Raw genomic sequence first — 56258 nt, 5'->3', positions numbered from 1 at the left:
ATGTAAGGACTCATGGTGCCAGGAATGATGGTCCGGGTGATGGCGATCGTGGGAAGCGTGCCCGCCGATCACACAGCCGCTGAGCATCAGGCTCATGGAAAACAGAGTGGCCTTCAGCAGGGCCTTAACGTTCAGCATTCTTTCTTTACCTTAATGACGGTCTGGGTTGCGGAGAAAATACTAACAAAAAGTTGTGTTTTCAACAAATGATTGATTGTAGTTTGACCTGTAACAAAGTGAGTGGTTCTTAGATATCCCGAAGGGGTAGAGAAAATGGTCACCGTAAGGGCAGTGGTAGAGAAGAGGGGTCATGCGACATTTATTACTGAATGACGAACAGTCGCCGAAATAAAAGAATCAGCTGACGGTGTATTATTATTTTTTTAGTAGTAATAAATGACCATCAAATATAAAAAGGTACGGGAACGTGAAACGATATTTAACGGAAAGGTGACATTATCCTAAAGACAAAATTTAGTTTAATTATGCACATTTAGTTGAATTTAAGCGCGTATTTTCCGTTGTTTCGCGCGTTTTATCGCCATATATTGTTGCCGATAGCGATGATTGTTAAGATCTTGGCAACAATTGAGAAATATTTAATCATTATATTTAAAATATATTTATCACTTCAATCATTCCTTCAATTAACTCCTTTTTCTTATTAACAATAAACCAAAATAACAGCGAAATTAATGTGTAAATTCGCAGGAATGGCTATTGTTACGGGTAACGTAAAGGTATAGAGTTTTCGCCCTGCCAGGGAGATCCACCTCTCTGGCTAAAAAGATATGACTCTCAACGCGATCTTTTTGTGAGTTTATATAGTGCATATACAGGTTAATGAAATGACGCCACGATTACAGTTCATAATTTCATTTATTATCTTTATTCTTAGCCCGATGTGTCTGTTCATAGGCTATAAAAAAACAGACAAAGAGATGAATGACACTGAGCAAAAAATCAATATCCTGATAAAGAAAAATGCGCTAATCGAGGCGATAGGCGAGGATTTCCTGTACTCTTCCACCCCCAATCCCAATCAGGGGGGGAAGTTGCGCACTACCTATCAACACTATATCACTGCGCTGAAGAGCAGTGCGCTGCCTGCGTCTATCGTTAGTCCTGAACTTGATAAAACGAAGGCGATGATGCTTGCCGCGAGTCGACATGATGTCGCTAAAATGAGAACGTACTTTGCAACGGATACCTTTGCCAGGGAAATTCAATCTGTTAACCAGCGCTCTACCCGCAGAACGACCTGGATTAAGCTATCACTGCTGCTTTGCCTCCCGCTGTTAATTTCCCTGGTGCGGACGGTTTATCATTATTACCTCACCACCCGGTTCAAGTTACTGGAAAAGGATTATTATCGGGACTCGCTGACCAAAGTGTATAACCGGAATTATTTAGACGTGGCGTTGAAATCGCACCAGTCGTCACATCTGCTGCTCGTAGACGTTGATGATTTCAAACGGGTCAATGATAAATATGGCCACTACACGGGAGATGTGGTTCTGGCGGAAATTGCCCGCAAGATCTCTCAGTCCGTCAGGAGTCATGACATTGTCATTCGATTTGGCGGCGATGAGTTCCTGGTTATGCTGCATGACACCACGCACGAAGAAGCCAAAAAGATTGCGCGCAGAATCGCCAGGCCGGAAAAAAAGACGCTGATGGTGAACCGGGAAGAAATTACCCTGCCGACCGTTTCTATCGGTATGGCTGACTTTAATGATTCATTCGTCAACAGTTTTAATTTAGCCGATAAAGCTATCTATAAAATGAAAAATAATGGCAAGGGAGGGGTATATCATGAGTAATGCGTTTAACGCCAGGATCTATCCTCTGACATTGTTGCATACCATTCTGCTGTTTTTAGCGATCACCTTCGCGACGGTTTTCTGCACCGTGTTCTTTATGCTCAAACATGCCAGTCAGGACATACTGAACACCATGAGCGATAAGATCATCAGCTCAAAGGGGGAAACGATAAAAAATACCATCAATTACTATATTGATACCCCGCGTCAGGTGAATTCCATTATTACGCATGCGCTGCAAAAGAATACCCGCGAGCATGTCGATCTGGTGAAGGTTCGTTCCGAACTGCTCAACGTCATGGAAACCGTTTTTGCAGATAACTATTACTTAAGCTCAACGGCATTTGGATCGGTTGAGGGCGACTATGTCGGTATCGCCAGGGAGTTAAGCGCACAAAACAAAGAATACCTGACGCAAAAGTCAAAAAGCACGGGTAATAACCTGACTTTTTATAGCGGCACCTCGGAAGCCTCAGGCATTGATGATGTGATTTCAGGCTATGATATGTTTCAGCGGCCGTGGTATGCCCAGGTGTATAAAGAGAAAAAATCGTCCTGGACCAATGCCTACCGCGACATGAACTCGACCAGCGCGGTAAGTATCTCTTACAGTTCACCCACCTACGATCTCAACGGGAAGTTCATCGGTGTGGTTTCAAGCGATCTTCGCTTAACGGAGCTCAATAAGTCTCTTGAGAAGATCAAACCCTTTGACGGCAGCATCCTGATCGTGGTGAATGAAAATAATCAGATTGTGGCCGCCTCTGACAGCTCTTTAACCCGGGGAGACAAACATGGGCGATTAACCGATCAGCACGGTTTTGATATCCCCTATTTGAAGGACTCCTCCCTGCCGGTGGTAAAAAAGGTAGGGCAGTTAATCGACCATAAACTCCCGGCGCGTGTATCACGTATCAGTGTCAATGATTCGCAGTATTTTGTTCTGGTACTGCCGTTAATGGATAATAACCATCTGTTGAACTGGAAAAGCGTGATTATTGTTCCTGAGAATATCATGCTTAAAGAGCTGGAGAACTTTAAATACCTCGGTTTTTTAGGCTTGTTGGGTATATTTTCGCTGGGGTTAATACTCATACTCGTTGTGGTATCAAAAGTGATATCCCCGCTTCGCGCGATATTAAATAAAACAGATGAACTTACCAGCTACCGCTGGACGTTACCGGAAGATAAGTGGGTTTTTCCCGAAATTGCCCAGCTTGAGCAATCCTTCTGGAAGCTGTCTCGTCACCTGGCGAAAAGTTTCGAAGCGCTTGAAAAGCAAATCAACCTGGATGCCACCACGGGGCTGCTCACGCGTGCAGGCTTAACCAGTAAAGAGGAAACCTTTGCGCAAAGGAATCTCCTGGCGGTTATCAGTGTTGATAACATGAACGCGATTACAAACTCCCTTGGATATGAGTATGGCAATGAATTTATCCGGGCGTTTATCGATAAAATGCAAACGACTTTTCCTCAGGGTACCCTGATATGTCGCGATGCGGTCGATAAATTCATTGCCATTTTCCCCGGGATGCATCAACACGCTGACGTGGAATGGTATCAACAGCTCATCACCAACCTGTTTACTGATAAATACCATCCGAAGGAGTCCCTGCCTAAGAAGTTTGTTTTTACCGGTTATGCGGGGGCTGTCCTGAGCCGGGTGACGAAAAGTACGCTGACGGAAGCGATAATGAACGCCGGGATTGCGCTCGAATACGCCCGTAAAAGCACGACCTGTCATGCCATGCTGTTTACAGAGTCCATGCACGCTCAGGAAGTCTATAACCTTCAGTTACATGAAAACTTAAGCCGGGGCATCTATAACCAGGAGTTCCATCTGGTTCTGCAGCCTATTGTCGATCTCAGCACCGGGCAATGCACTGAGGGCGAGTGCCTGATACGCTGGCATTCCAAAGAGATGGGGATTGTGCCGCCTGACAGGTTTATCGCGCTTGCGGAAGAGACGGGATTAATATTGCCTTTAGGTAACTGGATTATTGAGCACGCCTGCCTTGAGCTGGCGGATCTGATTACGCGTGGCGCGTCAGACGATTTTAAACTGCATATTAATATTTCCGCCAGACAGCTGCTGAGCGCGGATTTCGCCTGGTTTTTACTGGACGCCATTAAATCAAACGGTTTGAAGAACCAAAATATTTGCATCGAAATCACCGAAACGGTACTGCTTCAGGAAATTGAGCGTACCCGGAAAACGTTGCAGTATCTTCGCCGACACGGCATCACTGTGGCTATCGATGATTTCGGCTCAGGCTTTTCCAGCCTCTCTTACCTGAATATTTTACCGTTTGACGCGGTGAAGATAGATCGTACCTTTACGGCGGGTGTGTTAACCGATCAAAAATGCGAGTCAATTATCTCCTCTATCGTGACGTTAACCAACGGGTTTTCCGTTCCGCTTATCGCTGAAGGCATTGAAGATGACGCTACACGGTTGAAATTAATTGACCTGGGGTGCATGAAAGCGCAGGGCTATTATTTTAAAAAACCCGCGCCGTTCAGCGACTTTGTATGCAGTAAAGGCAACATTATCTTATAAAATTTTTTGCTTCTGAGTGGTTCAGGGGCGCATTACGTAACGGGAAATAACATGAGATTTGTGTGTTTGATCGTCTTCGCCACGATCCTGACGGCATGCGGCGTGCTGCATCCCTTCGGCAATTCCGCGGTGTACCAATCCTATTACGCATCTGCAGAAACGGGGCTGGAGGGGCACTATATCTGTATGCGAAATCTGCTTAGCGCCGCGGGGTATGAGGTGGAAACCATTATCCCCGAGCGGGACAGCCCTAACTTTTTTGATATTGAGAAAGGGGGCGAGCGGATTGCGCAGATAGATATGTACCAGTTGACGGGGGAGAAGGGGATTAGCATCACCCTGATTGCGGGGTCGAAACAGACCAGCGCGGACATTGACCGGACGATCGCCTCGTGCGTTAACGATTAAGCGGTAACAGGGGCCTGCGTTAGCAAGCCCCTCGGCACGTTACCGGCGCACCGGTGCGCCGTTCGCCACATAATAGGCTGCCGTGCTTTTCGCCAGCGGCTCGCGCCCGCGGATCGCATCGGCAATTTTCTCGCCAATCATAATGGTGGTGGCGTTCAGGTTGCCAGTGATGATTTGCGGCATGATCGACGCATCCACCACGCGTAACCCTTCCAGCCCGTGAACACGGCCTTCGCCGTCTACCACCGCCATCTCGTCGTAGCCCATCTTGCAGGTGCCGCACGGGTGGAAGGCGGTTTCAGCGTGGTTACGCACGAACTCGTCCAGCTGCTCGTCGGTCTGGCACTCCACGCCCGGGCTGATTTCCCGGCCACGGTATTTGTCCAGCGCGGGCTGGTGCATGATCTCGCGGGTGATGCGGATCGCGTCGCGGAACTCCTGCCAGTCCTGTTCATGGGACATGTAGTTAAACAGGATCGCCGGATGCTGATGCGGGTCGCGGGATTTGATCCGCACGTGCCCGCGGCTCGGCGAGCGCATGGAGCCGACGTGACACTGGAAACCGTGCTCTTTCACCGCGTTCGAGCCGTTGTAGTTAATCGCCACCGGCAGGAAGTGGTACTGAATGTTCGGCCACGCGAACTCCTCGCGGCTGCGGATAAACCCGCCCGCTTCGAAGTGGTTGCTTGCGCCCACGCCGGTGCCGCCAAACAGCCACTCCGCGCCAATTTTCGGCTGGTTCCACCACTGCAGGGCAGGGTAGAGGGAGACCGGCTCTTTGCACTCGTACTGGAGATACATCTCCAGGTGATCCTGCAGGTTCTCACCCACGCCGGGTAAGTCATGCACCAGCGGAATGTCGAACTGCTTCAGGAGTTCAGCGTTGCCCACGCCGGAACGCTGAAGGATCTGCGGAGAGGCAATCGCCCCCGCGCACAGCAGCACTTCTTTGTTCGCCGTTGCTTTCGACGGGATAGTGCTTTCGCCCTCCAGCCACTCGACGCCCACCGCACGTTTGCCGTCAAAGATAATGTGATCGGTCATGGCGTGAGTACGGATGGTCAGGTTCGGGCGCGGTTTCGCCTGGTCCAGATAGCCGCGTGCCGTGCTGGCGCGTCGGCCCTGCGGCGTGACGGTGCGATCCATCGGCCCGAAGCCTTCCTGCTGGTAGCCATTGAGATCGTCGGTGCGCGGATAACCCGCCTGCACGCCCGCTTCCACCATCGCCTCAAACAGCGGGTTCACGCCCGGTTTGGAGGTGGTAACGCTCACCGGACCGTCGCCGCCGTGGTAGTCATTCGGCCCCACGTCGCGCGTCTCCGCCTTGCGGTAGTAGGGCAGGCAGTTGAGATAGCTCCAGTGCTCCAGCCCAGCTTCCTTCGCCCAGTTATCCAGATCCATGGCGTTACCGCGCACGTAGCACATGCCGTTGATCAGCGATGAGCCGCCCAGCCCTTTACCGCGTCCGCACTCCATGCGGCGGTTGTTCATATACGGCTCTGGTTCGGTTTCATACGCCCAGTTGTAGCGCTTGCCCTGCAGCGGAAACGCCAGCGCGGCGGGCATCTGGGTGCGGAAGTCAAAACGGTAATCCGGGCCGCCCGCTTCAAGCAGCAGTACGGTGGTGTTCGGATCTTCAGTCAGTCGTGTTGCCAGCACGTTGCCGGCAGAGCCGGCTCCAATAATGATGTAGTCAAATTGCAAATAAACCTCCCGGTTAAAATATGGACTGGAATTTACCCATCTCAACCTGGATGGACTTCACCTGGGTATAGCTCTGGAGCGTCATCACCCCGTTCTCGCGGCCAATGCCGGAGTGTTTATAGCCGCCGACCGGCATCTCCGCAGCGGATTCACCCCAGGTGTTGATCCAGCAGATGCCCGCTTCGAGCTGGTGGATTGCACCGTGGGCGCGGTTCAGATCGGCGGTGACGATACCTGCCGCCAGGCCGTAGTCGGTGTCGTTGGCGCGACGAATGGCTTCTTCGTCAGTGTGATAGGTGAGAATGGACATCACCGGCCCGAAGATCTCCTCGCGCACGATGGTCATCTCGTCGGTGCAGTCGGTGAACACGGTCGGGGCCACCCACGCGCCGTTGTCAAAGCCTTCACCTTTCAGCACGTCGCCGCCGCACAGTACGCGCGCGCCTTCCTCTTTGCCTTTGGCGATGTAGCGCAGCACGTTGTCGCGGTGCGGGAAGCTGACCAGCGGGCCAAAGTTGGTGTTTTCATCGAACAGATCGCCCGCACGGATGCGATTCACGCGCTGGACAATTTTCTGCTCAAATGCGGCTTTGTATTTCGCAGGCACAAACACACGGGTGCCGTTGGTGCACACCTGACCGGAGCTGAAGAAGTTGGCCATCATGGCGATGTCTGCCGCGAGATCGAGATCCGCATCGTCGAAAATAATCAGCGGTGATTTGCCGCCCAACTCCATCGTCACCTCTTTCAGGGACGAGGCCGCCGAGTTCGCCATCACCTTTTTGCCGCTGGCGACGCCGCCGGTAAAGGAGACCTTAGCGATGCCCGGATGTTCGGTCAGGAACTGGCCGGTTTCTGCCCCGACGCCCGGCAGGACGTTAAACACGCCGTCCGGCAGGCCCGCCTCGGTGTAAATTTCGGCAAGCTTCAGGGCGGTGAGCGGGGTGACCTCGCTCGGTTTGAAGATCATCGCGTTGCCCGCCGCCAGCGCCGGCGCGGATTTCCACAGGGCGATCTGGATCGGGTAGTTCCACGCACCGATCCCCGCCACCACGCCTAACGGCTCGCGACGGGTGTAAACGAACGAGGTGTCACGCAGTGGGATCTGGCTGCCTTCCAGCGCCGGGATCAACCCCGCGTAGTACTCCAGCACGTCCGCACCGGTGACGATGTCGACGGTGCTGGTTTCAGAAAACGCTTTACCGGTATCCAGCGTTTCGAGTTTTGCCAGCTCGTCGTTACGCTCGCGCAGGATCTCCACGGCGCGGCGCAATATGCGCGAACGCTCCATAGCGGTCATCGCCGCCCAGATCTTTTGCCCGCGCTGTGCGCTTTCTACCGCGCGATCGACATCCTCGCGACCGGCGGCCTGGACCGTCGCCAGGACGTCACCGTTGGCCGGGTTGATGGTCTCGAAGGTGCGACCGCTGGTGGCGGATGTATAACCACCATTGATATAAAGCTGCTGTTCTGCCATTCGGGACATACTTACTCCTCGGTTAATCGGTCGGTAAATGCTGGCTGATAAAGTGGCTGGTGAGCGACTGGGCCAGGGTTTTATCCAGCGGTTTGCCGCTGAGGGCAGCGCGTAGCCACAGCCCGTCGATCAGGGCCGCCAGCCCGTAGCCTGCCTCCTGCGCCTGGTCACGCGGCAGTTCACGACGAAACTCGTACACCAGGTTCGACAGCAGGCGGCGGCTGCTCACCTGCTGCAATCGGTAAAGCATCGGCTGGTGCATGCTGCTCGCCCAGAAGGCCAGCCAGGCTTTCATTGCCGCGCTGCTGACCTGGGTTTCATCGAAGTTGCCGCTGACAATTGCCTGCAAACGCTGTTCGGCGCTGCCGTGCGGTAAGGCGTGCAGACGGTTCAGCACCGCGTCGCGCAACTGGCCCGTGATGTCGCGCATGGTCGCTTCCAGCAGGCCGTTTTTGTCTTTGAAGTAGTGGCTGATGATCCCCGTGGATACCCCCGCCCGGCGGGCGATCTGCGCCACGGTGGCGTCGTGCATTCCCACTTCATTAATTGCTTCCAGCGTGGCGTCGATCAGCTGCCTGCGCCGGATCGGCTGCATCCCCAGTTTGGGCATTTTTGCCACTCCATTCATCAGCGTTGGTAATACATTAAAGCGGTTTTTGATTGGACGTTCAATATAAAATGTGTCTTAATTGTTGCGGATTTGGATTTCAATAGTTACAAAAACAGTGGGGATACTGGATGACAGACCTTTCACAGGACAGAGAAAAAGACAAAATCAACCCGGTCGTTTTTTATACTTCCGCCGGGCTGATTTTGTTGTTTTCCCTGACGACGATCTTCTTTCGTGATTTTTCTGCCGAGTGGATCGGGCGCACCCTGAACTGGGTGTCGAAAACCTTCGGCTGGTACTATCTGCTGGCGGCGACGCTCTATATCGTCTTCGTGGTGTGCATTGCCTGCTCGCGCTTCGGTTCGGTGAAGCTCGGGCCAGAGCAGTCAAAGCCCGAATTTAGCCTGCTGAGCTGGGCCGCCATGCTGTTTGCCGCGGGCATCGGTATCGATTTGATGTTCTTCTCGGTGGCCGAGCCGGTGACACAGTATATGCAGCCGCCGGAAGGGGCGGGGCAGACCATTGAGGCCGCGCGCCAGGCGATGGTCTGGACGCTGTTCCACTACGGCCTGACCGGCTGGTCGATGTACGCCCTGATGGGGATGGCGCTCGGATACTTTAGCTATCGTTATAATTTGCCCCTGACCATCCGCTCTGCGCTCTATCCGATTTTCGGCAAAAAAATTAACGGGCCGATTGGGCATACCGTGGATATCGCGGCGGTGATCGGTACCATCTTCGGCATCGCCACCACGCTGGGGATTGGCGTGGTGCAGCTCAACTACGGGTTGAGCGTGCTGTTTGATATTCCGGATTCGATGGCGGCCAAAGCGGCGCTGATTGCGCTGTCGGTGATTATCGCCACCATTTCGGTTACCTCCGGCGTGGATAAAGGTATCCGCGTGCTCTCCGAACTGAACGTCGCGCTGGCGCTGGGGCTGATACTGTTCGTGCTGTTTATGGGCGACACCTCGTTCCTGCTCAACGCGCTGGTGCTTAACGTCGGCGACTACGTGAACCGCTTTATGGGCATGACGCTGAACAGCTTCGCCTTTGACCGCCCGGTGGAGTGGATGAACAGCTGGACGCTGTTCTTCTGGGCGTGGTGGGTTGCCTGGTCGCCGTTTGTCGGCCTGTTCCTGGCGCGTATTTCGCGCGGGCGCACCATCCGCCAGTTCGTGCTGGGAACGCTGATTATCCCGTTCACCTTTACGCTGCTGTGGCTGTCGGTGTTCGGCAACAGCGCGCTGCACGAGATTATTCACGGCGACGCGGCCTTTGCCCAGGAGGCGATGGCGCACCCGGAGCGCGGCTTCTACAGCCTGCTGGCGCAGTATCCGGCGTTCACCTTTAGCGCCTCCGTGGCGACCATTACCGGCCTGCTGTTCTACGTCACCTCGGCGGATTCCGGCGCGCTGGTGCTGGGGAACTTCACCTCGAAGCTGAAGGACATCAACAGCGACGCGCCAAACTGGATCCGCATCTTCTGGTCGGTAGCCATTGGCCTGCTGACGCTCGGCATGCTGATGACCAACGGTATTTCCGCCCTGCAGAACACCACGGTGATCATGGGGCTGCCGTTCAGCTTTGTTATCTTCTTCGTGATGGCCGGGCTGTACAAATCGCTGAAGGTGGAAGACTACCGCCGCGAAAGCGCCAGCCGCGACACCGCCCCGCGCCCGATGGGCTCGCAGGACCGCCTGAGCTGGAAAAAACGCCTGTCGCGCCTGATGAACTACCCCGGCACGCGTTACACCAAACAGATGATGGAGACGGTCTGCTTCCCGGCAATGGAAGAGGTGGCCCAGGAGCTGAAGCTGCGCGGCGCGCACGTCGAGCTGAAAAGCCTGCCGCCGGAAGAGGGCGAAACCCTGGGGCACCTGGATCTGCTGGTGCATATGGGCGACGAGCAGAACTTTGTCTACCAGATTTGGCCGCAGCAGTATTCCGTACCCGGGTTTACCTATCGCGCACGCAGCGGGAAATCAACCTACTACCGGCTTGAGACGTTCCTGCTGGAAGGTAGCCAGGGCAATGACCTGATGGATTACAGCAAGGAGCAGGTGATTACAGACATTCTGGACCAGTATGAACGGCACCTGAACTTTATCCACCTGCACAGAGAAGCGCCGGGAAATAGCGTGATGTTCCCGGATGTGTGAGGAGTGAAATGAAGTGAAAATGCGGGGCCGAGGTGATACCACGTTGGCCCCGTTTTTATGCATATTCATATGCGATAAATGGGTTCGACGTGTAACCCGTAGCGCTTATGCCGGGTGTCGGCGATGCCTTACCCGGCCTACAATCCACTCAGAGAAGCAGAATAATACTCAATGAGGTTTTCTTGTCGCGAGTTTTTACCCGAAAGTCGAATATATTTTCTGCTTTCCGGGTACCTGGCGCTGTATCCTAATAGAGAGATATTGCGTCATCAAAATAATTAGCGCGGATTTTATTAATTATGGCGTGCTTTCTTCCTTCTGCGCGGGTTTCATCCATGCATCCCCATAAAGAATATTCCCTTTTACATAATTCCATTGAATACTTCGGAATCGTAGTCCTACCACTTCATGCATATTCGGCGCTGAGCTGCCGGGGTAATAGACATGTGTGAAATCCAGAGATGAGATCACCACGCTGTCAAGCGTAATGGTGTAGATCTCTCTTTCTACTCCCGCTTCAACAATTTCATAATATTTGATAATGGCTTTTTGCAGACGTCTGCCCTCGCAAGCAGCAACGGCAAGATAGGGGCTGACTTTATCTAATTGCTTATGCAGAGTAACCGGTCCGTGCTGCCGTGTTCCGGTCATATTGCCGGTATGACTGTCGACTGCCTGCTTTATGCCGTAACTGCTGTTCATGATCTCGATAGCGCCTTCACGGCCTGGCATCATGCAGTCGCCCTGGACAAGCATTCCATTCTCATCGTAGAGAAATAAGTAAGCGGGTAAAGACATTACAATCCTCCTAAATTAGTAATCTGTCCATCATTGTCAATAAAGAATTCATGATGATAATTTTTATTGTTTAAACCATAGCTAATAACATAGGTATAGCCATACGCCCAATTCACCTTTATGCAACTATCAGGATAAGACAAATTTAGTATATTACGACCCGAACTAACGATATTAGTAATATCAGGGCCTTTGCTGGAATCAATAGTGTAATAGTTCACGACATCTTTTTTATCAATACTAAAACATACATGGTCACCGCCAATAAAAGTAGCTCTGGGATGAGATAAAGACGGGCTACCAGGACACCCCGTCAGGATAATAGCTAATGGGAAGATGAGTGTAATAGTTTTCATCCTGGAAATCCTTTTAAAATTGTTTTGTATTTTTGTAGGAGAGAATAAACGGGTTCATTCGAATTAATATTTCGATATTTTGGCAGGAATTTATATTTTTCAAACCCATAAAATTGTAATAACCAGTAGTCACTTACGATCGATGCTTGCTGTTCTAATCCGTAATGCAATAGATCGACTTTATCTAAACTGTAGGAGTAGTCAGCAATACCAGAGAATAATCCCCTTGTTCTGACAAACATCCCTTTTTGGGCTTGCCAGACATGCATCATTTCATGCATGAAGAGATGTTTTTTATCTAGCAGTGTTTCTAATGAAAAATCTGGGGAATAGGTGTCTTCTCTAAACCACATTTCACCGTTGGGAGTCATCGCTACGTTTACAGGTTGCAAATTAAAGGGAAGATAACTTTCCCTGTGCACCCACACCAGATGATAAAGGATGCTGTAACCATAAAGCGTCTTCGCGAGGGCGATTTCACCCATCGTGAGCTGTCGGACCCCTCCCGGGTTAATCGGCGTTCCCGATGTGGGGTAAATCCTTTCGTTAACAGGCATGCCAAATCCCTTTATTTTTTATGGGTATTGGCTGTAAATCTTACTCCGGAGTGAGAGAGAAAAAAGAACGCACTATTCCTAAAACTACCCACTGACAGCCATCGCTGACATAACTTTAATGATAACCATTTTCATTTAAATATAGCCTGTGCTATACAATATAGCACGGGCTAATTGTGCTTTGATTTTAACCATATCAGGAGACGTCTGCGATGCACCCACTGCAAGGATTGAAAAGACTGCTGCTTGGCGCGCTGTTCACCGCCGTGACCACCACTGGCGCGGTAGCGGCTGAAAAGTTCCAGGTCATCACCACCTTTACCGTTATCGCTGATATGGCGAAAAACGTGGCAGGGGACGCCGCAGAGGTCACCTCTATCACCAAACCAGGCGCGGAAATCCATGAGTATCAGCCGACGCCGGGCGACATCAAGCGCGCTCAGAAGGCGCAGCTGATCCTCTCGAACGGCATGAACCTTGAACTGTGGTTTAAGCGCTTCTATCAGCACCTCAACGGTGTGCCGGAAGTGGAGGTGACGAAAGGCATTACGCCGATGGGCATTACCGAAGGGCCGTATAATGGTAAACCGAACCCACATGCGTGGATGTCACCCGATAATGCGCTGATCTACGTCGATAATATCCGCGACGCGCTGGCGAAATACGATCCGGCTAACGCCGATACCTATGCCCGCAACGCCGAGGCCTACAAGCAGAAAATCACCCACACCCTTGAGCCGCTGCGCAAGCAGGTGGCGGAGATCCCGCAAGACAAGCGCTGGATGGTGACCAGCGAAGGGGCATTCTCCTATCTCGCCCGGGATCTGGGGCTGAAGGAGCTGTATCTCTGGCCGATCAACGCCGATCAGCAGGGCACGCCTCAGCAGGTGCGTAAGGTCATCGACAGCGTTAAGACGAATCATATTCCGGCGATATTCAGCGAAAGCACCGTCTCCGACAAGCCTGCACGGCAGGTGGCGCGCGAAACGGGTATCCACTACGGCGGCGTGCTGTACGTGGACTCCCTGAGCGCGGAAAACGGTCCGGTGCCCACCTATCTTGATCTGCTGAACGTCACCACCCGCACCCTGGTACAGGGCATCCGCGACGGCATGAAGGAGTAACTATGCACGAGGGGATTGTCGTAAAGGACGTCACCGTCACCTACCGCAACGGCCATACTGCGCTGCGCGAAGCGTCGTTCAGCGTACCGGGCGGGTCGATTGCCGCCCTGGTCGGGGTGAACGGGTCCGGTAAATCGACGCTGTTCAAGGCGGTGATGGGCTTTGTACGCGCGTCGGGTACGATTTCCATTCTCGGGATGCCGCCCTCGCTGGCGCTGCGCAAGAATCTGGTGGCCTATGTTCCGCAATCCGAGGAGGTCGACTGGTCATTTCCGGTGCTGGTTGAGGATGTGGTGATGATGGGGCGCTACGGCCACATGGGGTTTATGCGCCGTCCCAAAGAGAACGACCGGCGCATCGTGGCGCAGGCGCTGGAGCGTGTCGATATGCTCGATCTGCGCCACCGGCAGATTGGTGAGCTGTCCGGCGGGCAGAAGAAACGTATCTTCCTGGCGCGCGCCATCGCCCAGCAGGGGGAGGTGATCCTGCTCGACGAGCCATTTACCGGCGTGGATGTCAAAACCGAGGCTAAAATTATCGACCTGCTCCGCGAGCTTCGCGACGAGGGCAAAACCCTGCTGGTGTCGACCCACAACCTCGGGTCCGTGACCGAATTCTGCGATTACACGGTGATGGTCAAAGGCACCGTGCTGGCGAGCGGCCCGACGGAAACCACCTTCACCGCAGAGAACCTTGAGCGCGCGTTTAGCGGCGTGCTGCGCCACGTGGTATTGAGCGGCTCGGAGGAGCGCATCATCACCGATGACGAGCGGCCCTTCGTCACGCACCGCCGGGAGGGAGCATGAACGCGCTGCTGGAACCGTTTGGCTATGAGTACATGCTCAACGCGATGTGGGTCTCGGCGATGGTGGGCGGGCTGTGCGCGTTTCTCTCGTGCTACCTGATGCTCAAAGGCTGGTCGCTGATCGGCGATGCGCTGTCGCACTCGATTGTGCCGGGCGTTGCGGGAGCGTATATGCTTGGGCTGCCGTTTTCGCTCGGGGCGTTTTTATCCGGCGGGCTGGCGGCGGGCAGTATGCTGTTTCTTAACCAGCGCAGCCGCCTGAAGGAGGATGCGATAATTGGCCTGATCTTCTCTTCCTTCTTCGGGCTGGGGCTGTTTATGGTGTCGCTGAACCCCACCTCCGTGAACATCCAGACTATCGTGCTGGGCAATATCCTCGCCATCGCGCCGGAAGATATCCTCCAGCTGTCGATCATCGGCGTGGTATCGATGCTGGTCCTGCTGTTCAAATGGAAGGATCTGATGGTCACCTTTTTCGATGAGAACCACGCGCGGGCGATCGGCCTGCGTCCGGAGCGGCTGAAGATTTTATTCTTCACGCTGCTGGCGGTCTCGACGGTGGCGGCGCTGCAAACCGTCGGCGCATTCCTGGTTATCTGCCTGGTGGTGACCCCCGGCGCGACGGCGTGGCTGCTCACGGACCGTTTCCCGCGCCTGCTGATGATTGCGGTTGCCATCGGGAGTATCACCAGCTTCCTCGGCGCGTGGGCGAGCTATTATCTCGACGGCGCGACCGGCGGCATTATCGTGGTGGCGCAGACCCTGCTGTTTCTGCTGGCGTTTGTCTTCGCGCCGAAGCACGGCGTACTGGCTAACCGCCGACGGGCGCGTGCGGCGCTGGAGGTGCAGCCATGATGACCCTGTTACTGGAACCCTTCCAGTTTGCGTTCATGAACAACGCATTGCTGATTTCGCTGATGGTCGCCGTTCCCTGCGCGCTGCTATCGGTGTTCCTGGTGCTGAAGGGCTGGGCGCTGATGGGAGATGCCATGAGCCACGCGGTCTTCCCCGGCGTGGTGCTGGCGTGGATGGCCGGTCTGCCGCTGGCGATCGGGGCTTTTGTCGCCGGGCTGTTCTGCGCGGTGGCAACGGGTTATCTCAAGGACAACAGCCGCATCAAGCAGGACACCGTGATGGGCATCGTCTTTTCCGGTATGTTCGCCGCCGGGCTGATTTTGTACATAGCCGTGAAGCCGGAAGTGCACCTCGACCATATTCTGTTTGGCGATATGCTGGGCATTAACGGGGCGGACATGCTGCAAAGCGGCATCGTCGCCGCGCTCATCGCGCTGGTTATCGGCGTGAAGTGGCGGGAGTTTCTGCTGTTTTGCTTTGATTATCAGCAGGCGCAGGCCAGCGGATTACGCACGCGCTGGCTGCACTACGGCTTGCTGTGCATGGTTTCGCTGACCATTGTCGCCACGCTGAAAGCGGTGGGGATCATCCTGTCGATTTCACTGCTGATTGCCCCGGGGGCGATTGCGGTGCTGCTCACCCGACGCTTCCACGTCGCGCTGCTGGTGGCGGTGGCGGTCTCCGGGCTGGTGTCGGTCTGCGGGGTATATCTCTCGTTCTTTCTCGACAGCGCGCCCGCGCCGACCATCGTGGTGCTGTTCGCGCTGGTGTTTATTGTTACCTTTGCGGCAACCAGCGTTAGCGCGAAGCGGCGGGAACGGGCGGGAGCAGTGTGATCAGCGTGTTGCCGTCGCGCAGCCAGTACAGCGTGAAGGCATCATCCTGCGCAAACCCCGCCAGCGGGCGGGTCAGCGCCAGCGTCAGGCTCGTCTCGTCGAGCGCCGTGACGCGAGCGCTGTCAAAGCCCATCATCGCGTGAACCTGTGAAAACAGCGCCTTAAAGAGGCTCTCTTTGGCGCTAAACGCCAGCGTCAGCGCCTGCGCAAACGGCAGGGCGGCGTGGCGCAGCAACGCGTCCTCGGCGGGACTCACTATCCCGTCTTTGATCTCCTCCGCTTCGTCATCCGCGAGGATGATTTCCCCGTCGATACCCGTTAGCCCGCTTTGCGTGACAACGGCCAGCGCCCGCGTGGCCGTATGGCTGATGCTGCCCGTCACGCCGACAGGCCACAGCGGCTCCCCGCTGCTGCCGATAGCCGGTATGGATGTGATGCCGTAGTCCCGCAGGGCATGGGCGGCGGCGAGGCGGCCGGCCAGGTGTTCGGCTTTCCGTTTGGGCGCGGCGTGAGCCAGCGTATCGTGATGGGGGAGCCAGAGAAGATCGGCGTCGGTGACGGTTGCAGGGTTGAAGATGATTTGATGGACCGCGTGTCCGGCAAGACGAAATGTGGAGTGGGTGGTGCGCATGTTTTGTCCTGACGTTGTGGAGTTGTGCGGCCTGATGCCCTCACCCCGACCCTCTCCCACGGGGAGAGGGAGAAAAACGAAAACCCGCTCGTTCGAACAAAGGTGAGGGGGAAAATTAAAAACGGCAACCGAAGTTGCCGTTTTGCGTTCACCTTAGAAGTGCGTATTCACGCTCATGTACCAGGTTCGGCCTGGTTCATTATACGTATAGGCGCCTGCACCGTACATATACGCCCCGGTGGTGGTGTTGCCGGTAGTCTGGGCATTCCCCGCGCGCCACTGGCGCTTGTCGAACACGTTATCCACGCCGCCGGTCAGGCTGACGTTTTTGGTCACGTCCCAGGTCGCGCTCAGGCCAACAATGCTGTACGGGCTGACTTCGTCTTTCTCAGACCCGGTAACCGGCTGGCCTTTGTAGTTGTACTTCTTCGGCTGCTGCTTGCCGTACCAGGTGAAGGTCGACTGCAGGGAGACGTCCTGACGCACCTGCCAGCTCAGCGTAGAGTTCAGCGTGTACTCCGGGATAATCGACAGACGGTCGCCGGTCTCTTTGTTCTTACTCTGCAGCATGTAGGTAATGTTGTTGGTCCAGTTGATCGTGTCGCTGACCGGCACGTTCAGGGAGCCTTCAAGACCTTCTACCACCGCTTTCGGCACGTTTTCCCACTGATAGATATCAGTGGACACTTTGCTGGTGGATGTCTGGCCGATTGGTGCATAGCCCGCTTCAATCTTGTCGCGGTAGTCGTTGCGGAACCAGGTCACACCGGCCAGCCAGCCGTCGTGTTTCCACTCAAGGCCAATCTCTTTGTTGATGCTGGTCTCGGCTTTCAGATCGTCGTTACCCATCATGTAGCAGCCCACGCCGTCGGAGCTTGCGTAGCAGCCCTGGCCTTTACTGTACAGCAGGTAGTTCGGGTTGGTCTGATACAGGCTCGGGGCTTTATAGGCGCGCGCGATACCCATCTTCAGGGTGAAGTCGTCGCCCAGACCTTGCGACAGGTTCAGGGACGGGCTCCAGTTGTTGCCAACGATGGTGTGATGGTCGAAGCGCAGCGCCGGGGTCAGCATGGTGCTGTCGGTCAGCTCCATGTTGTTCTCGGCAAACAGCGAGAAGATCTCCGCCGAGGAGTACGGGCTGCGATCGTCGCTCATGCCGGGAATAGTGCCGCCCTGCTGGGCCTGCGTATTAGAGGTCGAGTCCTTCATACGCTGCTGGTTCCACTCGGTGCCGAGCGTCAGGTTCTGGTTGACGAGGAAATCAATTGGCAGGTTGATCTCACTGTGCAGCATCACGTCGGCCAGGTCGGTGTCGGTGAATTTATTGCTGTTGAACAGACCTTCAAGGCCGCCCGCCAGGCCTTCGCCCAGACGCGAGTTGCGGGTGTGCTCGTACTGCGCCCAGTTGCTGGTGGTAATGCCGTTATCCCAGCCGCCGTTCCAGGTCACCGCGAAATTCTGGCGATAAATACGGTTAGTCTCTTTACCGTAGTTTTTCTTCACCAGGCCGCTCGAGCTGTTGTCGTTGTTGGTGTTCTGGGTGTCGCCGGCGTAAAGGTTGTTCTGGCGGCTGTAGCCCGCCTCAAACTCCAGGGACTGCATAGGCGCAAAGTCCCAGCGCACCACGCCGTTGATGTCTTTGTTCTCGACCCCTTCACGGCCTGCCGGCAGCGTGTCGGCGTAGGCACCGGTACGGTCGGACTGATGGCCCTGGTTAATGTCCCATGCATCGGCCTGGGTTTTATCGAGGTTACCAAACATGCGGAAGCTGAAGTCGCCGCCCAGTGGGCCGCTCAGGCTGAAGTTGGTGCGCTTGGTAGACCCTTCGTCCTTGTGTTCCGGGGCGTTCAGGTAGGTGTTCCAGGAGCCATGCCACTGGTCATCGAATTTTTTGGTGATGATGTTCACCACGCCGCCTGCCGCACCGTTACCGTAGCGGGCTGCGGCCGGGCCGCGGATCACTTCGATGCGCTCGATCATCTCTGGCGGCACCCAGCCGGTGTCACCGCGGGTATCGCGCTCGCCGCGCCAGCCGAGTCGGATCGAGTTGCGGCTGGTAACGGGCTTGCCGTCGATCAGGATCAGGGTGTTTTCCGGCCCCATGCCGCGAATGTCAATCTGACGGTTGTTGCCGCGCTGGCCGCTGGTGGAGTTACCGGTCAGGTTTACGCCCGGCATGGTGCGGATGATTTCGGCGACGTCGCGAGCGGGCGGGTTTTTACGGATTTCATCAGCCGTGATGGTTGATACGCCGGGTGCCTGCAGATTCTGCTCTGCGGCGGTGATCACCATCGTGTCTTCGTGCTGCGCGCTGGTGGCGGTGTCGTCAGCCAGCGCAGGCATCGCGACGCCGTAAATCCCTAAGTTGACCAGCAAGGCCAGAGAGTGAATCTTCTTATTCATTGTACGTCCTGCTTTTCGCGCCGCATCCCCTGGTCTCCGTTCCCGAAAGGGAGAGGAGGCGGCATGTTGTCACCCGCCATTGCGTAAGCAGCCCTGTCCTCGAGCGCACACAATTCGTGGCATGATTAATTTATGAGCGCGCTTCCCACAGCGCGGGCACTACGCTATTGCAAATGCAAATAGTTATCAATAATATTATCAATAATATTATCAATAATTTTTGTCTTACAACAAAAAATGACTCGTTAAACATGAGGTTATAGTGACGGCGTTAACAACGGGAAGTGAAGCCTGGTGGCAGTCGAAAACCGGGCCGGAGTGGGTTCGCGACGGAGAGAAGTATCGCGTCACGTTCTGGTGGCGCGATCCGGCGGGCACGCAGGCCACATCGCCGACGCAGCGCGTCTGGCTCTATATCACTGGCGTTACCGATCACCATCAAAATGCTCGTCCGCAGTCTCTCGAACGCCTTCCCGATACCGATGTCTGGCAGTGGCAGGGCGAGTTCAGCCCCGAATGGCGCGGCAGCTACTGTTTTATCCCTTCTGATAACGAACACGATTTTGCCGACGCGGTGTTTGCGGGCGAACAGCCGGACCGCATGGCGCTGCGTGAAGGCTGGCGCAAGCTCCTCCCGCACGCGGTATCCGACCCGCTGAACCCGCAGAGCTGGCGCGGCGGGCGCGGTCACGCCGTCTCGGCGCTCGAAATGCCCGAGGCCCCGCTTCAGCCGGGCTGGAACCATCCTGAAACGCCTTACACCCGGCCTGTTTGTATTGAATGGAACAGCGCGCGGCTGGGCAACCGCCGCCGCGTCTGGATTTTTACCACCGGTGACGCCAGCCCCGAACGCCCGCTGGCGGTGCTGCTCGACGGCCAGTTCTGGGCCGAAAGTATGCCCGTATGGCCTGCGCTGACGGCGCTTACCGCGGCGCGCAAGCTGCCGCCTGCGGTTTACGTGCTGATCGACGTCATTGATACCGCGCACCGCAGCCGCGAACTGCCCTGCAACCCTGCGTTCTGGCTGGCCGTGCAGGAAGAGCTTCTCCCGCAGGTGAAAGCCATGACGCCCTTCAGCGACCGAGCCGATCGTACCCTGGTGGCGGGGCAGAGCTTCGGCGGGCTGTCCTCCCTTTATGCGGGCCTGAACTGGCCGCAGCGGTTTGGCTGCGTGCTCAGCCAGTCCGGCTCCTTCTGGTGGCCGCACCGTGGCGCGCAGCAGGACGGGCTGCTTATCGAACAACTCAAAGCGGGTGAAAAAACCGCACACGGGCTGCGCATTGTCCTTGAGGCCGGGCGCAACGAGCCGCTTATCTTCCGCGCAAATCAGGCGATTTACGCCGAACTACAACACACACAGCAACCGGTTATCTGGCGTCAGGTTGACGGCGGACACGATGCGCTTTGCTGGCGCGGTGGGCTGACGCAGGGGCTAATGACCCTCTGGCAGCCGCTTATTCACTAACGGAGTCTGTATGGAATTCAGCAATCCTTTCGATAATCCGCAGGGACAGTTCGCCATTTTGCGTAACGACCAGGCGCAGTACAGCCTGTGGCCGCAGCAGTGCGATCTGCCCGCAGGCTGGCACGTGGTCTGCGAGCCGCAGTCTCAGGAAGCGTGCCAGCAGTGGCTGGCCGAACACTGGCAAACCCTTGTGCCGCCTCATTTTGCGAAGGAGAGCGTATGAACCGTCTTCCTCTCGTCGCCGCTCAGCCGGGCATCTGGATGGCAGAGCAGCTCTCCTCCCTGCCAAACGCCTGGAGCGTGGCGCACTACACCGAGCTTAAGGGCGACATCGACGTGCCGCTGCTGGCAAAAGCCATTGTCGAGGGCATGATGCAGGCCGATACCCTGCGCACGCGTTTCACCGAAGATAACGGCGAAGTGTGGCAATGGGTTGATGAATCGATGATTTTAGCGGCGCCGTCGGTGGTAAGCGTCGGTTCGCATGACGAAGCCGTGGCGCTGATGGAGGTCGACCTTCAGCAAAACCTGCGCGTGGACGGCGGTCAGCCGCTGGCGTTTCATCAGCTGATTCAGGTAGGCGAGGGGCACTGGTACTGGTATCAGCGCTATCACCACTTAGTGGTGGATGGCTTCAGTTTCCCGGCCATTACCCGCCAGATCGCCGCGATTTATCGTGCCTGGAAAAACGGTGAAGCTACCCCAGCCTCGCCGTTCACGCCATTTGCCGAGGTGGTGGAAGAGTATCAGCGCTATCGCGACAGCGACGCATATCAGCGCGACGGTGCCTTCTGGGCCGAACAGCGCAGGCAGCTGCCGTCTCCGGTCTCGCTTTCCGCCGCGCCGTTGCCGGGTCGGGCGGCCACCACTGATATTCTGCGACTGAAAATGGTTGCTGACCGCCACGCGTTTAGCCAGCTTGCGCAGGCCGCAGGGCAGGTGCAGCGTACCGATCTGGCGCTTGCGCTGGTGGCCCTGTGGCTGGGCCGCCTGACCGGGCGACTGGACTACGCCGCCGGGTTTATCTTTATGCGCCGCATGGGTTCCGCAGCGCTAACCGCCACCGGGCCGGTGCTCAACGTGCTGCCGCTGGCGGTAAATATCGATCCGCAGGCGCGCCTGCCGGAGCTGGCGCTGCGCCTGGCGAACCAGTTAAAAAAAATGCGCCGTCATCAGCGCTACGACGCCGAGCAGATCGTCCGCGACGCCGGGCGTGCGGCGGGAGACGAGGCGCTGTTTGGCCCGGTACTGAACGTCAAGGTGTTCGATTACCAGTTGAATATCGACGGCGTGGAGGCCACCACCCACACGCTGGCGACCGGCCCGGTTAACGACCTTGAACTGGCGCTGTTCCCGGACGAGCAGGGAGGGCTGAGCATTGAGATCCTCGCCAATAAACAGCGCTACGATGAGGCGACGCTTAAGCGCCACGTCGCGCGCCTGAACGCGATGCTGGCCCAGTTTGCGGCCAATCCGGACCTGCGCTGCGGTGAGGTCGAGACCGTTTCGGAGCCAGAGTACGCACAGCTCGCGCGCATCAACGACACCGGGCATCACGTACCGGCAACCACGCTGGCAGCGCTGGTCGCGGAGCAGGCGAGCAACACGCCGGACGCCCCGGCGCTGGCGGATGCGCACATTGAACTGAGCTATCGCCAGATGCGCGAGCAGGTCGTCGCGCTGGCGAAACTGCTGCGTGAACGCGGCGTGAAGCCGGGCGACAGCGTGGCGGTGGCGCTGCCGCGCTCGGTGTTCCTGACTCTGGCGCTGCACGGCATCGTCGAAGCAGGCGCCGCATGGCTGCCGCTCGATACCGGCTACCCGGACGATCGCCTGCGGATGATGCTGGAGGACGCGAAGCCTTCGCTGCTGATTACCACCGACGAGCAGCTGGCGCGCTTTAGCGATCTGCCTATCGCCTCCTTTAGTTACAACACACTATTGCCGGGCACGGATGTTGAACCTCTGCGGCTGGTGACGCCGGAGCAGACCGCGTACATCATCTTTACCTCCGGTTCGACAGGCCGCCCGAAAGGGGTGATGGTGGGGCATACCGCCATCGTCAACCGCCTGATGTGGATGCAGGATCACTACCCGCTGACCGCGCGCGACGTGGTGGCGCAAAAAACGCCGTGCAGCTTTGACGTATCGGTGTGGGAGTTCTGGTGGCCGTTTATCGCCGGGGCGAAGCTGGTGATGGCCGAGCCGGACGCGCACCGCGATCCGCAGGCGATGCAGCGCTTTTTCGCGCGCTACGGCGTGACCACCACCCACTTTGTGCCGTCTATGCTGGCGGCGTTTGTCGCCTCGCTGACCCCGGAAACCGCTGGCTGCTGTAAAACGCTCGATAAGGTGTTCTGCAGCGGCGAAGCGCTGCCAGCCGGGCTGTGCCGTGAGTGGGAGCAGCTTACCCACGCGCCGCTGCATAACCTCTACGGCCCCACGGAAGCGGCGGTGGACGTGAGCTGGTATCCGGCGTTTGGCCCGGAACTGGCGGCGGTCGAGGGCAACAGCGTGCCGATTGGCTTCCCGGTCTGGAACACCGGGCTGCGTATTCTGGATGCGATGATGCGCCCGGTGCCGTTTGGCGTGGCGGGCGATCTCTATCTTACCGGCATCCAGCTGGCGCAGGGCTATCTTGGCCGCCCGGACCTCACCGCCAGCCGCTTTATTGCCGACCCGTTTGCCCCCGGCGAGCGGATGTACCGCACCGGCGACGTCGCCCGCTGGCTGGAGAACGGCGCGGTGGAATATTTGGGGCGCAGCGACGACCAACTGAAAATTCGCGGGCAGCGTATTGAGCTGGGCGAAATCGACCGCGCGATGCTGTCGCTGCCGGACGTAGCGCAGGCCGTGGCGCACGCCTGCGTGATCAACCAGGCGGCGGCCACGGGCGGCGATGCCCGTCAGCTGGTGGGCTACGTCGTCTCTGAATCCGGCCTGCCGCTGGATCGCGATGCGCTGCTGGCAGCGTTGAAAGCGCAACTGCCGCCGCACATGGTGCCGGTGGTGCTGCTGCAAATCAGCGCGCTGCCGTTAAGCGCCAACGGCAAGCTGGATCGCAAGGCGCTGCCGCTGCCGGAGCTGACCCGTACCCCCTCTGGGCGCGCACCCGAAACGGCAACCGAAATCGCCGTTGCCGGGGCGTTCTCCGCGCTGCTGGGCTGCGAGGTGAAGGATATCGAGGCCGATTTCTTTGCCCTCGGCGGACACTCGCTGCTGGCAATGCGCCTGGCGGCACAGCTGAGCCGCACGTGTGAACGCAAGGTCACGCCGGGGCAGATCATGGTCGCCTCGACGGTCGGCAAGCTCAGCGAGCTCTTGGGATCGCAGATGAGCGACGAGCAGGCGCAGCGTCTGGGGTATGAAACCCTGCTGCCGCTGCGCGAAAGCGACGGCCCGACGCTGTTCTGCTTCCATCCGGCGTCCGGTTTTGCCTGGCAGTTCAGCGTGCTGGCGCGCTATCTCAGCCCGCGCTGGTCGATTATCGGCATTCAGTCCCCGCGCCCGAACGGGCCGATGCAGCAGTGTGCGGATCTGGACGGCGTAATTGAACATCATCTGAAGACGTTGCGTAAGCAGCAGCCGCACGGGCCGTACTACCTGTTTGGCTACTCGCTGGGCGGCACGCTGGCGCAGGGCATTGCCGCGCGCCTTAGCGAGCAAGGTGAAACGGTGGCGTTCCTCGGCCTGCTCGATACCTGGCCGCCGGAAACCCAGAACTGGGCGGAGAAAGAGGCCAACGGTCTGGATCCGGACGTGCTGGCTGAAATCGAGCGCGAGCGCCAGGCGTTTATTGCCGCGCAGCAGGGGCAAGGCTCCAGCGAGCTGTTTACCGCCATTGAAGGTAATTACGCCGATGCGGTGCGGCTGCTCACCACGGCGCACAGCTCGCGGTTTGATGGCAAAGCGACGCTGTTTGTCGCCGAGCGCACGCGCACGATGGATCCGCAGGTCGCCTGGGCACCGTGGGTGGGTGAGCTGGAGGTCTACAGCCAGGATTGCGCCCACGTGGATATCATTTCACCGCAGGCGTTTGAGGGGATAGGACCGGTGTTGAAGGGGATATTGGGGTAGAGCATATGCCCGGTGGCGCTGCGCTTACCGGGCCTACGGGGGCAAAATGTAGGCCGGGTGAGGCGAAGCCGCCACCCGGCGATTACCGCCGACCCAGCGGCACCACCAGCGGCGTACCCGCCACCGGATCCTCAATAATCATGCAGCGCATGCCGTAGATCCGCGCGATCAGATCCGGCGTCACAATCTCTTTCGGCGCGCCCTGCGCCACGATCTCGCCGTCGCGCAGGGCAATCAGGTGCGTGGCGTAGCGGCATGCCTGATTCAGGTCGTGCAGCACCGCCGCCAGGGTATAACCCTGCGTGCGGTTTAGATCGCTCAACAGCTCCAGCAGGTCAATCTGATGGCTGATATCCAGCCACGTCGTCGGTTCGTCCAGCAGCATGATCGACGTCTCCTGCGCGAGGACCATCGCAATCCACGCGCGCTGGCGCTGGCCGCCGGAGAGGGTATCCACGCTCTGCTGAGCAAGATCGGTGATGCCCGTTGCGCACATGGCCCGGTTGACCGCGTCGTCATCCTCTTTGCGCCAGCGGGTGAACAGCGGCTGGTGCGGGTAGCGCCCGCGCGAAACCAACTCCTGCACCGTGATGTCGCCCGGCGTCGTCGCGTTTTGTGCCAGCAGCCCAATACGTCTGGCCACTTCTTTACTGGCGAAGCGCTGGATCTGCTCCCCGTCGAGGAACACGCTGCCCGCCACCGGCGTCATCAGGCGGCTGAGGGTGCGCAGCAGGGTCGATTTACCGCAGCCGTTGGGGCCGATAATCGCCGTAAAGTGGCCGTCCGGAATGGCGACGGTCAGGTCCCGGGCAACGATCTTTTTGCCATAGCCGAGGGTTAAGTTTTCGCCGCGCAAGCGGGGGGTTGAGTCTGTCATTTCTTGCGTGACTCCTGAACGAGCAAGACGATGAGGTAAATCCCGCCAAGGCTGACGGTCACTACCCCCACCGGAAGTTGATACGGCATAAACAGCTGCTGGGCGCAGAGATCGGCGGCCAGCAGCAAAAGCGATCCGCACAGCGCCGCCTGGGTTAAGCCCCAGCGCGCGGTGCCGCTGACCCGCCGCGCTATGTGCGGGGCCACCAGCGCGATAAACGAAATCGGCCCGGCGATGGCGGTGGCAGCGGCGGTGAGCAACACCGCAACCAGCATCAGCAGCAGGCGTGAGCGCTCGACGCCCACCCCGAGTGCGCTCGCGGTGTCGTCGCCCATCTCCAGCAGACGCATACGCCGCACCAGCAGCAGCGCGCCGATGAACATCAGTAAAATCAGCGGCGCGGCGGGCCAGACTTTGCCCCACGTCAGGCCGTTAAGCGAACCGGCATACCACAGCCCGGCGGAGACCGCGGTCTCCAGCGAGGCCTGTAACAGCAGCCAGGTGTTGAACGCCATCAGCATGGCGCGGATGCCGATGCCGATGATGATCAGCCGGAAGGTGTCGATGCCGTTGCGCCAGGCCAGCGCCCAGATAAGCAGCGAGGTTAAAATCCCCCCGGCCATTGCCGTAAAGGTGATGGCCGTCAGGTGCTGACCAAACAGCACCATCGCCACCAGCACGCCGCTCCACGCCCCGGTATTGAGGCCCATCACGTCCGGGCTGCCAAGGGGGTTGCGCATCAGCGACTGGAAAATCGCGCCGCTGACCCCGAGCGCCGCGCCGACGAGGATCGCCATCGCTACCCGCGGAAGTCGCCACTCCGTGACCACCATCGTGATATTCCGTGGCGCACTGCCGAACAGGGCATGTAAGACCTGAGTGAAATCGAGCGTCACCGCGCCGCTGCGCAGGCTCCAGGCCGCAAGCAGCACGGTGGCGACCGCCAGCAGAGACACGCTGACCGCTAAACGACGGGATGGGGCCATCATGCGCCACCTCCGCGCCTGCGGCGGACAAGGAATATCAGCACCGGCGCACCGATAAAGGCGCTCACCACCGAAACGCGCAGTTCGCCGGGCACCAGTACGCGCCCCAGAATATCGGCGAACAGCAACAGGGCCGGGGTTGCCAGCAGGGTGACGGGCAACGACCAGCGGTGATCGGCCCCCACCAGCCAGCGCGCCATGTGCGGCATCATCAGGCCGATAAAGGCAATCGGGCCCACCACCGCAGTGGCGCTACCGCACAGGACGGTAATCGCCAGTAAGCCGATTAACTGCGTGCGCGCCACGCGGTTGCCAAGCGCGGTCGCGGTGTCGCTGCCAAGACTCAGGCTGTTCAGCGCCCGGCTTAAAAACAGCGCCACGGCGGCGGCAATGATCACCGGGATCACCACCACGCTGAGCGTTTCGAGGGTGCGGATATCCAGCGAACCAGCCTGCCAGAAGCGTAATTGATCGTAGACGTCGGGGTTAAGCAGGGCGATGCCGTTAGATAACCCTTCCAGCACCGCCGCCAGCGCCACGCCTGCAAGGGTTAAACGCACCGGGCTGAGCTGGCCGCCGCCCTGGCTGCCGGTAAAGGCGACCACCAGCGAGGCCGACAGTGCGCCGCAAAAGGCCATCACCAGCTGTTCTGACGGTGAAGTGAAGCCGAACAGCGCCGCGCCAAGCACGATGGCAAAGCTGGCACCGGCGTTCACGCCGAGAATACCGGGGTCGGCTAATGGATTACGGGTAAGGGTTTGCATCAGGGCACCGGCAAGGCCGAGGGCGCCGCCCGCCAATAGCCCGGCAAGGGTGCGGGGTAAACGGGCATCAAGCACGATAATGCAGTCGGCGCTCTGACAGCTGCCGGACAGCGCATCAACAATCACCGACGCGGGAAGCGGCTTCGCGCCGACCAGCAGGCTGAGTGCCATCGCGAGGAGTAACAGCAGCAATAAAACGGGCACGGCAATGGCGCGCACCGCAGAAGAGGAAAACGACATAGCAACATCCATGATTTGATAATGATAGTAATTATCGTTATCTATCTTATTTGGCTATGTTAGCATGTGCCGCCATGAAATTGGTAGAAATACACTCAAGGCCTTGTCATGAATCAAAAATCCTGGCTGCTCAATCTAAGCCTGCTGAAGACCCACCCGGCGTTTCGTGCCGTCTTTATCGCCCGCTTTATCTCGATTTTATCTCTCGGCTTGCTCGGCGTGGCCGTGCCGGTACAGATCCAGGCCATGACCCACTCCAGCTGGCTGGTGGGGTTGTCCGTCACCTTAACCGGCGGGGCGATGTTTATCGGCCTGATGGTCGGCGGCGTGCTGGCGGACCGCTACGAGCGTAAAAAGCTGATCCTGCTGGCGCGTGGGACCTGCGGGGTGGGGTTTGTCGGGCTGTGTCTGAACGCCATGCTGCCGGAGCCATCGCTGATCGCGATTTACGCGCTGGGGCTATGGGACGGCTTCTTTGCCTCGTTAGGCGTGACGGCGCTGCTGGCGGCCACGCCTGCGCTGGTGGGGCGCGAGAATCTGATGCAGGCCGGGGCGATCACCATGCTTACCGTGCGTCTCGGTTCGGTGATTTCGCCAATGGTGGGGGGATTATTGCTCGCCACCGGCAACGTGGCATGGAACTACGGGCTGGCAGCGGCGGGGACCTTTATCACCACGCTGACGCTGCTGCGTCTGCCGCAGTTGCCGCCGCAGCAGCAGCCGCGCGAGCACCCGTTGAAATCGCTGATGGCGGCGATCCGCTTTCTGTTCAGCAACCCGCTGATTGGCGGCATTGCGTTGATTGGCGGCCTGCTGACGATGGCGAGCGCGGTGCGTGTGCTGTATCCGGCGCTGGCGGGCGAGTGGCAGATGAGCGCTTCGGAGATTGGTATATTATATGCGGCGATCCCGCTCGGCGCGGCCTGTGGCGCGCTGACCAGTGGAAATCTGGCGCACAGCGCGCGGCCAGGGCTGATCGTGCTGCTGGCGACCCTGGCGGCGTTTATCGCGATTGGCTTCTTCAGCCTGATGCCGGTGTGGGCGCTGGGCGTGCTGTGTCTGGTCATTTTCGGCTGGCTTAGCGCAATCAGTTCGCTGCTGCAGTACACCCTGATCCAGACCCAGACGCCGGAAGGGATGCTGGGCCGCATCAACGGCCTGTGGACCGCGCAGAACGTGACGGGCGATGCGATTGGCGCGGCGATCCTCGGGGGATTAGGCTCGATGATGACCCCGGTGGCGTCGGCGAGCAGCAGCGGGTTTGCATTAGCCCTTGTTGGCGGGATTTTAGTGCTGGCGCTGGTGGAGTTGCGGCGGTTCAGGCAGGAGAGTGCTCCGGCGTGATTTGCCGGGTGGCGGCTTCGCCTTACCCGGCCTACATTTTGCACCCGTAGGCCCGGTAAGCGAAGCGCCACCGGGCGCAGGCATTACCCAAAAATTGCCTCTAAACGCTGCAACACCAGCATCGCGCTGTAATAATCCAGGCGGAAGGTTTCCGTCCCCAGCGCCCAGACGCGCTTGTTTTTCACCGACGGTAAATGGGCCAGCAGCGGATTGGCGTAAATCGCCTCTACATCCTTCTGGTCACCGGCAAACAGGAATAACCCTTCACCGTTCAACCCCGTCGCCAGGTTTTCTCCCCCCAGCTGAATAATGTCGTGGCGTTTACCCTGGCTTTTGGAGGTTTGCAGCCCGGCGGGGAGGTTGGCCAGCGTAAAGCCCAGCTGGTGCAGCAGCTTGCCCTGCGCGGACTCCGGGGTCCACAGGTTGGCGCTGTGCGCGGCGGCAGTGTAGACGATGGCGTTCACCGGCTGCGGCGGCAGCGTTATCTGCTGTTGCACCTGCGCGAGCTGTTTATCAAACGCGGCGATGCGTCCGGCGGCCTGCTTTTCCTGACCGGTAATGGTCCCCAGCTGTGTCAGCAGTTCCTGCCAGCTCTTGTCGTCGTAGTTAATGACAAGCGTCGGCGCGATGGCGGAAAGCTGGTCGTAAAGCGCCAGCGCGGAATCCCCGCCGGTGGCGCTGATCAGGATCAGGTCCGGCATCTGGGCCGCTACCGCTTCGGCGCTCGGTTCGCCAATGTATAACCGCGCGAGCTTACGTTGTCTGGCGACATCCCCCCACTGACGCAGAAATCCTTGCGCATCGGCCACGCGGTTGTTTGGCGTGGTGGCTCCGCTGGCAACCACCGGCGCGTCAATCGCCAGCAGGGAGCCGGTTAAGGTCACGCTGGTAGAGACAATGCGCGTCGGTTTGCTCTCAAGGGTGTGAACGCCGTGGCTGTCGCTCACCTGACGAGGCCAGTCGGCGGCGGCAGCTGAGGTTAGTCCTAAAACAAAAAGTGCTGTTAAAAGAAGGGCATTACGGCAAATGGCAGGGAATTTCACAACGCGGCATCCTGTTTTTGTTGAAGTTAATGCTTCTCATTTTCATGATTGCGCGAGAGGGATGCAAGCGTTAGTCGCACAAGTTGCTTGCTCTGCGGTTGACACCGGGGCGCTGTGCGATTAGGTTAGCCGTCGAAAATATAAATGATAATCATTATTACTGCTTTTATCATTTTAGGAGGATGATATGGATACGTCATTGGCTGAGGACATCCAGCACACCGCGACCACGCTGCAATCAGACAGCTTTTTCTTTATGTCGCCTTATCGCAGTTTTACCACCTCAGGCTGTTTTGCCCGTTTCGCTGAGTCCGCCGTCGGCAGCGACGATCCGGCCGGCCATTTCCAGCAAAAATTAGCCCAGGCTTTCGGGCACGCAAAAGCCAGCGGCATTGCCCATCCGATCATGGTGGGTGCCATCCCGTTCGATACCCGCAAACCGTCGTCCCTGTTTATCCCACAACGCTGGCAGACCTTCTCTCGCCCGGCGCGCCAGCAGTCTTCCCGCTATTTCTCCGGCGCACAGACGCTGAACGTGGAAAAGCGCACCGAGATCCCTGCTCAGCCCGTGTTTGAAGAGATGGTCGCCCGCGCTGCGGCGCTGACCGCCACCCCGCAGGTGAATAAGGTCGTGCTGTCGCGCCTGATTGATATCGAGACCGACAAAACCATTGATAGCGGTGCGCTGCTTGAGCGTTTGATCGCACAGAACCCGGCAAGCTTTAACTTCCACGTTCCGCTGGAGGACGGCGGTGTGCTGCTTGGTGCCAGCCCGGAACTGCTGCTGCGCAAAGAGGGTGCGCACTTTAGCTCGCTGCCGCTGGCAGGCTCCGCGCGCCGTCAGCCGGACGATGTGCTGGATCGCGAGGCGGGCAACAAGCTGTTGGCCTCTGAAAAAGACCGCCACGAGCACGACCTGGTAACCCAGGCGATGAACGCCATTCTGGCACCGCGCAGCCATCAGCTGACCATGCCGTCTTCTCCGCAGTTGATCACCACGCCGACGCTGTGGCACCTGGCTACCCCAATTGAAGGCGAGGCGCGTGAAAACGAAAACGCCCTGACTCTGGCCTGCCTGCTGCACCCGACCCCTGCGCTGAGCGGTTTCCCGCATCAGGCGGCTAAACAGCTGATCGCCGAGCTCGAGCCGTTTGACCGCGAGCTGTTCGGCGGCATCGTTGGCTGGTGCGACAGCGAAGGTAACGGCGAGTGGGTGGTGACCATCCGCTGCGCGCGCCTGCATGAAAATACCGTTCGCCTGTTTGCCGGTGCGGGCATTGTGCCTGCCTCCTCGCCGGTGGGTGAGTGGCGTGAAACCGGAGTGAAACTCTCCACCATGCTCAACGTATTTGGCTTGCACTAAGGACGCATCATGACCATTCCCTTTACCCGCTGGCCCGAGGATTTTGCCCGACGCTACCGTGAGAAAGGCTACTGGCAGGATCTGCCGCTGACCCACATCCTGACGGATCAGGCCAACAATGACGCCGTGGCCATCATTGACGGCGAGCGTCGGCTGACCTATCGCGCGTTCAATCAGCAGGTCAACAACCTGGCCTCTGCGCTACAGGCTCAGGGGATCGTGCGCGGTGAAACGGCGCTCGTTCAGCTGGGCAACGTGGCTGAGTTTTACATCACCTTCTTCGCCCTGCTGCAAATCGGCGTTGCGCCGGTGAACGCGCTCTTTAGCCATCAGCGCAGCGAGCTGAACGCCTACGCCGCACAGATTAAACCGGCGGTGCTGATTGCCGATCGCCATCACCCGCTGTTTGCCGATGAAGCGTTTCTCAACACCTTCGTGGACGAACACCGCTCGGTTCGCGTGGTGCTGCTGCGCGGCGATAAAGGCGAACATGCGCTGGAAACGGCGATTGCGCGCCCGGCGGATAATTTCATTCCGACCCCGACGCCTGCCGATGAGGTCGCGTTCTTTCAGCTCTCCGGTGGTAGCACCGGCACGCCGAAGCTTATCCCGCGTACGCACAACGACTACGATTACAGCATTCGTCGCAGCAATGAGATTTGCGGCATCACCGCCGATACCCGTTACCTGAATGCGCTGCCCGCGGCGCATAACTACGCCATGAGCTCGCCGGGATCGCTCGGCATCTTCACCGCTGGCGGCTGCGTGGTGGTGGCAAATGATCCAAGCGCTACGCTCTGTTTCCCGCTGATTGAACAGCATCAGATCAACGTCACCTCGCTGGTTCCGCCTGCGGTCAGCCTGTGGCTACAGGCGATTGCCGAAGGGGCGGGGAATGCGCAGCTGCGCTCTTTAACGCTGTTGCAGGTTGGCGGCGCTCGTCTGTCTGCCACCCTTGCCGCGCGTATTCCCGCCGAAATTGGCTGCCAGCTTCAGCAGGTGTTCGGCATGGCCGAGGGGCTGGTGAACTACACCGCGCTCGACGATACGCCGGAGCGCATCATGAATACTCAGGGCCGCCCGATGTGCCCGGACGACGAAGTGTGGGTGGCGGACGAGCACGGTAATCCGTTGCCGCGCGGAGAAGTCGGACGTTTGATGACGCGCGGGCCGTACACCTTCCGCGGCTATTTCAACAGCCCGGAGCACAACGCCAGCGCCTTTGACGCCGACGGTTTTTACTGCTCCGGCGACCTGATCGCCATCGACGAACAGGGCTATATCACCGTGCAGGGGCGCGAGAAAGATCAGATCAACCGCGGGGGCGAGAAGATCGCCGCTGAGGAGATCGAGAACCTGCTCCTGCGCCACGAGTCGGTGATCCACGCAGCCCTGGTGAGCATGGAAGACAGCCTGCTCGGCGAGAAAAGCTGCGCGTATCTGGTGGTCAAACAGCCGCTGCGCGCGGTCGAGGTGCGTCGCTTCCTGCGCGAGCAGGGCGTTGCCGAATTCAAACTGCCGGACCGCGTGGAGAGCGTTGACGCGCTTCCGTTAACGCCGGTCGGTAAAGTCGATAAGAAACAGCTGCGCCTGTGGCTCGCGGAACGCGCACAGGGCTGAGGAAAAAAATATGGCTATCCCAAAATTAACCGCTTACGCGCTGCCAACCGCCGCAGACCTGCCGAACAACAAAGTGAACTGGGCCTTTGAGCCAGAGCGCGCCGCGCTGCTGATCCATGATATGCAGGAATACTTCCTGAACTTCTGGGGCGAAAACAGCGCAATGATGGCGCAGGTGGTGGCGAACATCGCGAGACTTCGCGATTACTGCAAAGAACACAACATCCCGGTTTACTACACCGCCCAGCCGAAAGAGCAGAGCGACGAAGACCGTGCCCTGCTGAACGACATGTGGGGGCCGGGCCTGACCCGTTCGCCGGAGCAGCAGCGAATCGTCGCTGAACTGACGCCGGATGAAGCCGATACCGTGCTGGTGAAGTGGCGCTACAGCGCGTTCCACCGCTCGCCGCTGGAGCAGATGCTCAAGGAGACCGGCCGCAACCAGCTGCTGATCACCGGCGTTTACGCGCACATCGGCTGCATGACCACCGCCACCGACGCGTTTATGCGCGACATCAAGCCGTTTTTCATCGCCGATGCGCTGGCAGATTTCACCCGTGACGAGCACCTGATGTCGCTCAGGTATGTGGCAGGGCGTTCCGGTCGCGTGGTGATGACCGACGAACTGCTGCCGTCCGTTCCGGCTTCGAAAGCCGCGCTGCGTGAGCTTATCCTGCCGCTGCTGGACGAATCCGACGAGCCGATGGATGACGAAAACCTGATCGACTACGGACTGGACTCGGTGCGCATGATGGCGCTGGCGGCGCGCTGGCGCAAAGTGCATGGCGACATCGACTTCGTGATGCTGGCGAAAAACCCGACCCTTGATGCCTGGTGGGCGCTGCTTTCCCGCGAGGTGAAGTGATGGCGGGATTTGATTTTACCGGCAAAACCGTCTGGGTTACGGGCGCGGGTAAGGGCATTGGCTACGCGACGGCGCAGGCCTTCGCGGAGGCCGGCGCACAGGTTACCGGGTTCGATCTGGCGTTTCCCTTGACGCATTATCCGTTTGCCACTGAAACGCTGGACGTAGCCGACGCCGCGCAGGTTAAAGCGGTGTGCGGACGGTTGCTGCAGAGCACCGCGCGTCTTGACGTGCTGGTGAACGCCGCCGGGATCCTGCGCATGGGCGCGACTGACCAGCTCTCGCAGGAGGACTGGCAGCAGACCTTCGCGGTCAATGTCGGTGGTGCGTTCAACCTGTTCCAGCAGACGATGGACACCTTCCGTCGCCAGCAGGGCGGGGCGATTGTCACCGTAGCGTCTGACGCGGCGCACACTCCACGCATCGGGATGAGCGCCTACGGTGCCTCGAAGGCGGCGCTGAAAAGCCTGGCCCTGACCGTCGGGCTGGAACTGGCGGGCAGCGGCGTGCGCTGTAACCTGGTTTCCCCTGGCTCAACGGATACCGATATGCAGCGCACCCTGTGGACCAGCGACGATGCTGAACGCCAGCGTATCCGTGGCTTTGGCGAGCAGTTCAAGCTTGGCATTCCGCTGGGTAAAATCGCCCGTCCGCAGGAGATCGCCAGCACCGTGCTGTTCCTGGCGTCCGATGCCGCAAGCCATATCACCCTGCAGGATATCGTGGTGGACGGCGGCTCCACGCTGGGGGCGTAAGATGATCTGGAAACGTCATTTGTCGCTTGAGGCACTGAACGCCACCAGCCAGAACACGATGGTGGCGCATCTGGGCATTGTCTATACCCGCCTTGGTGATGACAGCCTGGAAGCGGAGATGCCGGTGGACGCCCGCACCCATCAGCCGTTTGGCCTGCTGCACGGCGGAGCCTCCGCTGCGCTTGCGGAGACGCTCGGTTCTATGGCCGGGTTCCTGATGACCCGCGACGGGCAGAACGTGGTGGGAACGGAGCTGAACGCCACGCACCACCGCGCCGTGGCGCAGGGCAAGGTGCGCGGCGTGTGTCAGCCGCTGCATCTGGGGCGCACCAGCCAGAGCTGGGAAATCGTGGTTTTCGACGAGCAGGGACGGCGCTGCTGTACGTGCCGGTTGAGCACGATGGTGCTGGGGTAGGGTTGTGCCTGAATTGCCGGGTGGCGGCTTCGCCTTACCCGGCCTACATGCAGAGGGTAGGCCCGGTAAGCGAAGCGCCACCGGGCGGTGCCTTACAGCATCGAAACAACCCGTTTCAGCAACCGGATCCGCGGTTCAATCGACGCTTTATCCAGCCACTCCGCCGGGCTGTGGAAGCCTGCGCCAATCGGCCCTAAGCCGTCGAGCGTCGGAATGCCGAGCGCCGCGGTATGGTTGGCGTCGCTGCCGCCGCCGACCGCCTGCCAGGTGATGGCGATGTTTTCTTCTTTCCCCGCGTTCTCAACGAGCTGCATCAGCTGCTGAGTTGACTCCCCGGCCGCCATGGCTGGCTTATGATTCACGCGGCTTAGGGTGGTGGTCACGCCCTCTAAAAAGCCTTTTTCGCACAGCGCTTCAAGCGCCTGATTCACCCGGTCGTATTCATCGTTTTCCCAGAAACGCACGTCGAGTTCAGCCGTGGCGCTGTCGGCCACCACGTTGGCCGCGCTGCCGCCGTTAATAACCCCGACGTTCAGGGTGGTGCCGCGCGTCCAGTCGGTGAGCGAATTTATCGCGGTAATCGCGTGTGCCAGCGCGGTGATGGCCGAGCGGCCTTTTTCCGGATCGTTACCCGCGTGCGCCGCCACGCCGCTAAAGGTGAGGTGATAGCCCGCCATGCCTTTGCGCGCCTTCACCAGCGAGCCGTCGGCGCGGGCCGCTTCGCACACCAGCACGCAGCGAGCGCGTTTTGCCAGCCCGCCGATCCATTCATGGGAATAGACCGAGCCGGTCTCTTCGTCCGGGTTCATCGCCACCGCAATCGACAGACGATCCTTGTCCGCCGCGTCCAGCGCGCGCATTGCCCACAATATATTCAGAAGACCGCTCTTCATATCCGATACGCCGGGGCCGTACAGCCGCGTCTCATCCTCGCGCATCGGGCGTTCGGCCACGGTGCCGGGGGCAAACACGGTATCGAGATGGCCAACCAGCAGCACGTCAAACTGCTCCGCTCCGGGACGGTTGCTGACAAACACGCCGGGGCCGACCTTGTCGCCCAGATTAACCTGCTCGGTGTGCCAGCCTTCGCGCTGCCAGAGCGCCTCAATAATGCCTGCCACGGTGGCGACGCCGGCGACGGTCTGGGTGCCGCAGTCGACGTTTACCAGGGTTTTCAACTCTTCAATGTATTGGTCAAGATTCATGTTCACGTCCTGTTCAGAAATGATGTGCATCAGCAGCTCGGTAAAAACGTTGCGTCATTCTGGCCGGGTTACGTGCAAAAAAAATGATACAAATCATCCCGTAATAACGTGCCTGGCTGAAAAAGGTAAAAGTGTGACCGCTGACGGCGCGAAAGTGATCGGCTTAACACTGTGGTGTAAATGTCTGGTACGACCCCACATTATTGCGTTTCAGAGTTGTTAAATTTTGGCGGGTGTTCTAGAAACAAAATGTAACATCTCACTGTTTCACAACAACGGACACCAACTATGAACAACTCAGGGAAATACCTTCTGTGGGCAGGGCTCTCCGTTGTGGGAGCCTTTGCCCTGGGCTATATCGCCCTCAATCGGGGGGAGCAGATCAACGCGCTGTGGATCGTCGTCGCCTCCGTCTGCATTTATCTGATCGCGTATCGTTTTTATGGCCGTTATATCGCTAAAAACGTGCTGGGCGTGGACAGCACGCGCATGACGCCAGCGGTGCGCCATAACGACGGGCTGGACTACGTGCCGACCGACAAAAAAGTGCTGTTTGGTCACCATTTCGCGGCCATTGCCGGGGCAGGGCCGCTGGTGGGGCCGGTGCTGGCAGCGCAGATGGGCTACCTGCCGGGGATGATCTGGATCCTCGCGGGCGTGGTGCTGGCCGGGGCGGTACAGGACTTCATGGTGTTGTTCGTCTCTACGCGCCGCGACGGACGTTCGCTGGGCGAGCTGGTGAAAGAGGAGATGGGAGCCACTGCCGGGGTGATTGCCCTGGTGGCGACCTTTATGATCATGGTGATCATCCTGGCGGTGCTGGCGATGATCGTGGTGAAAGCGTTGACCCACAGCCCGTGGGGAACCTACACCGTGGCCTTTACCATTCCGCTGGCGCTGTTCATGGGGATCTACATTCGCTATCTGCGCCCGGGGCGTATTGGCGAAGTGTCGGTGATTGGCCTGGTGTTCCTGGTGTTCGCCATTATCTCCGGCGGTTGGGTGGCGGAAAGCCCCACCTGGGCGCCGTGGTTTGACTTCACCGGCGTGCAGCTGACGTGGATGCTGGTGGGCTATGGCTTTGTGGCGGCGGTGCTGCCGGTGTGGCTGCTGCTGGCCCCGCGCGACTATCTCTCCACGTTCCTGAAAATCGGCACGATTGTCGGGCTGGCGATCGGCATTCTGATTATGCGCCCGACCCTGACCATGCCCGCATTAACCAAATTCATCGACGGTACCGGCCCGGTCTGGACCGGCAACCTGTTCCCGTTCCTGTTTATCACCATTGCCTGCGGAGCGGTATCGGGCTTCCATGCCCTGATTGCCTCCGGCACCACGCCGAAGATGCTGGCGAATGAAAATCAGGCCTGCCTGATTGGCTACGGCGGTATGCTGATGGAGTCCTTCGTGGCGATCATGGCGTTGGTCTCCGCCTGTATTATCGACCCGGGCGTTTACTTTGCGATGAACAGCCCGATGGCGGTGCTGGCCCCTGCCGGAACCGTGGACGTGGTGGCTTCTGCTGCGCAGGTAGTCAGCGGCTGGGGCTTTGCGATTACCCCTGAAACGCTGACGCACATCGCGAATGAGGTGGGCGAACAGTCGATCATCTCCCGAGCGGGCGGCGCACCGACGCTGGCGGTGGGGATGGCCTACATTCTGCACGGCGCGCTGGGCGGGCTGATGGATGTCTCGTTCTGGTATCACTTTGCGATCCTGTTTGAAGCACTGTTTATCCTGACCGCGGTTGACGCAGGCACGCGCGCGGCGCGCTTTATGCTGCAGGATCTGCTGGGCGTGATTTCGCCGAACCTGAAGCGTACCGACTCCCTCCCGGCCAACCTGCTGGCGACGGCGCTGTGCGTGCTGGCGTGGGGCTACTTCCTCCATCAGGGAGTGGTCGATCCGCTGGGCGGGATTAACACCCTGTGGCCGCTGTTCGGCATCGCCAACCAGATGCTGGCGGGGATGGCGCTGATGCTCTGTGCGGTGGTTCTGTTCAAAATGAAGCGCCAGCGCTATGCATGGGTGGCGCTCCTGCCAACCGCGTGGCTGCTGATTTGTACCCTGACGGCAGGCTGGCAGAAAGCCTTCAGCCCGGATAACAAGGTGGGCTTCCTGGCGATTGCCAACAAGTTCCAGGCGATGATCGACAGCGGTAAAATCCCGGCGCAGTACACCGAAACGCAGCTGTCGCAGCTGGTGTTTAACAACCGTCTGGACGCCGGGCTGACCATCTTCTTTATGGTGGTGGTTGTGGTGCTGGCGTTGTATTCTCTGAAAACCGCGCTGGCGGCCCTGAAAGTGGACAAGCCGACGGCGAAAGAGACGCCGTACGAGCGGATGCCTGAGAACCTGGATGAGATTGTGACCCAGGCGAAAGGGGCGCATTAACCTGTGTGCCGGGTGGCGGCTCCGCCTTACCCGGCCTACATTTCCTGTGAGACCAGAATAATGTTCGACACCCTCTCCAAAGCTGGTAAGTACCTGGGCCAGGCCGCCAAAATGATGATTGGCGTGCCGGACTATGACAACTACGTCGAGCATATGCGCGTCACCCATCCGGACCAGACGCCGATGACCTACGAAGAATTTTTCCGCGATCGTCAGGACGCCCGCTACGGCGGCAAGGGCGGGGCGAAGTGCTGTTAACCCTCTTTCGGTAAATAGAGGCTGATCTGCTCCTGCTTACAGCCGTAAATGGCCGCCAGCTTTTCGCGGGTGCGCTTTTGCGGGCGCGAGTCGATGGCCTCAAGCTGCGACACGGCGGACTGGCTGATGCCGAGTTTCTCCGCCACCTCCTGCTGTGATAACCCGCAATGGATGCGCCACGCGGCCTGCAGGCTGACGTTCTGCCAGGTCATGATGCTGCATACTTCACCGGGCAATTCAACGTCATCCAGACTATCGTGTTCGACTTCAATATCCTCCAGATCGTCGTCGGTTTCGTCGTCAATCTCAGCCATCTGCAAGCACATGCGGAAGTATTCGTGATAAGGAATAACCACGTACTGCGTTTTACCGTTATCGTCCTTAATTAGCTGAACAGCCATAGGTGGCTTTCTCCTCGTGCAGGTAAGTTGTTGATGTTCTGCGTTTGATGGCCAGAACATAACAATGGTCATCGGGATCGTCCCGAAGCGTATAGATGATGCGGTAATCGCCAACGCGAAGCCGGAAATGATTTTCTGCCGTCGATATTTTTTTGATATCGGGCCGGGGAGCCGAGCTGTCATCCAGTTCGGTAAGCTTTACCTCAATGCGGCGCTGATACCGCTCGTCAATTCTGGAAAAAGCCTTTTTTGCACCATTAGACCAGACAATCTTCATCCGTACCTCCACTGTACGCCCACACAAAATATAAGGAAATAATAAGACTATTAGATAAATTCCGAATTTCTTATGGGAGCACTGTAGAGCGGAGCGCTGGCGGGATAAAGCGGCAAAACGCGAACCGTCGAGGCGGCTCGACAAGGCCTCTGCCGGGCGACAGAGGCGTGCAGAAAATATGCGATCAGGCGTTCAAACCGCCGTCCACGTCCAGACCGGTGCCGGAAATTTGCCCCGCTGCCGGGCTGGCGAGGAAGGTGACCGCCGCAGCCACGTCTTCCGGCTGGCCGTAATGCCCCACTGCGATAAGCTGTCGCTGCGAGTCGGCCTGCTCACCGTCTTCCGGGTTCATGTCGCTGTTGGTCGGGCCGGGGTGGACGAGGTTCACGGTGATCCCGCGCGGGCCTAAATCGCGGGCCAGACCACGGGTCAGGGAGTTGAGTGCGGATTTGGTCATCGAGTAGACGGCAATTCCCGGCTGCGCCACGCGGTTCGCCAGACAACTGCCGATGTTGATGATGCGTCCGCCGTCGGACATGTGGACCAGCGCCTCCTGAATGGCGATCACCACGCCGCGAATGTTGACGTTGATAAGCGCATCGATATCCGCCAGCGTCATGGTCTCCAGCGGGCCGCCACGGGCGATCCCGGCGTTGTTGACCAGAATGTCCAGCCCGCCGAGGGAGCGTGCCGCATGGGTGACGGCATCCTGAATGGCCTGCGCGCTGGCGCTGTCCGCCTGTATTGCCTCGCCGTGCCGCCCGAGCGACGTTATCTCATCGACGACGGCCTGCGCTTTATCCGCGGATTTTTCATACGTAATAACCACATCGGCACCGGCGCGCGCCAGCGACAATGCAATTGCACGACCCAACCCACGGCTGGCGCCGGTAACCAGCGCCTTCTTACCTGTTAAATCGATCTGCATGATGACCTCGTTGCGAGAGTGGTGAGAATCATCATTAGGTATAGACGGTCGGCGCGTTTAGCGGGGGAATGTTTCCACCTTCTCAAACGCAGCGCGCAGCACGTCCGGGCTGAGCGTAACCGGCAGGTAGTGAATCGACTCGACCGGACGCAGGGTATGGGCAATCACCTTGTCCAGCTCGTCACGGTTGTTGATATCCACCTCCAGTTCACGCAGGGTGGTCGGCAGGTTAAAGCGCTGATAGGCCGCCACCAGCTGCGCCAGCACCTCATCCTGACCGAGCAGCGCGCTTTGCACCAGAATGCCGTAGGCCACTTTGGTGCCGTGCAGGTATTTTTCCGTCTGCGGCAGCACCGTTAAGCCGTTGTGTACCGCATGCGCGGCGGCCACGCGGGTAAAGCGTTCGCCAAGACCACCAACCATCCCGCCTCCGGCGATGATGGCATCCACCACGTCGCGGAACGCCTGCGTCTGTTCACCACGCTGCTGGTCGGCCAGCGCCTCCTCGCTGCGCGCCAGCAGCACGTCGCGGATTGCCAGTGCGCCGTTAATGCCCAGCCGCACGGTCAGCGGCAGCGCCTCCGGCTGCGGGGCGAGGACCACCGCCTCGTACCACTTCGCCAGCGTGTCGCCGATGCCCGCCAGCAGGTATTCCGCCGGGGCGTTGAGAATGATTTGCGGCTCCACCAGCACCAGGAAATTGGCGTCGTCGAAAATCTCGAACTGAAGCGCCTGACCGGCATCGTTGTACCAGACGGAGAGCGGCGTCCACGCGGCGCAGGTGGCAGCGATGGTCGGCACCGCCACGACAGACACGCCCAGACGGCGCGCCACGGCTTTGGCGGTATCAAGCAGCGCGCCGCCGCCCACCCCAATCACCACGCTGGCGTCGTCGCCGGCCTGGCGAACCAGGTCTGTCACGTCGCGCTCGCTGCAGTGGCCTTTAAATAACAGGCGTTTTGCCCCCGGGGCGTTAAAGCTTTCCGGCAGGAACGGGCGAGCGCCTTCGATGGCGCGTTCGCCGTAAATCCACACGGCGCGGGAAAGCTGCTCCGGGGTAAAAAATTCGCTCAGGCGCGCAAGGCTCCCGGCGTGAGAGAAGTAGTTCGCCGGGCCGGGTACGACGCGGATATCGGTGTTGCTCATGGTGTTGTCCTTTTTCGCAAGCGCTAACCCGATGTTATGTCTGGACATCCGGATGGCTAATAATATTTCGCTTTATCTTATGCCTTTTCCGTCGTTGTCAGTCAACCGGAGCTGTGAAAAATTCGCTAAATCAAAAGAGTAATGAAGGATTTACGCAGATGGTTTCCAGTCGCCTTGAAATGCGCGGTATCAGTCTGGCCTTTTCCGGCTTTCAGGCGCTGACGCGCGTGGACTTTACGCTGGCGGGCGGCTCGGTACATGCGCTGACCGGCGCAAACGGCGCGGGGAAATCGACGTTGATGGCGGTGCTGTGCGGAACGCACGACCGCTATGAAGGCGAGATATGCATTAACAACCAGCCGGTGACGATCCGCGAGCCGCTGGACGCCAAACGTCTTGGGATCCACCTTGTTCAGCAGGAGGTGGACGTGGCGCTGGTGCCGGGGTTGAGCATTGCCGAAAACATTATGCTCGACCAGCTGGCGCAGCCGGGACACCGCTACCGCTGGCGCACCATTCGCCAGCAGGCGAGACAGGCGCTGGCGCAGCTTGACGTCTCGCTGGACGTCCACCGCACTATCGACGGCTGTACGCTTGCCGAAAAGCAGCAGATTTTGCTGGCGCGGGCGCTCTCGCACCACTGCCGTTTTCTGATCCTCGATGAGCCTACCGCGCCGCTCGACGCCCACGAAAGCGAGCGCCTGTTTGCGGTGGTGAGACGTCTGCAACAGCAGGGCATCGGCGTGGTGTTTATCTCGCACCGTATCCACGAGCTGAAGGCCATCTGCGACACCCTGACGGTGCTGCGCGACGGCAGGCTGATTGAGTCCGGCCCGATGGCCGATCTCAGCGGTGAGGCGATCGTCGAGAAGATGCTCGGCCATGTGCTGAGCGATATCTATCCGCCCGCGCGTCCGCCGCACGGTGACGAGACGCTGCTGCGGGTAGAAGGGCTGCACGACGAGGCCCTGCTAAAAAATATCTCTCTGCACCTGCGCAAAGGCGAAATTCTCGGCATTGCCGGCCTGGCGGGGGCGGGCAAAACTGAGCTGTGCAAGGCGCTGTTTGGTGCAACCAAAAGCCGCATCGATCGCGGTGAGTTGAACCATCAACCCTGGCAGCCGCGCGACCCGGCGGACTCGGTGCTGCGCGGTCTGGCGCTGGTGCCGGAGGAGCGGCGCAAAGAGGGCATTTTTATTGATGAACCGATCGGCATGAACCTGGCGGTGACGGCGGACAAGACGTTTTCGCGCTGGAGTCTGTTCGGCCATCGTCAGGCGTGGCGCTGGGCAGAGGAGGTGATTGCCCGGGTTGGCGTGCGTGCGCGTGGGCCGGGGCAGGTGTTGCGCCGCCTGTCGGGCGGTAACCAACAGAAGGTCGCCATTGGCAAATGGCTGCGCAACGACGCCAGCATATTGATTTTCGATGAGCCGACCAAGGGCGTCGACGTGAAGGCCAAAACCGATCTGTTTCAGCTGATCGACGGCCTGGCGCGCGAGGGCAAAGGGGTGATTTACGCCTCCGGTGAGTTCGCCGAGCTGGTCGGGCTGTGCGACCGCATCTGCGTACTGTGGGACGGGCGCATCGTGGCGGAAATTGCCGGGGCCGAGGCCCGCGAAGAGACACTACTTTATTATTCAACCGGAGGAACGGCGACGTGAGCAAGGCCCTTTCAGTGACCGCGGCGGCGTCGGGCCGCCAGCAGATTTTCGATTTTCTCTACCGTTGGGGCATGCTGTTGACCGTCGTCGCGCTGGTGGCGTTCTTTGGCCTGGCGTCAGACAGCTTCCTCGACCCGAACAACATCATAAATATCCTGCGCGCAATTGCCATCGTGACGGTGATTGCCGTGGGGGTGTCGATTTCCCTCACCGTCGGCGGGTTTGATCTGTCGGTGGGGTCAACGGCCTCGCTGGCCAACGCGCTGGTGATTTCACTTTTCGTCTGGCACGGCTTCGGCACCACCACGTCGATCCTGATTACCCTCGCGCTCTGTACGCTGGTGGGGCTGTTTAACGCCTTTCTGATCGTCATCCTGCGTATCCCGGACATGCTTGCCACGCTTGCCAGCCTGTTTGTGGTTCAGGGCGTGGCGATGACCTACAGCTACGGCGGGTCGATTACCGAAAACATGGTGCTGCCGAGCGGCGACATGGCCCAGGGGACCCTTCCGGCAGCGTTCAGCCTGCTCGGGCAGGTGCCGACCATCGTGATTGTCATGCTGGTGGTGACCGTGCTGGCGCAGCTCGGGCTGTCGCTGACTACCCATGGCCGCCGGATGTACGCCATCGGCGGTAACCCGGAGGCGGCGCGCCTTTCGGGCATTCGAACCACGCGCTACAAGGTGGCGGTCTATGTGATTGCCTCGCTGCTGGCCGGGCTGGGCGGCATTTTGCTGGCTTCGCGCATTGGCTCATCGCAGGTGAATGCGGGCGGCGGCTATCTGATGGACGCGGTAGCGGCGGCGTGGATCGGCTTTTCGCTGGCCGGATCCGGTAAACCAAACGCGCTGGGGACCCTGGTGGGCGCGGTAATTCTGGGCGTGCTGTCGAACGGCCTGGTGATGCTCTCCGTGCCGTATTACGCGATGGACATTATAAAAGGGCTGGTGCTCGCCGTGGCGCTGGCCATTACCTACATACAAAAACGTTAAGGGATAGCACAATGAAAACAGTGACACGCGCTGTGGTGGCGCTCGGCTTTCTGACCTCGCTGCCGGGCTTCGCGGCAACGCCCGCACCGCTTCCGGCGGCCATTGCAAGCCATGACGGACCCATACGCATTGCGGTGATCCGCAACCTCGGTTCCGATGACAACACCACCCAGTTTGTCGCCGGAGCCATCCAGCAGGGTAAAAAGCTTGGCTTTAAGGTCAGCACCTTCTTGAGCAACGGTGATGACGCCAAATTCCAGGACTTCGTTAATCAGGCGATCAGCCAAAAGTATGACGGGATTATTCTCTCGCAGGGGCGCGATCCGTATTCAACCGCGCTGGTGAAAAAAGCGGTGGAGGCCGGGATTAAGGTCTCGGTATTTGATACCGCCGTAAACGGTGACATTCCGGGCGTGACCGTGACCCAGCAGGATGACGCCTCCCTGACCAACCTCTCTTTCGGCCAGCTGGCGAAAGATTTCAACGGCAAAGCCAACATCGTCAAGCTTTGGGTGGCGGGCTTCCCGCCGATGGAACGCCGTCAGGCGGCCTATCAAGCGCTGCAAAAGCAGTACCCGGGCATTAAAGAGCTGGAGTCGATTGGCGCGGTCTCTTCTGACGTGCAGGGCGATACCGCCAACAAGGTGGGCGCGATCCTGGCGAAATACCCGAAAGGCAAAATCGACGCCATCTGGGGAACCTGGGACGCGTTCAGCCAGGGGGCATATAAGGCGCTGAAAGAGAATGGCCGGACCGAGATCAAACTCTACAGCATTGATATCTCTAACCAGGATCTCCAGCTAATGCGCGAGCCGGGCAGCCCGTGGACGGTGAGCGTGGCGGTGGATCCGAAACTCATCGGCGCGACCAACGTCCGCCTGATTGCCAACAAGATTGCCGGAGAAACCACGCCTGCAACCTACGACTTTAAAGCGGCGGCGATCCCGCAGGCGTTGCTCACCGCCCAGCCTGGCGCGGTGAACGTGGCTACGCTCGGGAAAATCATTCCGGGCTGGGGTCAGACCGACGATTTTATCGCCCCGTGGTTTGCGACGCTGGAAGCAAAATCTAAATAATGCCCGGTGGCGCTTTTGTAGGCCGGATAAGGCGCAACTGCCATCCGGCGAAAGGACGAAAATATGTCTGCATTACCTCAACCCGAATACAGCCGCAATATGCGGCTGATAGGTCATAGCGACCAGGGCGGCCGGCCGGACGGCGTACAGCTGATGGTCCATCGCGGCTTTGCTTACATCGGCCATATGGTGTCGCAGGGTTTTTCAATTGTTGACGTGCGCGACCCGAAAAACCCTAAAGCGGCAGGGTATGTGCCCGCGCCGCCCGGCACCTGGAACGTCCATCTGCAGGCGCACGACGATCTGCTGCTGGTGATTAACGCCCGCGATCTGTTTGCCGATGCCCGCTTTGCCGACGAAAAGGTGTACTACACCCGGCAGGTGGGCGAGACCGTGCGCGACGTGCAGGACACGGGCTGGAGCGCCGGGCTGCGCGTGTTTGACATCTCCACGCCGGATGCGCCGCGTGAGATCGGTTTTCTGTCGCTGAACGGCATTGGCATTCACCGCATCTGGTACGTGGGCGGGCGCTGGGCATACGTATCGGCGCTGATCGACGGCTTTACCGATTATATCTTCCTGACCATCGACCTGGCCGACCCGCGCAAGCCCGAGGTGGCGGGGCGCTGGTGGCTGCCGGGGATGAACCAGGCCGACGGCGAACAGCCGACCTGGCCCGAAGGCAAACGCTACGCGCTGCACCACGCGATTATCGCCGGGGATACCGCGTACGGCAGCTGGCGCGACGGCGGGCTGACCCTGCTGGACGTTAAGGACCGAGCGAATCCGACGCTGATTAGCCATCGCAACTGGAGTCCGCCGTTTGGCGGCGGTACGCACACCGCGCTGCCGTTGCCGGACCGCGATCTGCTGGTGGTGCTGGACGAGGCGGTGCTGGATAACCAGGAAGATGGCGAGAAGCTGATCTGGCTGTTTGATATCCGCGAGCCGTCGAACCCGGTGAGTATTTCCACCTTCCCGCAGCCCGATGAGCGCGATTACGTGGCGAAGGGGGCGCACTTTGGCCCGCATAACCTGCACGAGAACCGGCCAGGGAGCTTTGTCAGCTCCACGCTGATTTTTGCAACGTATCAGAATGCGGGCGTGCGGGCGTACGACATTTCCAACCCGTATCGCCCGGTGGAAACCGGCGCGCTGGTGCCCGCCGCGCCGCAGAAGATGATGGATACGCGGCCCAACCGCCCGCAGGTGATCCAGTCGTGCGATGTGTTTGTGGATGCGCAGGGGATTATCTACAGCACGGATTATAACGGCGGGTTATCGGTGATTGAGTATCTGGGGTGAGTGCGGTTTGATACCCTCACCCCGGCCCTCTCCCACAGGGAGAGGGAGAAAATCAGGATCGTAGGCCGGGTAAGGCGAAGTCGCCACCCGGCAAAAGCACTCAGCTGTACTGCCGCACCCGCGCCACCAGTTCTTCCGCGCTGTCGATACGATCGGCAATCACAATCAACGCTTTGCCGAGCGTGATGGCGTGACGCAGGCATTCGTGGCGCATCGCCTCGTCCCGAATGGTGTCGATATCCGCCACGTGCGACAGCCCCACGCTGCGGCGAATCAACTCGGTGCCGCAGAAGCCAATCGCGTCCTGCCAGACTTTTTTCAGGAATTCCGTGGCGTAGCCCGGTGCGCTCAGCGCGGCGTCGCGGGTTTTCTCGTGTGCCAGCGCCTGGAAGCGTTCCGCAAAGGTGTGCCACAGCGTCTGGATATCGGTCAGACGCTGCTCGCGGGCGGCGGCGGCGTCGCGAATGCCCAGATGACCCGGCAGGCCGCAGAAGTTCAGCAGCAGGTTGCCGATGGCGGTACCCATGTCGAAGCCAATCGGCCCAAAGTAGCCGAATTCGGCGTCAATGGCTTTCAGGCTGCCTTCCGCCACGAAAATCGAGCCGCTGTGAATATCACCATGCAGCAGGGCTTCGGCCTGCGAGAAGAAGCGGTGCTTCAGGGACGCCACCGCAATTTTCAGTTGGGCATCGTCACGCAGGGCGGCCACGTCATTTTCCAGCTCGGCAGGGTAATTATTGCGCGCGTGGATCTGGTACGGATCGTTAAAGAACAGATCTTCGGTGATTTCGCACATCTCCGGGTTGATGAACTGCGCCACCCGCGCTTTTTTCTCGTGGGGATGCAGGTAAAAATCGCTGGTGTGAAACAGCGTGTGGGCGAGATATTCCCCCAACTGGCTCGCTGCCTGCGGGTAGGATACGTTACCGATCAGCTCGCCGCGCCAGATGCGATGGCTGGAGAGATCTTCCATCACCATCACCGCCAGCGCCGGATCGAAGTGGTGGATTTTCACCGTATGCTGCGGGCTGTGTTTGTAATGCTCGATCAGCGTTTGCGCTTCCAGGCGGGCGCGGTCCAGCGTCAGCGGCCAGGATTCGCCCACGCAGCGCACATAGGGCAGCGCCTGCTTGACGATGATGCGGCTTACGCCTGCGCTGTCGAAAATTTTAAAGACCAGATTGAGGTTGCCGTCGCCCACTTCCTGCGCCTCTACCAGCGTTGAGGGGTCATCCAGGCCCCCGAACTGCTTTGCATACTCCACGGCGTCCTGGGCGGTAAAGGTACGGTATTGCGGCATCGCTGTTCCTCACGAGAATGACTAATTAAGACATGTAGACGTCTATACATCTGGATTTCATCCTGACACAATGTGCTACAACAACGCAACAGGGAATTAACGACATGCAGACATTACAGACGACCAGCCTGCGGGTGGCGGATAATCAGCTCTTTATTCTCGACCAGCAGGCGCTTCCGCAGGAGAAACGCTGGCTGGATGCCTCCAGCGTAGAGGCGCTGGTCGGGCACATTCACAGCCTGAGGGTGCGCGGCGCACCGCTGATTGGTCTTTCTGCAAGCCTGCTGCTGGCGCTGCTGGCAGAAAAGGGCGCACGTCGTGACGAACTGGTGGCGGCGCTGGCGATCCTGCGGGCGTCACGTCCGACGGCGGTCAACCTGATGAACAACCTCGACCGCATGAAGCTGGCGCTCGACGAGGCGGATTTTGTCCCGGCGCTGGTGGCCGAAGCGCTGCGCCTGATTGACGAAGACAAACAGCTCTGTAATGCGATCGCGAAAGCGGGCAGCGCGCTGGTTAAGCCTGGCAGTCGCCTGCTGACCCACTGCAACACCGGCGGGCTGGCGACGGCGGGCGTCGGCACGGCGCTGGGCGTCATTGCCCGCGCGCATCAGGAAGGTAACGTGACCAACGTCTGGGTGGATGAAACCCGCCCGCTTTTGCAGGGTGGCAGGCTGACCGCATGGGAACTCGGCGAGCTGGGCGTGCCGTATCAGCTGATCACCGATTCGATGGCCGCCAGCCTGATGGCAAAAGGACAGGTAGACGCCGTGTGGGTGGGGGCTGACCGCATTGCTGCCAACGGCGACGTGGCGAACAAAATTGGCACCTATTCGCTGGCGGTACTGGCGAAATTCCACGGCATACCGTTTTACGTCGCCGCGCCGCACACCACCCTCGACCGCGACTGTCCGAACGGCGAGGCGATCCCGATTGAGCAGCGCGCCGCCAGCGAAGTGACAGGCGTCGCCGGAAGCTTCGGTGCGGTACAGTGGGCGCCGGAGAACGCGCAGGTCTACAACCCGGCGTTTGACGTCACGCCTGCCTCGCTGATTAGCGGCTGGGTGCTGGATACGGGCGTGGTTACGCCGAAAGAGGTGGCAGAAGGGAGATTTGCCTGATTCCGGCTATCCTTTAAGGGGTTCCCTTACGAGGACGTTATCATGACGCTCGATCCTGATACTGACTTAAAACTGGAACGCGTGGTGGATGCACCGCGCGATCTGCTGTGGCTATGCTGGACCACGCCAGAGCACATCAAAAATTTCTTCATTCCTGCTCCTTACACAGTAACCGATTGCGATCTCGACCTGCGCGTGGGCGGACGGTTTAACACCGTGTTTGAGGTGGACGGGCAGCGGATGGACAACCGGGGTGTGTTTCTTGAAATCGATCCCGGTAAAAAGCTGGTTTTTACCGACGGCTATACCGAAGGCTGGAAACCCGCCGAGAAGCCCTTTATGACTGCAATTCTGTTGCTGGAAGACGTCGGGGAGGGTAAAACCCGCTATACGGCGATTGCGCGCCATCCAACAAAAGAAATCCGGGAACAGCATGAGCAAATGGGCTTCCACGAAGGGTGGGGGATAGTGCTGGATCAGCTGGTGAGGTATGTGAAGGAATTGAAGCGGTAGTGCTTTTAGACCCCCTCTCCCTTGAGGGAGAGGGCAGGGGTGAGGGGGAAACGCCGCTGATCATGTTAAACAGGTTTTTTTCCTTGTCGCTCTCATCTGACGAAATATTGGCTCCCCCTTTTCATCAATGTATCTTTCGGGCCATATCACATCCGGCTGAACGTTCAGCGCCTGAGCGATGAGTAATTCTCCTTTAGGCCATGGACGCGATAGTGCGTTTGCCAGTGTGGAAGATGAAAGGCCAGCCTTGCGTGACAACGCTGCCAGGCTTGTTCCCTGTTTCTTGAGTGCGGCGATGATATCGGCGGGATGCCAGTTTGTATGACGCATTGTATCCTCCTTAAGTGTGTTCGTTACGCGCTCAATTATCCTTTTTTGGGATAAAAACACAACGAGAGGATATTCGATTTCAGGATATTTGTATGGAATCGGAACAATGGCCTCAGTCTATTCAGAAGAATATCAACTTGTTATCAATACGTTGAAAAAAGCTCGCAAGGATAAGGGGATGACTCAGGCGCAGCTTGCGGAGGCGTTGGGCAAACCGCAGTCGTTTATTGCGAAGGTGGAAAACGGTGAGCGTCGGTTGGATGTGGTGGAGTTTGTGCATCTGGCGAGACTGGTTGGCGCTGATTTGCAGAGGATTATCGCCAGCATTTAATCAACGTTGCAAAAAGGTTTATTAGCGCGCGGTTTCCCCTCACCCTAACCCTCTCCCCGGAGGGGCGAGGAGACTGATCTACGCTCACCCACCCGAATAGCGATAAAAATCAGGCCAGACGTGGATACGCATCCGCAATCGCATCGCCCGTAAACTGCGCAATCCATCCTTCCGGGTTATCGAAAATACGGATGGCGGTAAAATTCGGCTCGGACCCCATATCAAACCAGTGCGGTGTACCCGCGGGGACGGAAATCAGGTCGTTTTTCTCACACAGTACCTGATACACCTCGTCCCCGATGTGCAGGCAGAACAGCCCAGCGCCCTCGACGAAGAAGCGTACTTCGTCTTCACCGTGGGTGTGTTCGTTGAGGAACTTCTCGCGCAGCGCCTCTTTCTGCGGGTTATCGGCGCGCAGGCTGATGACGTCCCAGCTCTGATAGCCTTTTTCCGCCACCAGTTTGTCGATCGCATGTTGGTAAGCGTCGATCACCGCGTCGGGGGTTGGATCGTGGCCTAAATCACGATCCGCCGCCCAGCGTTCAAATCGCACGCCTTTGGCGTTGAGCTGCCGGGCGATCTCGTCGGCGTCGGTGCTGTGCCACAGGTGCTGGTGCGGATCGTTAACAGAATAAAGGGTTAATGCGCTCATGAGGGGATCTGCTCCGGATTTATCTCGTCAAACTGGTGGACCTGATGGTGGTGGCTCGCGCCATCGTCATCGCCGCGAATCAGTTGCAGGGTGCGAAAACTCGCCTGTTCAGCGGCGTCCAGCTCCTGGTGAATGTCCGACAGGAACAGAATTTGCGACGCAGGGATACCCGTCTGCGCGGCAATGTTCTGATAGGACTGCACCTCGCGCTTGCCACCGATACGCGTGTCAAAGTAGCCGCTGAACAGATGAGTAATATCACCTTCATCGCTGTAGCCAAATAACAGTTTCTGCGCCGCCACGGAGCCTGAGGAATAAACATAGAGATCAATCCCTTGCGCTTTCCATTTTTCCAGCGCGGGCAGGACGTCCGGGTAGAGGTGGCCGGTAAAGTCGCCGTTGACGTAGCCGTCGTGCCAGATAATGCCCTGCAGCGCCTTCAGCGCCGTGGATTTACGATCCTCATCCATAAAGCCATACAGGGCATCAATAAGCTCGCTGACGCTGGCGTGCGGATGACCGGTTTCATCGCGCAGGTTGTCCAGAATCGATTTGACCGGCTCGGCGTACTGCTGGGCAGTTACGAAGGCCGCCAGCCGCTCACGCGCGTAGGGGAACAAAACCTCATGGACAAAACGAATATCGCTGGTGGTCCCTTCAATATCCGTCACAATCGCGCGAATCATACTCTCTCCCATTGGCGTAAACGCATTTCGCATTCAAATAAGAATTCTAATCCTTCCAGATGACGGCGGGCTTCTGCCACATCGCGTCCCCAGCAGGTTAAGCCATGGCCGCGCAGAAGAAAACCATAATTCAGCGGGCGCTCACGGGCATAATGGGCGATGCGCGAGGCGAGGGCGTCGATATCCTGGTCGTTATCAAATACCGCAATGGCCACCGTATCCTTATGCGTGGTCTGTCCTGCGAGCGATTTCTGCATCTCAAAGCCGCTGATTTTCAGCTCGGTATCGCGAACCAGGCGTGAGAGCACGGTGGCGTTGACGGTGTGAACGTGCAGCACCGCGTTAGCCTCCGGGAACAGACGGTAGAGTAAGGTATGCAGCCCGGTTTCTGCTGAGGGCCTGCGGCCAGACGGCGCGCGGTTGGTGGCGATCTCCACCTGCAGAAAATCGTCCGTCGTGAGGCTGCCCTTATCTTTGCCGGATTCGCTGAGCCAGCACAGGTGCTCATCCTGACGTACGGACATGTTGCCGCCGGTGGCGGGTGCCCAGCCTTTGGAACCAATCCAGCGGCAGGCGTCGACCAGATGCGTGAGTTGCAGGTTGTCTGTCATTTTCCTTTTACCCTCTCGTCAGGCAGGAATATTCATATGGTTTAGACGTCTAAGCGTCTTGATTGCCAAAGACTAACATCGTGTTATAGTGTCAGCAACATAAGTATTACACGCAGGCACAACGCAATGAGCAATAACCCCTTGATTCCGCAAAGTAAACTTCCCAGTCTCGGCACCACCATCTTTACGCACATGAGCGCGCTGGCGCAGCAGCACAACGCCATTAACCTTTCCCAGGGATTCCCGGATTTTGACGGCCCGGCTTATCTGCAGGAGCGCCTGGCGTACCACGTTGCGCAGGGGGCGAACCAGTACGCGCCGATGACCGGCGTGCAGGCGCTGCGTGAAGCCATTGCTGATAAAACGGCGGCGCTTTATGGCTACACGCCGGATGCCAACAGCGAAATCACGGTGACGGCAGGGGCCACCGAAGCGCTGTATGCAGCCATTACCGCCCTGGTGCGCACCGGGGATGAAGTGATTTGCTTTGATCCGAGCTACGACAGTTACGCCCCCGCCGTTGCGCTTTCTGGCGGTGTGGTAAAACGCGTGGCGCTTCAGCCGCCGCATTTCCGCCCGGACTGGCAGGCCTTTGCCGCGCTGCTGAGTGATAAAACGCGCCTGGTTATCCTGAACACGCCGCACAATCCGTCCGCGACGGTATGGCAACAGTCGGATTTCGCCGCCCTGTGGCAGGCCATCAGCGAACGCGAAATTTACGTGCTAAGCGATGAAGTGTATGAGCACATCTGTTTTGCGAAAGAGGGGCATGCCAGCGTGCTGGCGCATCCGCAGTTGCGCGAGCGCGCCGTTGCGGTGTCGTCATTTGGCAAAACCTACCATATGACCGGCTGGAAAGTGGGCTACTGCGTGGCACCGGAGGCCATCAGCGGGGAGCTGCGCAAAGTGCATCAATACCTGACCTTTGCGGTCAATACGCCCGCCCAGCTGGCGCTGGCGGACATGGTGCGCCATGAGCCGGCGCATTACCGCGAGCTACCGGATTTTTATCGCGCCCGCCGGGATCTGTTTGTGGATGCGCTTAGCAAAAGCCGGCTGAAGATTCTGCCGGGGGAAGGCACTTACTTCCTGCTGGTGGACTACAGTGCGATTTCCGATCTGGATGACGTGAGTTTCTGCCAGTGGCTGACCAAAGAGGCGGGCGTGGCGGCCATTCCGCTGTCGGTATTCTGCGCCGATCCCTTCCCGCACAGGCTGGTTCGCCTCTGCTTTGCGAAACAGGAATCGACGCTGTTGGCCGCGGCAGAGCGCCTGAACGCCCTCTGATTATTTCACCGTCCAGGCTTCGGAGTAACGGCGGTCTGCAAACAGCTCCAGCAGGCCGTTAATCTGCTTCAGACGCAGCACTTCGTCACAGTCCATCCCCAGCTCTTTGCCGATTTTCTCGTCAGGCCAGCCAAGCTGCGCCAGTTCACGTACGATGTCGGACATGGCGTTGATCTGGTGTCGACCCCGCGCACGGTTGTGGCGAATGGTGGCGGCCATCCTGTCGACTTTCTCCCGGCGCTCTTTGCGCAGGCAGGTGACGGGCAAATAGCCCCGGAGCTGGCGCTTGAGCGCTGCCCGATTTTTGCCAATCTCGTGTCGGTGAAAGCCATCGACGATTTCATAGTGCCGGGATTTGCCTTCCGTCACCACGATTGGCTGGGTGAATCCATCAAGCTCAAGCGACTGCGTAAGAAGACGCTTTTCCGGAGGGGCAACGTTATTGGGGTTGTAATCATTGGCGATAATCTCGTCCTGTTTAATCCACAGCACGCAGTCGATAGGTTGCTCGCGAAAAGGACTGTCTTCATGCAGCGCCTCGCGGAATTTGTTGATCGCCTCGATTTTTTGCTCTTCCGGCAGTGACGACAGATAGCGTTTGATATCGTTGATTAATCGTTGTTGCATAAGATCCCCCACTCCTTGCGTTTTAATTTCATCCGTTCGCTGTATCGCTGGTAATGCTTTGGCTTGTTAGGGCTGAACGACAGCGCGCGACACCAGTAGTCGTTATTGAGAAGTACCTTGCAGATGCGCCGCCACGACGGAATGTCTTTTGACCCGATGTCGCCCTCCTGGGTATCGGGGATCTCTGGCATCCCCTTTTTTTGGAACCAGTGCAGGTAAACGGCAATTTTATTGCGGTAATGTTCAGAGGTGGTTTGCGGCATGCTGTCGAGCAGCAGAAGGGCATATTCTTGCCAGGTGAGGTGCTCGGGTTTGAGTATTTTACGGTGACCGTAGAAGTGATTATCGTGGCCCGCGTAGATCCCCCCGCTCCTGACGCCGCTGACGCGCTCACACATCGCGGCCCACCGCTCCGGCTCCAGCACATGATAAAGCCACAGCCCCTGACGTTGCTCCGGGCCGAAGGGTTCACAGATGCGCATATAGCGCGGCGGCACCCCGGCCTGGTACATCAAATCGTACAGCGGATTATAGCTGGAGCCGGTTTTGGCAAACCACGTCCAGATGTCAGCCGTTTTCCAGTCATAGAGCGGGTAGACATACCAGGCATGCCCGCCGGGAGCGACGGTGGTCCAGGGTTTATCATCGGCAAAACGCTGCTTGCGCGCGTTGGCGATGGTCAGAAAGCGGTTGTAGGACTCATCGGCGCGAATACCGATCATCACGGTGGCAGGGCGGTTTTGAGCAAACCAGTCGGAAAAGGCGCGAACAAACGCTTCAAACGTCATGCCCTGCTGGTAAAAATCAAAGTAGCCGGGATCGGTAATGGCATCGGTCGGCGGCTGGCGCACCCACTTCGCGCCCGGCTCCCAGCATTGCCATTCGGGCTGAAATTGAGAAAGGGCATTTTGGGTGGTCAGCGGCAGTGCAACCCACCAGAAATTATCGATGACGTCACAAAACTGGGCTCGCATATTTTCGACATGCTGGATGGTTGTGGAAAATTGCGCTTCCCAGTCGATGAACAGGACGTCGATTTTGCGCTGCATCTTGCGCGCGCATTCACACGCCAGGTGGAGCATGACCGTGGAGTCTTTCCCGCCAGAAAATGACACACATACCCGGGAGAAATTTTCCAGCGTCCATGCAATTCGCTCCTGTGTTGCGTTCAGGACATTTTGGTTAAGGGGGAGCTTATATAATGACATATTCTTCCTCATCCTGAGTAAGTTACGCTGTGTCAGCATGGGCCGAACAGCGTGAAGAATAATATCATTATTTTTTCAATGGGTTAGCTGAAAAATTGTGAATATTTGAAAACGGTAACGTGGAACCCTGTTCTTATTGCCCCCGGCTGCTTTAAGAAAAGCAGCCGGAAGGGGGTTATAAAACCGGTATTTCCTCAATGAAACTCGAAAATACCGAGCTATTAAGCGCCGAGCGGTTGTACAGCATATAAATATCAACGGTAGGAAGAACAATATCTGTTTCCAGCGCTTTCAAACCCAACGCATCTCCGTATTGCCTGAAGGCATTCTCCGGTACAACGCCCACTAAATCGGAAACGGTAAGCATCGATAATATTGTCAGATAAGAATCGCTTCGGAAACTGACCGTTCTTTCTGGTAGCGTGCGTTCAATTTTTTCCTGAAAACTTTTTACGCCAGAACCGTCGCTTAAGTAAGCGGCAAATTTCTCATTAAGAAGATCTTCGCGGGTAGGCGACGCGCTCAGTCGTGGATGCCCCTTGCGGCAGACGAGGTTCATCTGCAATTTATGAAACAGGTTGCAGGCGAGCGAGCGGTTGTTCACCGGCGCGATAGCAAAAACCAAATCGGCCTTACGATAGGCCAGCAGGTTCTCTGCGGAGTCCGGCGAGACCATGACGTCATGCAGTTCGATCTCGTAATTATGCTTATCCATGAGAAGCTTAATAGGGTTGAGAAGGATGTTGGGCGTCAAAATTTGCGGGCAATAGATCACAAAGTTTTTCTTTAGCCCTGAGCTGTGCATAATGTTGATGGTCTGCTCAAGCTGGTTCAGGTTTTGTTCCAGATGATGATGCAGATTTACCCCGACAGTGGTAGGCGTGATACCTTTACCCGAACGGATAAAAAGGGGATCATTAAGCTGGTTGCGCAGACGTTGCAGAGACTGGCTTACCGCTGAAGGCGTAATGTAAAGGGTTTCTGCGGCCCTGCTGATGCTCAGATTCTGATAAATGCACTCAAAAA

The 56258-nt window shown here is 58.4% G+C and carries 53 protein-coding genes (2 of these 53 cut by a window edge); 27 read left to right on the top strand and 26 right to left on the bottom strand.

What is annotated here, in order from left to right:
* Positions 1–138 carry the 5' portion of a hypothetical protein gene (locus tag FFS28_RS21685; protein WP_171007390.1) on the bottom strand. Its footprint begins 27 nt before the window's first position, so only the first 138 of its 165 coding nucleotides appear in the window; its start codon is at positions 136–138; its stop codon lies off the left edge, out of view.
* Between the two features lie 710 nt (positions 139–848).
* Between FFS28_RS21685 and FFS28_RS06855 the strand changes: the two genes are divergently transcribed.
* Genes FFS28_RS06855 through FFS28_RS06845 form a run of 3 tightly spaced genes read left to right on the top strand, consistent with a single transcriptional unit; the run spans position 849 to position 4791 of the window.
* Positions 849–1823, top strand: a complete 975-nt coding sequence (locus tag FFS28_RS06855; RefSeq protein WP_137849125.1) for a GGDEF domain-containing protein — start codon at positions 849–851, stop codon at positions 1821–1823.
* A complete protein-coding gene (locus tag FFS28_RS06850; protein WP_171007389.1) occupies positions 1816–4383 on the top strand; it encodes a bifunctional diguanylate cyclase/phosphodiesterase in 2568 nt (855 codons plus the stop codon). The genes FFS28_RS06855 and FFS28_RS06850 overlap by 8 nt, the downstream gene beginning before the upstream one ends.
* A gap of 51 nt (positions 4384–4434) precedes the next feature.
* On the top strand, positions 4435–4791 hold the full coding sequence (locus FFS28_RS06845; RefSeq protein WP_006177056.1) for a hypothetical protein: 357 nt from the start codon (positions 4435–4437) through the stop codon (positions 4789–4791).
* Positions 4792–4830: 39 nt separating this feature from the next.
* On the opposite strand, the gene betA is transcribed toward FFS28_RS06845, so the two are convergent.
* Genes betA through betI form a run of 3 tightly spaced genes read right to left on the bottom strand, consistent with a single transcriptional unit; the run spans position 4831 to position 8582 of the window.
* Positions 4831–6495 carry a choline dehydrogenase gene (gene betA, locus FFS28_RS06840; RefSeq protein ID WP_006177057.1) on the bottom strand — a complete coding sequence of 555 codons (1665 nt, stop codon included), beginning with the start codon at positions 6493–6495 and terminating at the stop codon, positions 4831–4833.
* Between the two features lie 13 nt (positions 6496–6508).
* Positions 6509–7981: a betaine-aldehyde dehydrogenase gene (gene betB / locus FFS28_RS06835; protein ID WP_137849123.1), complete on the bottom strand. Its 1473-nt coding sequence runs from the start codon at positions 7979–7981 to the stop codon at positions 6509–6511.
* A 13-nt stretch (positions 7982–7994) separates the two neighbouring features.
* A complete protein-coding gene (gene betI, locus FFS28_RS06830) occupies positions 7995–8582 on the bottom strand; it encodes a transcriptional regulator BetI (protein ID WP_042320939.1) in 588 nt (195 codons plus the stop codon).
* 128 nt (positions 8583–8710) lie between these two features.
* Between betI and betT the strand changes: the two genes are divergently transcribed.
* The gene (betT, locus tag FFS28_RS06825) at positions 8711–10744 is read left to right on the top strand and encodes a choline BCCT transporter BetT (RefSeq protein WP_006177060.1); all 2034 of its coding nucleotides are present in this window, start codon (positions 8711–8713) and stop codon (positions 10742–10744) included.
* A 297-nt stretch (positions 10745–11041) separates the two neighbouring features.
* Here betT and FFS28_RS06820 read toward each other — a convergent pair whose 3' ends face one another.
* The 3 genes from FFS28_RS06820 to FFS28_RS06810 are packed head-to-tail and all read right to left on the bottom strand — an operon-like array spanning position 11042 to position 12455.
* A complete protein-coding gene (locus tag FFS28_RS06820; RefSeq protein WP_137849122.1) occupies positions 11042–11542 on the bottom strand; it encodes an Hcp family type VI secretion system effector in 501 nt (166 codons plus the stop codon).
* Entirely contained in the window at positions 11542–11898 is a 357-nt protein-coding gene (locus FFS28_RS06815; RefSeq protein ID WP_137849121.1) for a putative T6SS immunity periplasmic lipoprotein, read from the bottom strand. The genes FFS28_RS06820 and FFS28_RS06815 overlap by 1 nt, the downstream gene beginning before the upstream one ends.
* Complete coding sequence (locus FFS28_RS06810) at positions 11895–12455, bottom strand: type IV secretion protein Rhs (protein WP_137849120.1); 561 nt, start codon at positions 12453–12455, stop codon at positions 11895–11897. The genes FFS28_RS06815 and FFS28_RS06810 overlap by 4 nt, the downstream gene beginning before the upstream one ends.
* Positions 12456–12667: 212 nt before the next feature.
* Between FFS28_RS06810 and FFS28_RS06805 the strand changes: the two genes are divergently transcribed.
* The 4 genes from FFS28_RS06805 to FFS28_RS06790 are packed head-to-tail and all read left to right on the top strand — an operon-like array spanning position 12668 to position 16075.
* Positions 12668–13579: a metal ABC transporter substrate-binding protein gene (locus FFS28_RS06805; RefSeq protein ID WP_137849119.1), complete on the top strand. Its 912-nt coding sequence runs from the start codon at positions 12668–12670 to the stop codon at positions 13577–13579.
* A 2-nt stretch (positions 13580–13581) separates the two neighbouring features.
* Positions 13582–14385, top strand: coding sequence for an iron/manganese ABC transporter ATP-binding protein SitB (sitB, locus tag FFS28_RS06800; RefSeq protein ID WP_137271742.1), 804 nt, complete (start codon positions 13582–13584; stop codon positions 14383–14385).
* Complete coding sequence (gene sitC, locus FFS28_RS06795) at positions 14382–15239, top strand: iron/manganese ABC transporter permease subunit SitC (protein WP_006177065.1); 858 nt, start codon at positions 14382–14384, stop codon at positions 15237–15239. Before sitB ends, sitC begins: the two co-directional genes overlap by 4 nt.
* The gene (locus FFS28_RS06790; protein WP_137849118.1) at positions 15236–16075 is read left to right on the top strand and encodes a metal ABC transporter permease; all 840 of its coding nucleotides are present in this window, start codon (positions 15236–15238) and stop codon (positions 16073–16075) included. Before sitC ends, FFS28_RS06790 begins: the two co-directional genes overlap by 4 nt.
* Here the strand turns inward: FFS28_RS06790 and entD are convergent.
* A complete protein-coding gene (gene entD / locus FFS28_RS06785) occupies positions 16038–16706 on the bottom strand; it encodes an enterobactin synthase subunit EntD (RefSeq protein ID WP_137849117.1) in 669 nt (222 codons plus the stop codon). The two genes, FFS28_RS06790 and entD, sit on opposite strands and share 38 nt — an antisense overlap.
* A 153-nt stretch (positions 16707–16859) precedes the next feature.
* The gene (locus FFS28_RS06780) at positions 16860–19109 is read right to left on the bottom strand and encodes a TonB-dependent siderophore receptor (RefSeq protein WP_137849116.1); all 2250 of its coding nucleotides are present in this window, start codon (positions 19107–19109) and stop codon (positions 16860–16862) included.
* Between the two features lie 262 nt (positions 19110–19371).
* On the opposite strand from FFS28_RS06780, the gene fes reads away from it, so the two are divergent.
* Genes fes through entF form a run of 3 tightly spaced genes read left to right on the top strand, consistent with a single transcriptional unit; the run spans position 19372 to position 24651 of the window.
* Positions 19372–20574, top strand: a complete 1203-nt coding sequence (fes, locus tag FFS28_RS06775) for an enterochelin esterase (RefSeq protein WP_137849115.1) — start codon at positions 19372–19374, stop codon at positions 20572–20574.
* Between the two features lie 10 nt (positions 20575–20584).
* The gene (locus FFS28_RS06770; protein ID WP_137849114.1) at positions 20585–20797 is read left to right on the top strand and encodes an MbtH family protein; all 213 of its coding nucleotides are present in this window, start codon (positions 20585–20587) and stop codon (positions 20795–20797) included.
* Entirely contained in the window at positions 20794–24651 is a 3858-nt protein-coding gene (gene entF / locus FFS28_RS06765; RefSeq protein WP_137849113.1) for an enterobactin non-ribosomal peptide synthetase EntF, read from the top strand. Before FFS28_RS06770 ends, entF begins: the two co-directional genes overlap by 4 nt.
* Before the next feature lie 82 nt (positions 24652–24733).
* Here the strand turns inward: entF and fepC are convergent, their stop codons facing one another.
* Genes fepC through fepD form a run of 3 tightly spaced genes read right to left on the bottom strand, consistent with a single transcriptional unit; the run spans position 24734 to position 27518 of the window.
* Entirely contained in the window at positions 24734–25528 is a 795-nt protein-coding gene (gene fepC / locus FFS28_RS06760) for an iron-enterobactin ABC transporter ATP-binding protein (RefSeq protein WP_137849112.1), read from the bottom strand.
* On the bottom strand, positions 25525–26514 hold the full coding sequence (gene fepG / locus FFS28_RS06755; RefSeq protein WP_137849266.1) for an iron-enterobactin ABC transporter permease: 990 nt from the start codon (positions 26512–26514) through the stop codon (positions 25525–25527). The genes fepC and fepG overlap by 4 nt, the downstream gene beginning before the upstream one ends.
* Positions 26514–27518 carry a Fe(3+)-siderophore ABC transporter permease gene (fepD, locus tag FFS28_RS06750; protein ID WP_137849111.1) on the bottom strand — a complete coding sequence of 335 codons (1005 nt, stop codon included), beginning with the start codon at positions 27516–27518 and terminating at the stop codon, positions 26514–26516. The genes fepG and fepD overlap by 1 nt, the downstream gene beginning before the upstream one ends.
* A 108-nt stretch (positions 27519–27626) precedes the next feature.
* On the opposite strand from fepD, the gene entS reads away from it, so the two are divergent.
* Positions 27627–28862 carry an enterobactin transporter EntS gene (gene entS / locus FFS28_RS06745; protein WP_137849110.1) on the top strand — a complete coding sequence of 412 codons (1236 nt, stop codon included), beginning with the start codon at positions 27627–27629 and terminating at the stop codon, positions 28860–28862.
* Between the two features lie 83 nt (positions 28863–28945).
* Here the strand turns inward: entS and fepB are convergent, their stop codons facing one another.
* A complete protein-coding gene (gene fepB, locus FFS28_RS06740; protein ID WP_137849109.1) occupies positions 28946–29905 on the bottom strand; it encodes a Fe2+-enterobactin ABC transporter substrate-binding protein in 960 nt (319 codons plus the stop codon).
* Between the two features lie 187 nt (positions 29906–30092).
* Between fepB and entC the strand changes: the two genes are divergently transcribed.
* Genes entC through entH form a run of 5 tightly spaced genes read left to right on the top strand, consistent with a single transcriptional unit; the run spans position 30093 to position 34923 of the window.
* Entirely contained in the window at positions 30093–31268 is a 1176-nt protein-coding gene (gene entC, locus FFS28_RS06735) for an isochorismate synthase EntC (protein ID WP_137849108.1), read from the top strand.
* Positions 31269–31277: 9 nt separating this feature from the next.
* Positions 31278–32888, top strand: coding sequence for a (2,3-dihydroxybenzoyl)adenylate synthase EntE (entE, locus tag FFS28_RS06730; RefSeq protein ID WP_137849107.1), 1611 nt, complete (start codon positions 31278–31280; stop codon positions 32886–32888).
* Positions 32889–32898: 10 nt separating this feature from the next.
* Complete coding sequence (locus FFS28_RS06725; RefSeq protein WP_006177080.1) at positions 32899–33753, top strand: isochorismatase; 855 nt, start codon at positions 32899–32901, stop codon at positions 33751–33753.
* The gene (gene entA / locus FFS28_RS06720; RefSeq protein WP_137849106.1) at positions 33753–34508 is read left to right on the top strand and encodes a 2,3-dihydro-2,3-dihydroxybenzoate dehydrogenase EntA; all 756 of its coding nucleotides are present in this window, start codon (positions 33753–33755) and stop codon (positions 34506–34508) included. The genes FFS28_RS06725 and entA overlap by 1 nt, the downstream gene beginning before the upstream one ends.
* 1 nt (position 34509) lies before the next feature.
* Entirely contained in the window at positions 34510–34923 is a 414-nt protein-coding gene (entH, locus tag FFS28_RS06715; protein ID WP_006177082.1) for a proofreading thioesterase EntH, read from the top strand.
* 92 nt (positions 34924–35015) lie between these two features.
* Here entH and FFS28_RS06710 read toward each other — a convergent pair whose 3' ends face one another.
* Positions 35016–36128, bottom strand: coding sequence for a M20 family metallopeptidase (locus FFS28_RS06710; RefSeq protein ID WP_137849105.1), 1113 nt, complete (start codon positions 36126–36128; stop codon positions 35016–35018).
* Positions 36129–36416: 288 nt separating this feature from the next.
* On the opposite strand from FFS28_RS06710, the gene cstA reads away from it, so the two are divergent.
* On the top strand, positions 36417–38522 hold the full coding sequence (gene cstA / locus FFS28_RS06700; RefSeq protein WP_137849104.1) for a pyruvate/proton symporter CstA: 2106 nt from the start codon (positions 36417–36419) through the stop codon (positions 38520–38522).
* Positions 38523–38582: 60 nt separating this feature from the next.
* The gene (locus tag FFS28_RS06695) at positions 38583–38780 is read left to right on the top strand and encodes a YbdD/YjiX family protein (RefSeq protein ID WP_006177086.1); all 198 of its coding nucleotides are present in this window, start codon (positions 38583–38585) and stop codon (positions 38778–38780) included.
* Here FFS28_RS06695 and FFS28_RS06690 read toward each other — a convergent pair.
* The 4 genes from FFS28_RS06690 to FFS28_RS06675 form a co-directional block, all read right to left on the bottom strand.
* A complete protein-coding gene (locus tag FFS28_RS06690) occupies positions 38777–39181 on the bottom strand; it encodes a helix-turn-helix domain-containing protein (protein WP_014069279.1) in 405 nt (134 codons plus the stop codon). The genes FFS28_RS06695 and FFS28_RS06690 overlap by 4 nt on opposite strands.
* Positions 39162–39458, bottom strand: coding sequence for a type II toxin-antitoxin system RelE family toxin (locus FFS28_RS06685; RefSeq protein WP_058610637.1), 297 nt, complete (start codon positions 39456–39458; stop codon positions 39162–39164). The genes FFS28_RS06690 and FFS28_RS06685 overlap by 20 nt, the downstream gene beginning before the upstream one ends.
* Before the next feature lie 184 nt (positions 39459–39642).
* The gene (locus FFS28_RS06680; RefSeq protein ID WP_101738079.1) at positions 39643–40386 is read right to left on the bottom strand and encodes an SDR family NAD(P)-dependent oxidoreductase; all 744 of its coding nucleotides are present in this window, start codon (positions 40384–40386) and stop codon (positions 39643–39645) included.
* 57 nt (positions 40387–40443) lie between these two features.
* Positions 40444–41532: an oxidoreductase gene (locus tag FFS28_RS06675; protein ID WP_137849103.1), complete on the bottom strand. Its 1089-nt coding sequence runs from the start codon at positions 41530–41532 to the stop codon at positions 40444–40446.
* Between the two features lie 158 nt (positions 41533–41690).
* Here FFS28_RS06675 and FFS28_RS06670 point away from each other — a divergent pair, with 158 nt between their 5' ends.
* The 4 genes from FFS28_RS06670 to FFS28_RS06655 all read left to right on the top strand — a co-directional run bounded on the left by FFS28_RS06670 (position 41691) and on the right by FFS28_RS06655 (position 46566).
* A complete protein-coding gene (locus FFS28_RS06670) occupies positions 41691–43193 on the top strand; it encodes a sugar ABC transporter ATP-binding protein (RefSeq protein ID WP_137849102.1) in 1503 nt (500 codons plus the stop codon).
* Entirely contained in the window at positions 43190–44185 is a 996-nt protein-coding gene (locus FFS28_RS06665) for an ABC transporter permease (protein ID WP_137849101.1), read from the top strand. The genes FFS28_RS06670 and FFS28_RS06665 overlap by 4 nt, the downstream gene beginning before the upstream one ends.
* 11 nt (positions 44186–44196) lie before the next feature.
* On the top strand, positions 44197–45261 hold the full coding sequence (locus tag FFS28_RS06660; RefSeq protein WP_088207715.1) for a sugar ABC transporter substrate-binding protein: 1065 nt from the start codon (positions 44197–44199) through the stop codon (positions 45259–45261).
* Between the two features lie 63 nt (positions 45262–45324).
* A complete protein-coding gene (locus FFS28_RS06655) occupies positions 45325–46566 on the top strand; it encodes an LVIVD repeat-containing protein (RefSeq protein ID WP_137849100.1) in 1242 nt (413 codons plus the stop codon).
* Between the two features lie 100 nt (positions 46567–46666).
* On the opposite strand, the gene mtnK is transcribed toward FFS28_RS06655, so the two are convergent.
* Positions 46667–47866, bottom strand: a complete 1200-nt coding sequence (gene mtnK, locus FFS28_RS06650; protein ID WP_137849099.1) for an S-methyl-5-thioribose kinase — start codon at positions 47864–47866, stop codon at positions 46667–46669.
* 104 nt (positions 47867–47970) lie between these two features.
* On the opposite strand from mtnK, the gene mtnA reads away from it, so the two are divergent.
* Both mtnA and FFS28_RS06640 read left to right on the top strand, forming a co-directional pair.
* Positions 47971–48987: an S-methyl-5-thioribose-1-phosphate isomerase gene (mtnA, locus tag FFS28_RS06645; RefSeq protein ID WP_137849098.1), complete on the top strand. Its 1017-nt coding sequence runs from the start codon at positions 47971–47973 to the stop codon at positions 48985–48987.
* Positions 48988–49029: 42 nt separating this feature from the next.
* Positions 49030–49500: an SRPBCC family protein gene (locus tag FFS28_RS06640; protein WP_137849097.1), complete on the top strand. Its 471-nt coding sequence runs from the start codon at positions 49030–49032 to the stop codon at positions 49498–49500.
* Positions 49501–49560: 60 nt separating this feature from the next.
* On the opposite strand, the gene FFS28_RS06635 is transcribed toward FFS28_RS06640, so the two are convergent.
* Entirely contained in the window at positions 49561–49830 is a 270-nt protein-coding gene (locus FFS28_RS06635) for a helix-turn-helix domain-containing protein (RefSeq protein WP_137849096.1), read from the bottom strand.
* Positions 49831–49936: 106 nt separating this feature from the next.
* Here FFS28_RS06635 and FFS28_RS06630 point away from each other — a divergent pair, with 106 nt between their 5' ends.
* Entirely contained in the window at positions 49937–50161 is a 225-nt protein-coding gene (locus FFS28_RS06630; protein WP_058610641.1) for a helix-turn-helix transcriptional regulator, read from the top strand.
* A 109-nt stretch (positions 50162–50270) separates the two neighbouring features.
* Here the strand turns inward: FFS28_RS06630 and FFS28_RS06625 are convergent, their stop codons facing one another.
* Genes FFS28_RS06625 through FFS28_RS06615 form a run of 3 tightly spaced genes read right to left on the bottom strand, consistent with a single transcriptional unit; the run spans position 50271 to position 52110 of the window.
* A complete protein-coding gene (locus FFS28_RS06625; RefSeq protein ID WP_088207709.1) occupies positions 50271–50813 on the bottom strand; it encodes a 1,2-dihydroxy-3-keto-5-methylthiopentene dioxygenase in 543 nt (180 codons plus the stop codon).
* The gene (gene mtnC / locus FFS28_RS06620) at positions 50810–51499 is read right to left on the bottom strand and encodes an acireductone synthase (protein WP_137849095.1); all 690 of its coding nucleotides are present in this window, start codon (positions 51497–51499) and stop codon (positions 50810–50812) included. Before mtnC ends, FFS28_RS06625 begins: the two co-directional genes overlap by 4 nt.
* Positions 51496–52110, bottom strand: a complete 615-nt coding sequence (locus FFS28_RS06615; RefSeq protein ID WP_137849094.1) for a methylthioribulose 1-phosphate dehydratase — start codon at positions 52108–52110, stop codon at positions 51496–51498. Before FFS28_RS06615 ends, mtnC begins: the two co-directional genes overlap by 4 nt.
* Before the next feature lie 126 nt (positions 52111–52236).
* On the opposite strand from FFS28_RS06615, the gene FFS28_RS06610 reads away from it, so the two are divergent.
* Complete coding sequence (locus FFS28_RS06610) at positions 52237–53397, top strand: pyridoxal phosphate-dependent aminotransferase (protein WP_137849093.1); 1161 nt, start codon at positions 52237–52239, stop codon at positions 53395–53397.
* Here the strand turns inward: FFS28_RS06610 and FFS28_RS06605 are convergent, their stop codons facing one another.
* The 3 genes from FFS28_RS06605 to citR all read right to left on the bottom strand — a co-directional run.
* Positions 53398–54024, bottom strand: coding sequence for an IbrB-like domain-containing protein (locus tag FFS28_RS06605; RefSeq protein ID WP_137849092.1), 627 nt, complete (start codon positions 54022–54024; stop codon positions 53398–53400).
* Positions 54009–55232, bottom strand: coding sequence for a phosphoadenosine phosphosulfate reductase (locus tag FFS28_RS06600; RefSeq protein WP_137849091.1), 1224 nt, complete (start codon positions 55230–55232; stop codon positions 54009–54011). The genes FFS28_RS06605 and FFS28_RS06600 overlap by 16 nt, the downstream gene beginning before the upstream one ends.
* A 175-nt stretch (positions 55233–55407) precedes the next feature.
* Positions 55408–56258: the 3' portion of a DNA-binding transcriptional repressor CitR gene (gene citR, locus FFS28_RS06595; RefSeq protein WP_137849090.1), read on the bottom strand. Its footprint extends 49 nt past the window's final position; only the last 851 of its 900 coding nucleotides appear in the window; its start codon lies off the right edge, out of view; it ends in the stop codon at positions 55408–55410.

The sequence above is a fragment of the Enterobacter sp. 2VL genome (genome assembly GCF_005503595.1).
GTDB classification, from domain to species: Bacteria; Pseudomonadota; Gammaproteobacteria; order Enterobacterales; family Enterobacteriaceae; genus Enterobacter; species Enterobacter cancerogenus.
Note: the sequence above shows the minus strand (reverse complement) of the source record. Positions and strands in the feature narration are given on the sequence as shown.

Excerpts from the sequence above, each read along its gene's own strand:
- FFS28_RS06855 (WP_137849125.1), top strand. The coding sequence starts at position 849 with ATGACGCCACGATTACAGTTCATAATTTCATTTATTATCTTTATTCTT.
- FFS28_RS06850 (WP_171007389.1), top strand. The coding sequence starts at position 1,816 with ATGAGTAATGCGTTTAACGCCAGGATCTATCCTCTGACATTGTTGCAT.
- FFS28_RS06845 (WP_006177056.1), top strand. The coding sequence starts at position 4,435 with ATGAGATTTGTGTGTTTGATCGTCTTCGCCACGATCCTGACGGCATGC.
- betB (WP_137849123.1), bottom strand. The coding sequence starts at position 7,981 with ATGTCCCGAATGGCAGAACAGCAGCTTTATATCAATGGTGGTTATACA.
- betI (WP_042320939.1), bottom strand. The coding sequence starts at position 8,582 with ATGCCCAAACTGGGGATGCAGCCGATCCGGCGCAGGCAGCTGATCGAC.
- betT (WP_006177060.1), top strand. The coding sequence starts at position 8,711 with ATGACAGACCTTTCACAGGACAGAGAAAAAGACAAAATCAACCCGGTC.
- FFS28_RS06820 (WP_137849122.1), bottom strand. The coding sequence starts at position 11,542 with ATGTCTTTACCCGCTTACTTATTTCTCTACGATGAGAATGGAATGCTT.
- FFS28_RS06815 (WP_137849121.1), bottom strand. The coding sequence starts at position 11,898 with ATGAAAACTATTACACTCATCTTCCCATTAGCTATTATCCTGACGGGG.
- FFS28_RS06810 (WP_137849120.1), bottom strand. The coding sequence starts at position 12,455 with ATGCCTGTTAACGAAAGGATTTACCCCACATCGGGAACGCCGATTAAC.
- FFS28_RS06805 (WP_137849119.1), top strand. The coding sequence starts at position 12,668 with ATGCACCCACTGCAAGGATTGAAAAGACTGCTGCTTGGCGCGCTGTTC.
- sitB (WP_137271742.1), top strand. The coding sequence starts at position 13,582 with ATGCACGAGGGGATTGTCGTAAAGGACGTCACCGTCACCTACCGCAAC.
- sitC (WP_006177065.1), top strand. The coding sequence starts at position 14,382 with ATGAACGCGCTGCTGGAACCGTTTGGCTATGAGTACATGCTCAACGCG.
- FFS28_RS06790 (WP_137849118.1), top strand. The coding sequence starts at position 15,236 with ATGATGACCCTGTTACTGGAACCCTTCCAGTTTGCGTTCATGAACAAC.
- entD (WP_137849117.1), bottom strand. The coding sequence starts at position 16,706 with ATGCGCACCACCCACTCCACATTTCGTCTTGCCGGACACGCGGTCCAT.
- FFS28_RS06780 (WP_137849116.1), bottom strand. The coding sequence starts at position 19,109 with ATGAATAAGAAGATTCACTCTCTGGCCTTGCTGGTCAACTTAGGGATT.
- FFS28_RS06770 (WP_137849114.1), top strand. The coding sequence starts at position 20,585 with ATGGAATTCAGCAATCCTTTCGATAATCCGCAGGGACAGTTCGCCATT.
- entF (WP_137849113.1), top strand. The coding sequence starts at position 20,794 with ATGAACCGTCTTCCTCTCGTCGCCGCTCAGCCGGGCATCTGGATGGCA.
- fepC (WP_137849112.1), bottom strand. The coding sequence starts at position 25,528 with ATGACAGACTCAACCCCCCGCTTGCGCGGCGAAAACTTAACCCTCGGC.
- fepG (WP_137849266.1), bottom strand. The coding sequence starts at position 26,514 with ATGGCCCCATCCCGTCGTTTAGCGGTCAGCGTGTCTCTGCTGGCGGTC.
- fepD (WP_137849111.1), bottom strand. The coding sequence starts at position 27,518 with ATGTCGTTTTCCTCTTCTGCGGTGCGCGCCATTGCCGTGCCCGTTTTA.
- entS (WP_137849110.1), top strand. The coding sequence starts at position 27,627 with ATGAATCAAAAATCCTGGCTGCTCAATCTAAGCCTGCTGAAGACCCAC.
- entC (WP_137849108.1), top strand. The coding sequence starts at position 30,093 with ATGGATACGTCATTGGCTGAGGACATCCAGCACACCGCGACCACGCTG.
- entE (WP_137849107.1), top strand. The coding sequence starts at position 31,278 with ATGACCATTCCCTTTACCCGCTGGCCCGAGGATTTTGCCCGACGCTAC.
- FFS28_RS06725 (WP_006177080.1), top strand. The coding sequence starts at position 32,899 with ATGGCTATCCCAAAATTAACCGCTTACGCGCTGCCAACCGCCGCAGAC.
- entA (WP_137849106.1), top strand. The coding sequence starts at position 33,753 with ATGGCGGGATTTGATTTTACCGGCAAAACCGTCTGGGTTACGGGCGCG.
- entH (WP_006177082.1), top strand. The coding sequence starts at position 34,510 with ATGATCTGGAAACGTCATTTGTCGCTTGAGGCACTGAACGCCACCAGC.
- FFS28_RS06710 (WP_137849105.1), bottom strand. The coding sequence starts at position 36,128 with ATGAATCTTGACCAATACATTGAAGAGTTGAAAACCCTGGTAAACGTC.
- cstA (WP_137849104.1), top strand. The coding sequence starts at position 36,417 with ATGAACAACTCAGGGAAATACCTTCTGTGGGCAGGGCTCTCCGTTGTG.
- FFS28_RS06695 (WP_006177086.1), top strand. The coding sequence starts at position 38,583 with ATGTTCGACACCCTCTCCAAAGCTGGTAAGTACCTGGGCCAGGCCGCC.
- FFS28_RS06690 (WP_014069279.1), bottom strand. The coding sequence starts at position 39,181 with ATGGCTGTTCAGCTAATTAAGGACGATAACGGTAAAACGCAGTACGTG.
- FFS28_RS06685 (WP_058610637.1), bottom strand. The coding sequence starts at position 39,458 with ATGAAGATTGTCTGGTCTAATGGTGCAAAAAAGGCTTTTTCCAGAATT.
- FFS28_RS06680 (WP_101738079.1), bottom strand. The coding sequence starts at position 40,386 with ATGCAGATCGATTTAACAGGTAAGAAGGCGCTGGTTACCGGCGCCAGC.
- FFS28_RS06675 (WP_137849103.1), bottom strand. The coding sequence starts at position 41,532 with ATGAGCAACACCGATATCCGCGTCGTACCCGGCCCGGCGAACTACTTC.
- FFS28_RS06670 (WP_137849102.1), top strand. The coding sequence starts at position 41,691 with ATGGTTTCCAGTCGCCTTGAAATGCGCGGTATCAGTCTGGCCTTTTCC.
- FFS28_RS06660 (WP_088207715.1), top strand. The coding sequence starts at position 44,197 with ATGAAAACAGTGACACGCGCTGTGGTGGCGCTCGGCTTTCTGACCTCG.
- FFS28_RS06655 (WP_137849100.1), top strand. The coding sequence starts at position 45,325 with ATGTCTGCATTACCTCAACCCGAATACAGCCGCAATATGCGGCTGATA.
- mtnK (WP_137849099.1), bottom strand. The coding sequence starts at position 47,866 with ATGCCGCAATACCGTACCTTTACCGCCCAGGACGCCGTGGAGTATGCA.
- mtnA (WP_137849098.1), top strand. The coding sequence starts at position 47,971 with ATGCAGACATTACAGACGACCAGCCTGCGGGTGGCGGATAATCAGCTC.
- FFS28_RS06640 (WP_137849097.1), top strand. The coding sequence starts at position 49,030 with ATGACGCTCGATCCTGATACTGACTTAAAACTGGAACGCGTGGTGGAT.
- FFS28_RS06635 (WP_137849096.1), bottom strand. The coding sequence starts at position 49,830 with ATGCGTCATACAAACTGGCATCCCGCCGATATCATCGCCGCACTCAAG.
- FFS28_RS06630 (WP_058610641.1), top strand. The coding sequence starts at position 49,937 with ATGGCCTCAGTCTATTCAGAAGAATATCAACTTGTTATCAATACGTTG.
- FFS28_RS06625 (WP_088207709.1), bottom strand. The coding sequence starts at position 50,813 with ATGAGCGCATTAACCCTTTATTCTGTTAACGATCCGCACCAGCACCTG.
- mtnC (WP_137849095.1), bottom strand. The coding sequence starts at position 51,499 with ATGATTCGCGCGATTGTGACGGATATTGAAGGGACCACCAGCGATATT.
- FFS28_RS06615 (WP_137849094.1), bottom strand. The coding sequence starts at position 52,110 with ATGACAGACAACCTGCAACTCACGCATCTGGTCGACGCCTGCCGCTGG.
- FFS28_RS06610 (WP_137849093.1), top strand. The coding sequence starts at position 52,237 with ATGAGCAATAACCCCTTGATTCCGCAAAGTAAACTTCCCAGTCTCGGC.
- FFS28_RS06605 (WP_137849092.1), bottom strand. The coding sequence starts at position 54,024 with ATGCAACAACGATTAATCAACGATATCAAACGCTATCTGTCGTCACTG.
- FFS28_RS06600 (WP_137849091.1), bottom strand. The coding sequence starts at position 55,232 with ATGTCATTATATAAGCTCCCCCTTAACCAAAATGTCCTGAACGCAACA.